This window comes from Rubritepida flocculans DSM 14296 (assembly GCF_000425365.1).
Taxonomy (GTDB): Bacteria; Pseudomonadota; Alphaproteobacteria; order Acetobacterales; family Acetobacteraceae; genus Roseococcus; species Roseococcus flocculans.
In genome coordinates, this window is record NZ_AUDH01000019.1 from 1 (window position 1) to 54492 (window position 54492).

The following is a 54492-nucleotide window of genomic DNA, read 5'->3' on the forward strand; positions in this document are numbered from 1 at the left end:
CGCGGAGCGGCCCTGATGCTGCCTCGGCTGCCCCCCGGGATCCGGGACCTGATCGCCGACCGTGGCTACGACAGCGCGCGCTTTCGTGAAGCCCTCATCTCCCGGGGCATCACGCCCTGCATCCCATCCACACGAAGCCGCAAACGCTCCATCCCGCACGACGCCCTGCTCTACCGCCAGCGCCATCGCATCGAGATCATGTTCGGCAGGCTCAAGGATTGGCGCCGCATCGCCATGCGCTACGACCGCTGCGCCCACACCTTCTTCGCAGCCATAACACTCGCCGCCACCGTCATCTTCTGGCTCGGGCAATGAGTCCTGAGCCTAGCCGCGCAGCCGCCGGAAGGGCTGCGCGAGCAGGCGGGGCAGCGTCTGCTCCTCCGCCGCGCGCCAGCCCCGCACGCCCAGCACCAGCTCCCCCTCCCAGCGCCCGCGCCAGGTGCCGAACAGCCGGTCCCAGATCGAGAGGCAGAAGCCGTAATGGCTGTTCGTCTCCTCCTCGCGTTCGCTGTGGTGGATGCGGTGCAGCCGGGGCGTGACGATCACCAGCGCCAGCGCACGGTCCAGCGCGGGCGGCAGGCGGATGGCCGCGTGCTCGAACAGGCTGGTGGCGTTGAGGAGGATTTCGAAGACGAGGATCCCCTCCGGCGGCGCGCCCAGCAGCGCCGCCGCAGCCATCTTCACCAGCATGGAGAGCCAGATCTCGACGGGGTGGAAGCGCAGCCCCGTGGTCGCGTCCATCTCCGGGTCGGCGTGATGGACGCGGTGCAGCGCCCAGAGCCAGGGCAGGGCGTGGAACACCCGGTGCTGGAGGTAGATCAGCAGGTCGAAGACCACCACCGTCAGCGGCAGGGAGAGCCAGAGCGGCAGGTCGAGCGCGTTCATCAGCCCCACCTCAGCGTCCTGCGCCCAGAGCGCGACCCCCACCGCGGCGAGCGGCAGGGTCAGGCGCACCAGCACCGAGCCCAGCGCCACCAGGCCCAGATTCGCCACCCAGCGCCGCGCGCCCAGCGGGCGCGGCTGGGCCCAGGGGATGATCCGCTCCGCCAGCAGCAGCAGCGCGAGGACGCCGAGGAAGGCGCCGAGGCGCCAGGTCGCTTCGCTCTCCATGCCCGGGATGTGGGGCGCGGCGCGCCGGATGCTACTCCGCCGCCTCCGCCATGCGCCCCCAGCGCGGGTTCACGAGCGGCGAATGCGCCCCGAGCGCGCGGCGCGCGGCCCAGTATTCCTCGGCCAGCCTGTCCACCAGCCGCGCGGCGGGCAGCACCTCCCGCACGCCGCTCACGCTCTGCCCCGCGCCCCAGATGTCCTTCCAGCGCTTCTTGCGGTCGGAGGCGAAGCTCATCTGCGACTTGTCGCCGGCCTCCAGATTGTCGGGATCGAGCCCCGCCCTGCGCAGCGAGGGCTTGAGGTAGTTGCCGTGCACGCCGGTGATGAGGCTGGTGTAGACGATGTCCTCCGCCCCGCATTCGGTGATCATGCGCTTGTAGTCCTCCACCGCGCGGGCCTCCTCGGTGGCGATGAAGGCGGTGCCCATGTAGGCGACATCCGCCCCCATCGCCTCGGCGGCGAGGATGCTGCGCCCATGCGCGATGGCGCCCGAGAGCGCCAGCGGCCCCGCGAACCAGGCGCGCGTCTCCTGCAGCAGCGCGAAGGGGGATTGGGCGCCCGCATGCCCGCCCGCGCCGGCCGCCACCAGCACCAGCCCGTCCGCGCCCTTCTCGATGGCCTTGTGCGCGAAGCCCTGGTTGATCACGTCGTGCAGCACATGGCCGCCATAGGAATGGATGGCCGCGTTCACCTCCGGCCGCGCCCCCAGGCTCGTGATGATGAGCGGCACGCGGTGCTTCACGCAGAGCGCGAGATCCTGCTCCAGCCGGTCGTTCGACCTGTGGACGATGAGGTTGATGGCGAAGGGCGCGGAGGGCCGGTCAGGGTGCGCGCGGTCATGCGCCGCCAGCCGCTCGCGGATTTCGGCCAGCCATTCGTCGAGCTGCTCGATCGGCCGGGCGTTGAGCGAGGGCATGGCGCCGATCACGCCCGCGCTGCACTGCGCCACCACCAGATCGGGCACCGAGATGATGAAGAGCGGCGAGCCGATCAGCGGCAGCCTGAGCCGCCCCTTCAGCGTGTCGCGCAGGTCCATGGCTGTCTCCTCCGTCCGCGGCGGAGGCTACGCCCCGTCATTCGCCCCGTCCATGAGGGGCATCGCCGCGCGGAATGGGCGCGGGATTGGCAGGCCGCGCCCCCGCCCGCATATGGCGGGGCGACGCACCGAACGGAGCGACCGATGACCGAACCCCTTCCGCCCGCCGCGCTGGACCAGCTCTTCCGCACCGCGCGCACGCACAACAAGTGGCTGGACAAGCCCGTCTCGGACGAGACGATCCACGCGCTCTACGAGCTGCTGAAATGGGGCCCGACCAGCGCCAACGCCTCGCCCGCGCGCTTCCTGTTCCTGCGCTCGCCCGAGGCGAAGGCGAAGCTGAAGGAGGCGCTCTCGCCCGGCAACATCGAGAAGACGATGACCGCCCCCGTCACCGTCATCGTGGCGCATGACCCGAAGTTCTACGACCTTCTGCCGCGCCTCTTCCCGCATGCCGACGCGAAGTCCTGGTTCGCGGGCAACTGGTCGCTCGCCGACATCACGGCCTTCCGCAACGGCACGCTGCAGGGCGCCTATCTGATGCTGGCCGCGCGCGCGCTCGGCCTCGATGTCGGGGCGATGAGCGGCTTCGACAACATGAAGGTGGACGAGCTCTTCCTCGCCGACACGGGCTGGAAGTCCAACTTCCTGGTCAATCTCGGCTATGGCGACCCGGCGGGGCTCTTCCCGCGCAGCCCGCGCCTCGAGTTCGACGAGGCGGCGAAGATCCTCTGAGGCCCGGCGCGTGACGCCCGCGCGCCTCGCCTGGCTGGACGCGGCGCGCGGCGCGGCGCTCATCCCCATGGCGCTGTATCACGGCGCCTGGGATCTCAGCCTCTTCGGCTGGATCGCGACCGACATCGCGCACCACGCGGGCTGGACGGCGCTGGCCCGCGCCACGACCGTGAGCTTCCTCGTCATCTCCGGGATCGGCCTCGCGCTGGCGGCGCGCGCGGGGGCGGGCCCGGGCCGGGCGCTGCGGCGCGTGGGACGGATCGCGGCGGCGGCGGGGCTGGTGAGCCTCGCGACCTGGTGGTTCGCGCCGGCGAACATGGTGCTGTTCGGCATCCTGCACGCCATCGCGCTCGGCAGCCTGCTGGCCTGGCCGCTGCGCCGCGCGCCCGATGCGCTGCTGCTCGCGCTCGCCGCCCTGGTCATGGCGCTGCCCTTCCTGCTGCGCGACCCCGCCTTCGCGGGGCCGGGCTGGAGCTGGCTCGGCCTCTCGCCCGAGCCCTCGGCGGCCTTCGATCACGTGCCGCTCGCGCCCTGGTGGGGCTGGATGCTGCTCGGCCTCGTCGCGGGGCGGCGGCTGCCGCTGGCGGGGGCGGGCGCGGCGCCGGGGGCGGTGGTGCGCGGCCTCGCCTGGGCGGGGCGGCGCAGCCTGCCGATCTATCTGCTGCACCAGCCCCTCTTCATCGGGGCGCTGATGCTGGCCGCCCATCTCGCCGCGCCCTCGCCCGCCGCGCTGCGCGAGTCCTGGCGCGAGGCGCTGCGCGCCGATTGCGCCGCCTCGGGCGACCCCGCGCCCGTCTGCGCCGCCTATGCGGAGTGCGCCGTCTCCCGCCTCGCGCCGGAGCCCGGGCTGCTGGACGCGGCGCGCCGCAAGCGCCTCACCCAGGCCCAGCGCGCCCGCTTCGAATCCGTGCTGGACGCCTGCGAGGCCGAGGCCGGCCAACTCGGGCGCTGAGCCCCTTCGCCCGCCCCCCCGCTGCGCGGTAAACTCCGGCCGGGAACGGAGGCACAGGCCATGAACGTGATCCAGCGCAGCGCCGCGGTCGAGACGGCGGGCTACATGTCGGGCTTCGGAAACGGCTTCGAGACGGAGGCGCTGCCGGGCGCGCTGCCCGTCGGGCGCAACTCGCCGCAGCGCTGCGCCTATGGGCTCTACGCCGAGCAGCTCTCCGGCTCGCCCTTCACCGCCCCGCGCGCGACCAACGAGCGGAGCTGGCTCTACCGCATCCGCCCCACCATCGCGCACTGGAACAGCCTGCGCCCGCGCGCGCCCGGGCTCTGGCGCAGCGCCCCCTGCGAGGAGGGGCGCGACCTGCCGCCCGCGCCCTATCGCTGGGCCCCCGTGCCGGTGCCACAGAACGCGGGCAGCTTCATCGAGGGCATCCGCACCGTCACCACCGCGGGCGACTCGGACGCCGCCACGGGCATGGCCGCCTCGCTCTGGCTCTGCGACCGCTCGATGACCGACGAGGTGTTCTGGAACGCCGACGCCGAGATGCTGCTCGTCCCCCAGATGGGCACGCTGCTGCTGCGCACCGAGTTCGGGCGCATCCACCTCGCCCCGGGCGAGATCGCCGTCATCCCGCGCGGCGTGAAGTTCGCAGTGGATGTGGAGGGGCCCTCGCGCGGCTATCTCTGCGAGAACTACGGCGGCGCCTTCACCCTGCCCGAGCGCGGACCGATCGGCGCCAACTGCCTCGCGAACCCGCGCGACTTCCTCACACCCGTCGCGCATTACGAGGACCGCGAGACGCCGCACCGCCTGGTGGTGAAGTGGGGCGGGCGGCTGTGGGAGACGGAGCTGCCCTGGAGCCCGCTGGACGTGGTGGCCTGGCACGGCAACTACGCGCCCTACAAGTACGACCTGCGGCGGTACTCGCCCGTCGGCCCGCTGCTCTTCGACCACGCGGACCCGAGCATCTTCACCGTGCTGACCGCGCCTTCCGAGACGCCGGGCACGGCGAACATCGACTTCGTGATCTTCCCCGACCGCTGGATGGTGGCGGAGAACACCTTCCGCCCGCCCTGGTATCACATGAACGTGATGAGCGAGTTCATGGGGCTGATCTACGGCCAGTACGACGCGAAGCCGGAGGGCTTCAAGCCGGGCGGCATCTCGCTGCACAACCGCATGCTGCCGCACGGCCCGGACGTGGACGCCTTCGAGGGCGCGAGCCGCGCCGAGCTCAAGCCGCACAAGCTGGAGGGCACCATGGCCTTCATGTTCGAGACGCGGCTGCCGCAGCGCGTCACCGACTGGGCGGCGGGGCTCGCGGAACGCGAGCGCGGCTACGAGCACTACGGCCGCGCCCTGAAGCGCTATTTCGACCCCGCCCGCCCGTGACCGACCCGACGCTCGACCCCGCGCTCCGCTCCTGGGTGGAGAGCGCCAACGGGCATCCGGACTTCCCCATCCAGAACCTGCCGCTCGGCGTCTTCTCGCCGCCGGGCGGCGCGCCCCGCGCGGGGGTGGCCATCGGGGAGATGGTGCTCGACCTCGCCGCGGCGGGGCTTGCCCTGCCCGCGCCGCTCAACGCCTTCCTCGCCGAGGGCGCGGCGGCGCGCCGGGCCCTGCGCGCGCGCGTCTCGGCCCTGCTCGCCCACGGCGCCACGCCGCACCCCGAATGGCTGCACGCGCAGCGCGAGGTGACGCTGCACCTGCCCGCGCAGATCGGCGACTACACGGATTTCTACGCCGGCATCCATCACGCCGTCGCGGCCGGGAAGCTCTTCCGCCCCGACAATCCGCTGCTCCCCAACTACAAGCATCTGCCCGTGGGCTATCACGGCCGCGCCTCCTCCATCGTGCCGAGCGGGGCGCCGGTGCGCCGCCCGAACGGCCAGCGCGCGGGCGCGGAGGGGCCAAGCTTCGGCCCCGCCCAGCGCCTCGACTACGAGCTCGAGCTCGGCGTCTTCATCGGCCCCGGCAATGCGCTGGGCGAGCCCATCCCCATCGCGAGCGCGGCCGCGCACATCGCGGGCTTCTGCCTGCTGAACGACTGGTCGGCGCGCGACATCCAGGCCTGGGAGTATCAGCCCCTCGGCCCCTTCCTCGGCAAATCCTTCGCCACCACCATCAGCCCCTGGATCGTCACGCCCGAGGCGCTGGCGCCCTTCCGCATCCCGCAGGCCCCGCGCCCGGAGGGCGACCCGCGGCCGCTGCCCTATCTCTGGGACGAGGCGGACCAGGCCGCGGGCGCCCTCGCGCTGGAGCTGGAGGTCTGGCTCCTCACCCCCGGCATGCGCGCCGCGGGGCTGGCGCCGCATCGCGTGGCGGCGAGCGACGCGCGCCACCTGTACTTCACCCCGGCGCAGATGGTGGCGCATCACACCAGCAACGGCTGCAACCTGCGCCCCGGCGATCTGCTGGGCACGGGCACCATCAGCGGGCCCGAGCGCGCGGCCTATGGCTCGCTGTTGGAGAGCACGGCCGGCGGGCGCGAGCCGCTGCGCCTGCCCGGCGGCGAGACGCGCGCCTTCCTCGAGGACGGCGACGAGGTGGTGCTGACGGCGCGGGCGCGGCGCGAGGGCTTCGTCCCCATCGGCTTCGGCCCCTGCGCGGGGGTGGTGCTGCCCGCGGCCTAGGCCATGATCCGCGACATCGGATCATGGCCCAGCCTTTGCCGAGAGGGCGATTCACCGCTGCGGCGCCTCCGCCTTCGCGGATCGCGTTCCAAATCCCGATTCCGAAACTCGGAGAGTTGCGCTACAGCAGCGCCATGCGCCACTCCCCGCCCGGCCTCGCGCCATGCTGATCCGCCGCCGCAGGGGCTGGGAACTGCCCGAGAGCGCCGCCACGCCCGAGGCCGCGGTGCTGCAGCGCCGCGCCCTGCTCGGCGCGGGGGCGGCGCTGCTGCCCGGCGCGGCCGCGGCGCAGCGCATCGGCGATGCACCCCCCGCCCCGCCCCTGCCCGCCCATGCCCGCAACGAGCGCTTCGAGGGCGGCCGCGCCCTCACCCCCGAGCGCGACGCCACCAGCTACAACAACTTCTACGAGTTCGGGACCGACAAGAGCATCTGGCGCGCCGCCCAGCGCATGCCCGTGCGCCCGTGGCAGATCCGCGTCGAGGGGATGGTGGCGCAGCCCCGCACCTTCGACGTGGACGAGCTGATCCGCCTCATGCCCATCGAGGAGCGCGTCTATCGCCTGCGCTGCGTCGAGGCCTGGGCGATGACCGTGCCCTGGACGGGCTTCGAGCTCTCGCACCTGCTGCGCCTGGTCGAGCCGCTCTCCGGCGCGCGCTACCTGGCCTTCGAGACGGCGGCGCTGCCTGCCGTCATGCCCGGGCTGCGGCAATCATGGTATCCCTGGCCGCATGTCGAGGGCTGCACCCTCGAGGAGGCGATGAACGAGCTGACCTTCATGCCCGTCGGCATGTATGGCCGGCCCTTGCCGCAGCAGAATGGCGGGCCGTTCCGCGTGGTCTTCCCGTGGAAATACGGCTTCAAGTCCGGCAAGTCGGTGGTGCGGATCACCCTGACCGACCGCCGGCCGCAGACCTTCTGGCCGCGCATCCAGCCCAGCGAATACGGGTTCTGGGCCAATGTGAACCCGGAGGTGGCGCATCCGCGCTGGAGCCAGGCGACGGAACGGCTGCTGGGCAGCGGCGAGCGCGTGCCCACCCGCCTGTTCAACGGCTATGGCGAGTGGGTGGCGGCGCTCTATGTGAACCTGCAGCGCGAGCGGCTCTGGGCGTAGCGCGGCCGCCCGTATCAGCGCTCCTCGCGCCGGCTGAACTCCTCCACCAGCTCGGCGATGCGCTGGGGGTCGCTCTGCTCCATCACGCGGCGGGCGAAGCGCGCGCAGTCGTCGATGTCGAGGCCGCGCACCGCCTGCTTCACGCGCGGGATGGCGCTCGCGTTCATCGAGAGCGAGCGCAGCCCGAGGCCGAGCAGCAGCGGCACCAGCTTGGGGTTGCCCGCCATCTCCCCGCAGACGGAGACGGGCATGCGTAGCCTGAGCGCCGCCTCGATGGCGAACTGCATCAGCCGCAGCACGGCGGGGTGCAGCGGGTCGTAGAGATGCGCGACGTCGATCTCCGCGCGGTCCACCGCCAGGGTGTACATGGCCAGGTCGTTGGTGCCGATCGCGAAGAAATCCGCCTCCAGCGCGATGGCATCCGCGGCCAGCGCCGCGCCGGGGGTCTCGATCATGGCGCCGAGCGGCGGCAGCTTCTCGGGCAGGCTCTCGCCGCGCCGGCGCAGGCGCCGGGCCACGCGCTCGTAGATCTCGCGCGCCGCGGCGACCTCGGCGGGAACCGTCACCATGGGCAGCAGCACCCGCACATTGCCGAGGCCCGAGACGCGCAGGATGGCGGCGAACTGCGCCTCCAGAAGCTCGGGCCGCTTCAGCAGCATGCGCAGGCCGCGCAGGCCGAGCGCGGGGTTGGGGCCCACCGGGGCGGGCAGCGTGTCGGCCAGCCCCTCGATCTCCTTCTCGCCGCCCCAGTCGAGCACGCGGATGGTCACGGGGTCATGGCCCATCGCCTCCACGATCATGCGGTAGGCGGAGACCTGGTCGTCCTCGTCCGGCGGGTCGGGCCGGTTCATGAACAGGAACTCGGTGCGCAAGAGGCCGATGCCCTGGGCCCCGGCCTGGTCGAGCAGCGGCAGCTCGGCGGGGATTTCCAGATTGGCCTGCAGCTCGACGAGCTGCCCGTCCGTCGTCTCGGCGGGCAGGCGGCGCAGCTTGCCCAGCCGCGCGCGCTCCTTCGCCTGGGCGGCGAGCCCCTCGCGCGCCGCGGCCAGCGTCTCGGCCGAGGGGTGCAGCGCGAGGAAGCCGGCCGCCCCGTCCACCACCGCCGCATCGCCGCGCCGGGCCGCGGCGGTCAGCCCATGGCAGCCCAGCACCGCCGGGATGCCCAGCGCGCGCAGCATGATGGCGGTGTGCCCGTCCGCCCCCCCCTCCTCGGTGCAGACGGCGGCGATGCGGCCGGGCTCGAGCAGCGCGGCGTCGGCCGGCGTCAGCTCCTCCGTCACCAGGATCGCGCCCTGCGGCACGCCCTTCAATGAGCGGAAGGGGGTGGCGGTGAGGTTGCGCACCAGCCGGCGCGCGATCTCGCGCACCTCGCCCGCGCGGCGGTTGAGCCCGGCCTTGTCGTCGTCCTTCGTGGCGAGGATGGCGGCGGCGATGGCCTCGGCCTCGTCCTGCACCGCCGTCTCGGCGGAGAGCAGCTCCTCGCCGATGCGCTTGCGCGCGCCGCGCAGCAGGCGCGAGTTGCCGAGCATGAGGATGTAGGCGTCGAGCAGCGGCTCCAGCTCCTCCTGCGCCTCCTCGGGCAGGATGGCGAGCCGGGCCTTGAGCTTGCCCACCTGCTTGCGCGAGAGGGCGGCGGCCTCGGAGAGGCGGGTGCGCTCGGCCTCCACCTCGGCCTCGGCGATGCTGCGGCGCGGGGTTTCGGGCGTCGCCTCGGTGGTGTCATAGACCTGCCCGATGGCGATGCCGGGCGAGACGGGAATGCCCGTCAGGCGCTTCTCGGCCTCGGCGGCCTTGGGCGCGCGCGGGGTCTTGCGGCGCTCCTCGGCGCCGCGGGGGGGCTCGGGCCGGGCCTGGCCCTCAGTCTTCATGGAAGCCGGCCTCGACCAGCCCGGCCACCGCCTCCAGCGCCTCGCGGGCGTCCCAGCCCTCGGCCTCGATGGTGATCTCGCTGCCCTGGCCGGCGCCCAGCATCATCAGCCCCATGATGGAGCAGGCCGGCACGGTCTGCCCCCCGCGCGAGACCTTCACGCAGGCGCCGAAGCGCTCGGCCACGGCCACCAGCTTCGCCGCGGCGCGGGCGTGCAGGCCGCGGCTGTTCACGATCCGCACCGTGCGCTTCAGCACCACGGAATCCGCCCCCGCGGCCGCGGGGGCGAAGGGCGTCTCGGCGGCGGAGGCGAGCTGGGGCGTGGCCTCGCCCTCCTCGGTGGGCCATTCGTTCATGCGCTGCCGTCGCTCCCGTTGGCCTTGGCCTCGGCCGCCGCGCCGTGGCCGGCGAGGTCGCCCGGGCAGGCGATGTATTTGCGCCCGGCCATGGTGGCGTGTTCCACCGCCTCGGCCAGCGGTTCCGTGCCGCGGATCTTCGCGAGCTTGACCAGCAGGGGCAGGTTCACCCCGGCGATCACCTCCACCCGCCGGTGATCGGCGAGGGAGAGGGCGAGGTTGGAGGGGGTGCCGCCGGCGATGTCGGTCAGCAGCACCACGCCATCGCCCTGGTCCACATCGGCGATGCGGGCGCGGATGTCGGCGCGGCGGCCTTCCATGTCGTCCTCGGGGCCGATGCAGACGGTCGCCACCGCCTGCTGCGGGCCGACCACATGCTCCATGGCGTGGCGCAACTCGAGGGCGAGGCGCCCGTGCGTGACGAGCACGAGGCCGATCATCGTGGGTCTTCTGCGGTGGTGGTCATGGGAAGGGGGGAATGGGGCGCGGGGGCGCCGCTGTCGTCCGGGCTCGGGGTCGGCGGCGCCTCGGGGGGCCGCGCCTCTCGATGCAGCATAGCACGGGGCGCGGGCAGTTCGCGATGCGCGACCTCGACACGCCAGCCCTGTCGCCGGAGATGGTCGGCGAGCTTCTCCGCCACGAAGACGGAACGGTGCCGCCCGCCCGAGCAGCCGATGGCGATGGTGAGATATTTCTTCCCCTCGGCCACATAGCGCGGCAGCAGCGGCGAGACGAAGCCCGCGAGGCGCTCCCAGAAGGCGGGGAAATCGGGGTCGGCGGCCACGAAGGCGGCCACCGGCGCGTCCTGCCCCGTCATCGGCCGCAGCACGGGGTCGTAATGCGGGTTCTGCAGGAAGCGCACGTCGAAGACGAGGTCGGCCTCGCGCGGGAGGCCCTTGGGGAAGGCGAAGGACTGCACCAGGAGGTTGAGCCCGGGCCCGCCCTCCAGCCCGTAGCGCCCCTCGATCATGCGGCGCAGTTCGGGCAGGGGGAGGTCGGAGGTGTCCACCACGCAGTCGGCGACCTCGCGCAGGGGGGCGAGCAGCGCGGCCTCGCGCGCGATGCCGTCCTGCACGCGCTCGCCGCGCGCCAGGGGGTGGCGGCGGCGCGTCTCGGTGTAGCGGCGCAGCAGCACCGCCTCCTCGGCGGTGGCGTAGATCAGGCTCATCTGCACGGCCGGGTCGGCGCGCAGCCGGGCGATGAGGGCCAGCGCCCGCTCCGGCTCGAAGCCGCGGCTGCGCGCGTCGATGCCGGCGGCGAGCGGCGCGCTGCCCTCGCGCAGCAGCGTCTCCAGCATCGCGAGCGGCGGGTTGTCCACCGTCTCGTAGCCGAGATCCTCGAGCACGCGCAGGATGGACTGTTTGCCCGCGCCCGACAGGCCCGTGACCAGCACCAGCGGGCGGGGGGCGGCGGGCGCGTTCATGCGGCCAGCGCCCCGGCGGTGCAGCGCCAGCGCCCCTCCAGCGCCGCCACGGCGGCGAGCACCACATCCGGGGCGGAGGGGGCGCGGGGGTCGAGGGCGAGGCGGGGCAGGGCGAGGCCCAGAGCCTCCCAGCGCGCGGGCTCGGGCAGGCGGGCCACCCCCCCGGGCGGGACCAGATCCACGACGAGGCCGAGCCGCGCCGGCGCCCAGGGCAGCCCGGCGAGCAGGCCGAGGCCGCGCACCTCGATCCGGCCCTCCAGCGCCTCGGGCGGGGCCGCGCGCAGCGCCTCGCCCTCGGCCGAGAGGCGCACCTGGTCATCGGCCACCAGCCGCGCCCCGCGGCCGATCAGCCGCAGCGCGAGGTCCGATTTTCCGCCGCCCGAGGGCGCCAGCAACAAAACGCCTGTCTCGCTGAGCGCCACGCAGCTTCCGTGCAGGAGCATCCCGGCTGCCGTCATCTCCGAACCGGGGGTTTATGGCAGGAATGGGGCCGGGGCGAAAGCGGCGCTTGCGGCGCGGCCCTTCGGGTGCTTCGCCGGGGGGATGAGCATCGACCGAGACGCCATCGCCGCCGCCGCCCGCCGCATCGCGGGCGATGTGCGGCGCACCCCGACCCTGGAGCTGGAGCTGGCCGGATGGCCGCTGACCCTGAAGCTCGAACAGTTGCAGCTCGCCGGCAGCTTCAAGCCGCGCGGCGCCTTCAACGCCCTGCGCGCGGCCGGCGCCCCGGCGGCGGGGGTGGTGGCGGCCTCGGGCGGGAATCACGGGGCGGCGGTGGCGGCGGCGGCGGCGCGGCTCGGCCTGCCGGCGGAGATCTTCGTCCCCGAGATCACCGCCCCCGCCAAGCGCGCCCGCATCGCGGGCTTCGGCGCGCGGCTCGTGGTCGGCGGCGCGAGCTATGACGAGGCGCGCCAGGCGAGCGAGGCGCGCGCCGCCGAAACGGGCGCGCTGCGCGTCCATGCCTATGACCAGGCCGAGGTGCTGGCCGGCCAGGGCACGCTGTTCCGCGAATGGGAGGAGCAGGCGCCCGCCCTGACGCATCTTCTGGTGGCGGTGGGCGGCGGCGGGCTGATCGGCGGCGCGGCCGCCTGGCATGCGGAATCGGGCGTGACGCTGGTGGCCGTGGAGCCGGAGGGCTGCCCCTGCCTCGCCCATGCCCTGCGGGCGGGGCGGCCCGTTCCCGCGCCGGTGGGCGGGATCGCGGCCGACAGCCTGGGCGCGCGGCAGGTGGGGGCGCTGATGTTCCCGCTGGCCGCGCGGCTGCACGCGGCGCGGCGGCTCCTCCCCGTCACGCTGCCCGACGAGGCCATCCGCGCCGCCCAGCGGGCGCTGTGGCGGGAGGCCAGGATCGCCGCGGAGCCGGGAGGGGCCACGGCGCTGGCCGCCCTGCTCTCCGGCGCCTGGACGCCGCCGCCGGGCGCGCGGGTGGGGGTGCTGGTCTGCGGGGCGAATCTCGATCCCGCCACCCTGGCCGAGCACGGCCCCGAGGAGGCCATGCCGCCGCCACGCGCGCCCGCGGCGGGGTGAGGCGTCCGGCCATTCGGCCGGCCGCGATCAGGCCAGCACCACCCCCTGCGCCGCGCGCACCGGCACCTTGAGGTAGCGCACGCCATTGCTCTCCGCCGCCGGGAAGCGCCCGGCGCGGATGTTCACCTGGATGGAGGGCAGCAGCAGCCGCGGCGCGGCGAGGGTCGCGTCGCGCGCCGTGCGGAAGGCGACGAAATCCTCCTCCGTCATGCCGTCCTTCACATGGGGGTTGTGCGCGCGCTCCTCGGCCACGGTGCTCTGCCAGGCGTAGTGGTCGCGGCCCGGGGCCTTGTAGTCGTGGCACATCCACAGCCGCGTCTCGGGCGGCAGGGAGAGCAGGCGGCGGATGGAGCGGTAGAGGGTGCGCGCGTCGCCGCCCGGGAAATCGGCCCGCGCCGTGCCGTAATCGTGCATGAAGATGGTGTCGCCCACGAACACGTCGGCCTCGTTCACGCGATAGGCCACGCAGGCCGGGGTGTGGCCGGGCAGGTGCATCACCTCCACGCGCAGCGCGCCCACGTGGAACACCTCGCCGTCGCGGAAGAGAAGGTCGAAATCGCCGCCGTCGGGCGTCATGCCCTCCATGTTGAACACGGGGCGGAAGATGCGCTGCACCTCCTTGATGTGCTCACCGATGCCGATCTTCGCGCCGGTGTGCGCCTTGAGGAAGGGCGCGCCGGAGAGATGGTCGGCGTGGGCGTGGGTCTCCAGCAGATGGGTGATGCGCCAGCCGCCCGCGCGGGCGGCGGCCAGCACCGCCTCGGCCGAGCGCACATCGGCCGTGCCCGAGTTGTGGTCCCAGTCCAGCACGGGGTCGATCACCGCGGCCTCCTTGGTCTCGGGGTCGCCGAGGAGGTAGGTGACGGTGTTGGTGGGCTCGTCGAAGAAGGCCTGGATGTGGGGGGCCATGGGGCTGCTCCATATCAGCGTTGACTTATATATAGGGGCCCACTAGCTATGGTCCAGACGAGAGGCCGCCCCCGCGGCCCATCCAGGAATACGAGACGATGAGCCTGCCCACCCTCTCCGCGGCCGAGGCCGCGCGCCTGATCCGCGAACAGGGCGCCCTGCTGGTGGATGTGCGCGGCCCCGACGAGCACGCGCGCGCGCGCATCCCCGGCGCGCTCAACCTGCCGCTCGACCAGCTCGACGAGGCGGCGCTGGCCGCCCATGCCGGCAAGCCGGTGCTGTTCCACTGCCGCTCGGGCATGCGCACGACGGGCACCGCCCCGAAGCTGGCCGACTGCACCGAGGGCATGCAGGCCTTCATCGTGGAAGGCGGGCTCGACGCCTGGCAGCGCGCCGGCCTGCCCGTGGAGAAGAACGAGCGCCGCCCCATCGAGGTGATGCGCCAGGTGCAGATCGCCGCCGGTTCGCTCGCGCTGCTCGGCGTGCTGCTGGGCGCTTTCGTCGCGCCCGGCTTCTACGCGCTGTCGGGCTTCGTGGGGGCGGGGCTGATCTTCGCGGGCGTCACCGGCAACTGCCCGATGGCGAACATGCTGCGCGCCATGCCCTGGAACAGGGTGGCCGCCGCGCCGTGACCCTGGCCGAGCTGGCGATGAGCCTCGCCTCCGGCGCGGGGGTGGGGTTCACGCTGGGGTTGGTGGGCGGGGGAGGCTCCATCCTGGCCACCCCCCTTCTCCTCTACGCCGTCGGCGTGGCGAGCCCGCATGTCGCCATCGGCACGGGCGCGGTCGCGGTGGCGGCGAATGCGCTGGCCGGCCTCGCGCAGCATGCGCGGGCGGGCAATGTGCGCTGGCGCTGCGCGGCCGTCTTCGCCTCCCTCGGGCTGCTCGGCGCGCTGCTGGGTGCGGCCATCGGCAAGCGGGTGGACGGCCAGGCGCTGCTGGCCGCCTTCGCCGGGCTGATGGTGGTGGTGGCCATCGCCATGCTGCGGCGCAAGCCCGCCGCCGCCCAGGCCGAGGCCCCGCGCCTGTCGCGGCTCAACGCGCCGCGGCTGGCGGGCTCGGGCTTCGGCGTGGGGGTGCTCTCGGGCTTTTTCGGCATCGGCGGCGGCTTCCTGATCGTGCCGGCCTTGATGAAGGCGGCCGATTTCCCGATGCGCTACGCGGTGGGCACCTCGCTCGTCGCGGTCTTCGCGCTCGGCGCGGGCACGGCCTTCAGCTACGCCACGGCGGGGCTGGTGGATTGGCCGGTGGCGGCGCTTTTCGTGGCCGGCGGGGCGCTGGGCTCCTGGCTCGGGCTGCGTGCCGGGGCGCGGATCGGCGCGCGGCGCGGCGCGCTGGAGGCGGTGCTGGCCGGGCTGATCCTGCTCGTCGCCGCCTACATCTTCTGGCGCGCCCTCGGCTGATCAGAAATCGCTGACGCGGCCCTTGCGCTCCCAGTCATTGTAGCGCGTGGGCTCCGGGCCCGAGGGGCCGCCATGCTCCTCTCCGGCCGGCGCGGGCGGGCGCGGCGGGCGGTCTATCCTGGTGAGCGGCGGGGCGCTGCGCGGCTTGCCGCTGGGCAGGGGCGGGGGCGGCGGCTTGTCCTTGTCGTCCATGTCGCTCATCTGGAGGGAGGAAGGGAGTTCGGGAAGATGGTGCGCACCTTCATCCTGCTCGCGGCGCTCACCGCGCTGTTCCTGGCCGCCGGCTACGCCATCGGCGGGGAGGGCGGCATGCTGATGGCGCTGCTGGTCGCGGGCGGCATGAACCTCTTCGCCTGGTGGGGCAGCGATTCCGTCGTGCTGCGGATGCACAACGCGCAGCCCCTCTCGCCCGCCGAGGCGCCGCAGCTCTATGCGATGACGCAGCAGCTCGCCGCGCGCGCAGGCATCCCGATGCCGCGCCTCTACCTCATCCACGAGGACCAGCCCAACGCCTTCGCCACCGGCCGCAGCCCCGAGCGCGGCGTGGTGGCGGTGAACACCGGGCTGCTCGCCATGATGGACGAGCGCGAGGTGGCGGGCGTGATCGCGCATGAGCTCGCGCACATCAAGAACCGCGACACGCTGATCATGAGCGTCACCGCCACCATCGCGGGCGCCATCGGCTTCCTCGCGCAGTTCGGCTGGATGATGTCCGGCCAGCGCGACCGCAACGCGAGCCCCTTCGGGGCCATCGGCCTGATCCTGCTGATGATCCTGGGCCCGCTCGCGGCCATGGTGGTGCAGATGGCGATCAGCCGCGCGCGCGAATACGAGGCGGACGCGGAGGGCGCGCGCATCTGCGGCGATCCCTCCTGGCTGGCCAGCGCGCTCGCGCAGCTCGAGCGCTACAAGCAGGGCCGCGTGAACCAGGCGGCGGAGGCCAACCCGGCGACCGCGCACATGTTCATCATCAACCCGCTCTCGGGCTTCCGGATCGACGCGCTCTTCTCGACCCATCCGCCGACGGAGGAGCGCATCCGCCGGCTCATGGCGCTGGGCGGAGGCGGCTATGCGGCCCGCCGCATGCCGCAGACCGGGCCGGCCGCCTCGCCCTGGGCGCGGCCGCGCGGGCGCGGGCCCTGGGGGTGAACCGCCCATCCCGCGCGCAGGGCTGACCGCGGGGCGGGCAACGCCTGCGCGCATGACGGGTCTGTCATGCAAAACCGTCTGGAATGGCGCGCGCCGCGTGCCATCCTCGCGGCCTCGTCGTGAGGAGGCCCGCGCCACCATGCTTCGCCCCCTGATCGCCCTGCTCGCCGCGCTGGGCATGGCGGGAACCGCCGCCGCGCAGACGGCCATCCCCCCCGGCCCGCGCATCGCCATCACCGCCGTGACGCAGCCGCTGCCCACCCAGCCGCAATACACGCTGGTGGACCAGCCCCTGCTGCGCGACGGGCTGCGCGCGCGCTCCGGCGGGCGGATCGAGGTGACGCTCGCCACCCACGCCGAGCGCAACCTCTCGGGTGCCGAGATCATCCGCCTCGTGCGCGCCGGCCAGGCCGAGATCGGCGCGGGCACGCTGACCACCCTCTCGGGCGACGTGCCCATCCTGGACGGCGTGGACCTCGCGGGCCTCGCGCCCGACATCGCGCTGGCGCGCCGTATCGCGGACGCCATGACGCCCGTGGCGAACCGCGACCTGGAGCGCTTCGGGGTGCGGATCATGGCGATGTATCCTTTCCCCGCGCAGGTGCTGTTCTGCCGCGCGCCCTTCGCCTCGCTCGCCGATCTGCGCGGGCGGCGCATCCGCACCTTCGGCAACTCGCTGGTGGATTTCTACACGGCGCTGGGCGCGCAGCCCGTCTCCATCGGCTTCCCCGAGGTGTATTCGGCGCTGGAGCGCGGCGTGGTGGATTGCGCCATCACCGGCTCCGGCTCCGGCGCCGCCGCGCGCTGGCCCGAGGTCTCGACGCACATCAGCGACCTCGCGGTGAGCTGGGCGGTCGCCGCCTATGTCGTGAACCTCGCCTGGTACAACCGCCAGGAGCCCGCGGTGCGCGCCCTGCTGGACGAGACCTTCCGCGAGATCGCCGACAGGCAGTGGGCGCTGGGGGCGGAAGCGACGCGCGACGGCATCGACTGCAACATCGGCAACCGCGCGGGCTGCCGCATCCATTCCCTCGCCGCGCGGCCGATGACGGAGGTGAAGGCGAGCGAGGCCGACCGCGCCGAGATGCGCCGCATCTTCGAGCAGGTGGTGCTGCCCGGCTTCGTGCGCCGCTGCGGCGCGCGCTGCGGCGAGATCTACAACCAGGTGATCGCGCCGATCTCCGGCGTGCGCTTCGGCGGTTGATCCTGCTGCGCGCCGCCGCGCTGCTGCGCCGCGGGGCGGCGGGGCTCGCGGCGCTGATGGCCTGGGCGGCGGGTTGGAACTACGTGCTCTGCGCGCTGTTCGTCACCGCCGACATACTGGGGCGCAACCTGCTCGGCGTCTCCTCCGCCGCCACGGTGGAGGTGACGGGCTACATGCTGGCCTGCGGCATCGCCTGGGCGCTGGCGCACACGCTGGCCTGCCGCGCGCATATCCGCGTGGACGTGCTGGTGAACCGCCTGCCGCTGTCGCTGCGCGCGCCGCTGCACCTGCTCGCGCTGCTATTGCTCGCGGGCTTCGCCGCCTTCATCGCCTGGGCGGGCTGGATGCTCTGGGACGAGAGCGCGCTGTTCGACGCGCACGACAACTCGGCGCTGCGCATCCCGCTCGTCCTGCCGCAGGGCATCTGGACGGTGGGGCTCATCGCCTTCGCGGCGATGTGCGGCGTGCTGCTGCTCGAGAGCCTGCTCGCCCTGCTGGTGGGCGAGCCGAGGCGGCTCGATGCGCTGCTCGGCAGCCGCTCGCTGCAGGACGAGACGGAGGAGGCGCTGCAGGCCGTGGCGATGGCGAAGGATGGGCGCGGGTGATCGCCCTCGTCTTCCTGCTCGGCCTGCTCGGCGTGGTGCTGGTGGCGGCGGCCTCCGGCGCGGCGGCGCTGCCCATCGCCGAAATCCTCATGCTGATCGGGGTCTTCGTCGTCTTCTTCGGCTCGGGCGTGTACATCGCCGCGGTGCTGGGGGCGCTCGCCTTCCTGATCGGCTTCCTGTTCAGCGACCGGCCCTGGTGGAACTTCGCGGGGCAGACGCTCTGGGGCCCCTCCTCGAACTACGTGCTGGTGGCGGTGCCGCTCTTCCTGCTGATGGGCGAAATCCTGCTGCGGGCGGGGCTGTCCGAGCGGCTCTACCGCGCGCTCAACGTCTGGCTCAACCGCCTGCCCGGCGGGGTGCTGCACACCAACATCGCCTCCTGCGCCGTCTTCTCCGCGATCAGCGGATCGAGCGTCGCCACGGCGGCGACCATGGGCAGCGTGGCGCTGCCCTATTTCCAGAACACCGCCTACAACCCGCGCTGGGTGCTGGGTTCGCTCGCCGCGGGCGGGGCGCTCGGAAACCTGATCCCGCCCGGCATCACCTTCATCATCTACGGGCTGATCACCGAAACCAGCGTGGGCGCGCTCTACATCGCCGCGCTGCTGCCCGCGCTGCTGGTCACCGCGCTCTTCCTCCTGCTGATCCTCGCGCACGGGCTGCGCCATCCGATGGAGAAGCCGCCGCCGCTGCCGCTCGCCACCCGGCTGCGCGCGCTGACGGATCTCGCGCCCACGCTCGCGCTGATCCTGCTCGTGCTCGGCTCCATCTACGCGGGCTGGGCGACGCCGACGGAGGCCGCGGCGCTGGGCGTGACGGGCGCGATGGCCTTCGCCGCGCTGGAGGGCCGCCTCACCTTCCGCATGCTGCATACGAGCGCGGAGGCCGCGGCGCGCAACACCGCGCTGCTCGGCCTCATCATCTTCGGCGCCTATCTGCTGAACTACATTCTCACCACCATCAACGTGCCGCAGGCGCTGGCAGGGCTGATCGCGGGGCTGCCGCTGCCGCCCTGGGCCATCATGCTCTGCATCATCGCGCTCTACTTCGCGCTGGGCACCTTCATGGAGGGCTTCTCCATGATCATCACCACCGTGCCCGTGGTGTTCCCCGTGGTGGTGGCGCTCGGCTACGACCCGATCTGGTTCGGCGTGGTGATCACCATGATGGTCGAGATCGCGATGATCAGCCCGCCCGACGGCACGGTGATGTACGTGCTGCAGGGCATGCGGCCGAAGCCGGGGCCCATCACCGACGTCTTCCTGGGCGTGACGCCCTTCCTGCTGGCCTATCTCGCCGCCGTGCTGCTGCTGCTCGTCTTTCCCGGAATCGCGCTGTGGCTGCCCGGCGTGCTGGCCTGAACCGACGGAGTGTTCCCGACATGATGAAGCGCCTCCTCCTCGCCTGCGGCCTCGGGCGCGCACCCGCCCGCGCGCGGCGTCGCTGATGCCGTCGGACGCGCGCCCCGTCCGCATCGCGGTGGACATCGGGGGCACCTTCACCGACCTGCAGATCCTCGACGCGCGCCAGGGCCGCGTGGTGGCGTGGAAGACGCCCACCACCCCGGCCGACCCTTCGGAGGGACTGCTCACCGGCGTGCGCGAGGCGGCGGAACGCTTCGGCTTCGCGCTCTCCGATGTGGGCCTGCTCATGCACGGCACCACCATCGCCACCAACGCGGTGCTGGAGCGGCGGCTCGCGCGCGGCGTGCTGCTCACCACCGCGGGCTTCGAGGATGTGCTGGAGATCACGCGCCATGTGCGGCGCGACATCTACGGCCTGGCGCCCGATCCCTTCCCCTGCCTCATCGAGCGCGACATGCGCTTCGGCGTGCCCGAGCGGATGCGCGCCGACGGCAGCGTGGAAATCCCGCTCGGCGATCTCGCCCCCGTGCTGGCGCGGCTGCGCGCCGCCGCGCCCGAAGCCGTGGCCATCGGCCTGCTGCACGCCTACGCCAACCCCGCGCATGAGCGCGCGCTGCGCGCGGCGGTGGAAGCCGCGCTGCCGGGCGTGCCGGTCTGCCTCTCCTCCGACATCAGCCCCGAAATCCGCGAATACGAACGCCTCTCCACCACCGTGCTCAACGCGCTGCTGATGCCGGTGGTGCGCCGCTACCTGGAGCGGCTGGAGGCGCGGCTGGGCGAGGGCGGATTCGCGCCGCGCGTCTTCCTCGTGCAGTCCAATGGCGGCATGTGCAGCCTGCGCAGCGCGGCCGAGCAGCCTGCGCGGCTGCTGCTCTCCGGCCCCTCGGGCGGGGCGCTGGCGGCGGAGCGCCTCTCGCGCCGCCTCGCGCGGCCCAACCTCGTCGCCGTGGACATGGGCGGCACGAGCTTCGACGTGAGCGTGGTGCAGGGCCACCGCATCGGCCTCGTCACCCAGGGCGAGGTGGACCGCCTGCCCGTGCGGCTGCCCATGGTGGAGATGCGCACCATCGGCGCGGGCGGCGGCTCCATCGCCGCGGTGGACGCGGCGGGGCGGCTCACCGTCGGCCCGCGCAGCGCGGGCGCGCGGCCCGGCCCCGTCTGCTACGGCCGCGGCGGGACGGAGCCCACGGTGACGGACGCGAACGCGGTGCTCGGCCGGCTCGATCCGGACTTCTTCCTGGGCGGCGCCATGGCGCTCGACCTCGCGGCCGCGCGCGCGGCGATGCAGGCGTGGATCGGCGAGAAGCTCGCCCTCTCCGTCGAGGAGGCGGCCGAGGGCGTGCTGCGCGTCACCAACGCCCAGCTCGCGGCCGCCGTGCGGCTCTCTCTCTTCGAGAAGGGGCTCGACCCGCGCGACTTCGCGCTGCTCTCCTTCGGCGGCGCGGGCGGGCTGCACGCGACCGAGGTGGCCGAGGAGCTGGGCATCGCCGAGGTGATCTTCCCGCGCGAGCCCGGCACCCTCTCGGCCTATGGCATCCTGTTCAGCGACCTCGTGCAGGACATCGCGCGCTCGCGCCTGCTGCGCGCGGAGGCGGCGAACCAGGCGGAGATCGAGGCGCTGCTGGCCGCGCTGCGCGCCGAGGGCGAGGCGCGCCTCGCCGCGGATGGCGTGCCGAAAGCGCAGCGCGCGATCGAGATCGCGGCCGATCTGCGCTACCACGGCCAGGCCTTCGAGCTGCTCGTGCCCTGGCCCGAGGCGCCCGACCTCGACGCGCTGCGGGCGCGCTTCCACGCCGCGCACCGCGCCCGCTTCTCCTACGCCGCCGAGGGCGAGCCGGTGGAGATCGTCACGCTGCGCGCCAGCGCCATCGGCCGGCTGGAGAAGCCCGAGGAAGCGGCCCCCGCCGCGCCCGAGCGCCCCGCCGCACCCGCCGCGCGCCGCGTCTGGCAGGGCGGCGAGGCGCGGGAATGGCCCGTCTGGCGGCGCGAGGCGCTGCGCCCGGCGGATGCGATCGAAGGCCCCGCCATCGTCGAGGAGGCCTTCGCCACCCATGTCATCGCGCGCGGCTGGCGCGCCGCGCTGGACCCGGAGGGCGCGCTGGTGGCGCGGAGGATCGCATGAGCACGCTCGGCCCCATCGAGATCGAGGTGATCCGCAACGCGCTCACCGCCGCGGCCGCGGAGATGGACGTGACCATCTGGCGCACCAGCCGCAGCACCATCGTGCGCGAGCTGCTCGACTACTCCACCGCCGTGTTCGACGCCGAGGGCAGCAACCTCGCGCAGTCCGCGCGCATCCCCTCGCACCTCAACTCGATGACGCACGCGCTGCGCACCCTGCTCCGCGACCATGTGCCCCCCGCGGAGTGGGAGGAGGGCGACGTGGTGATCTTCAACGACCCCTATTGCGGCGGCCAGCACCTGCCCGACATCCTGGCCTTCCGCGCCGTGTTCCACGAGGGGGTGCGCATCGCCTTCGTCGGCGCGCTGTGCCACCACATCGACGTGGGCGGGCTCGCGGCCGGCAGCTACGCGGCGAAGGCCACCGAGATCTACCAGGAAGGCCTGCGCATCCCGCCCGTGAAGCTCTTCGCGCGCGGGGTGCGCAACGAGGCGGTCTGGGCGATGATACGCCAGAACGTGCGCAAGCCCGATCTCCTGCTGGGCGACCTCTCCTCGCAGATCGCGAGCCTGGAGGTGGGGCGGGCGGCGCTGCTGCGGCTCGCGCGGCGCTTCGGCGCGGCGGCGATGATCGAGGCGGGGCGGCGCATCCTCGACATGAGCGAGGCGGGGATGCGCGCGGCCATCGCCGCCATGCCGGACGGCACCTATGAGTTCGAGGATTTCCTCGACGACGACGGCATCGCGCTCGGGCAGCCCGTGCGCCTCGCGGTGCGGCTCACCATCGCGGGCGAGACGGCGGTGGTGGATCTCTCCGGCTGCTCGCCCCAGGCGGCGGGGCCGATCAACGCCACGCTCGCCAGCACCAACGCCGCCGTGATGTTCGCGCTGATGTGCTGCGCCGATCCCTCGCTGCACATGAGCGCGGGGTGCTACCGGCCCATCACCGTCCTCGCGCCCGAGGGGCTGGTGGTGAACGCGCGCCACCCCGCGCCGGTGGCGCACCGCATCGCCGTGGGGCACCGGCTGCTCAACGCCATGATGGGCGCGCTGCACCAGGCCGCGCCGCACCTCATCCCCGCCGCCTATTACGGCAACAGCTACGTCACCACCTTCCAGACCGTCGCGGAATCCGGCGCGCGCGAGGTGCTGGTGGAGATCGAGATCGGCGGCTCCGGCGCGCATCCGGCGAAGGACGGGGTGAACGCCTATGCGGCCGGGATGCACAACAACAGCAACATCCCCATCGAGATGATCGAGGCGCAGATGCCGCTCACCGTCACGCGCTACGCGCTGCGCGAGGGCAGCGGCGGGGGGGGGCGGCATCGCGGCGGGCTCGGCCTGATCCGCGAGTGGCGGGTGGACAGCCCCGCCTGCTTCTTCACCGCCAACATGGACCGCTTCGTGCACGCCCCCTACGGGCTCGCGGGCGGCGGGCCGGCGGCGACGGGCCGGCTGCTGCTGATCCGCGAGGGCGCGGAGACGCCCATCCCGCCCAAGACCGACAACCTGATGCTGCGCGCGGGCGACATCGTGCGCCTCGAGACGAGCGGCGGCGGCGGCCACGGCCCGCCCGAGCAGCGCGACCCGGCCGCGCGCGCGCGCGACGCGCGGCTCGGCTACGCATGAGCTTCGATCCCGCGCGGCATCGCCCGGCCTGATTGACGCCCCCCTCCCCGCGCCGCACCCTCCGCGCGGCAGAAGGGAGGAAGGGCATGAGCCGACAGTTGCGCGTCGCGGTGCTGGGGGCGGGCACCATGGGCCATGCGCTGGCGCTGGTCTTCGCCATGGGCGGGCATCGCGTGCGCCTCACAGACAGCAACCCAGAGACGCTCGCCCGCGCCCAGGGGCTGATGGAGAAGGCGCTCGCCACGCTGGAGGCCGCGCACGAGGCCCCGCGCGGCTGGGGCAGCGCGCAGCTCGCCCAGGCCTGCACCCGCCACGCCGATCTCGCCGAGACGGTGGAGGGCGCCGAGCTGATCGTCGAGGCCATCGTGGAGAACCCCGAGGCGAAGCGCGACCTCTACGCGCGCCTCGATGCGCTCTCCCCTCCCGAGGCGATCTGGGCGAGCAACACGAGCTACCTCGACGTCTTCCCGCTCATGCCGAAGCACCGGCTGCGCCGCGCCCTCATCGCGCACTGGTACACGCCGCCCTATCTGGTGGACCTCGTGGACCTGGTGGCCAGCCCCGACTGCGAGCCCGAGGCGCTGCGCACCGTGAAGGAGGCGGTGGAGGCGATGGGCAAGGTGCCCATCGTGCTCAGGAAGTTCATCCCCGGCTACATCGCAAACCGCATCCAGGCCGCCTTCCAGGCCGAGGTGCAGTTCCTCATCGACGAGGGCTATGCCAGCGCCCAGGACGTGGATGACAGCGCGCTGCACGGCATCGCGCTGCGCTTCGCCATCCTCGGCATCATGGCCAAGGCGGATTTCACCGGGCTGCCCATGCTGCAGCACGCCTTCCGCAACCGCATGTACACGCCCCCGCCCGACACGGGCGCGAGCGCGAGCCTCGATGCGCTGGTGGCGCGCGGCGATACGGGCGTGATGGCCGGCCGCGGCTACTACGACTGGGGCGGGCGGCCGCCCGAGCAGCTCTTCGAGGAGCGCGACGCGAAGCTCATCGCGCTCAAGAAGGCGCTGCGGCAGATCGGCGCCATGGCCGGGCGCGGCATGAAGGAGAACCCGCTGTGATCCGCTACGACCTCTCGGGCAGGGCCGCGCTCGTCACCGGCGGCGCCTCGGGCATCGGGCTCGCCACCGCGCGGCTTCTCGCGCGCTCAGGCTGCCGGGTGGCGATCAACCACCTGCCCGACGATCCGCGCGGGATGGAGGCGGTGGAGGCGCTGCGCGCGGAGGGATGCGATGCGCTCTCCGCCCCCGGCGACGTGGCCTGCGCCACCGACGCGCCGCGCATGGTGGAGCAGGCGGCGCGCGATCTCGGCCGGCTCGACTATCTGGTGAACAACGCGGGCACGCCGGGCACGCGCAGCGCCATCCCGCCCACCGATCTCGAGCGCATCACCGAGGAGCTGTGGCGGGAGGTGATCGAGGTGAACCTGCTCGGCGTGTTCCGCTGCAGCAAGGCCGCCGCGCCGCATCTCAAGGCCGCGGGCGGGGCCATCGTCTCGGTCGCCTCCATCGCGGGGATCAACTCCCCCGGCTCCTCCATGGCCTATGGCGCGACCAAGGCGGGGGTGATCTCGCTCACCAAGAACCTCGCGCGCGGGCTGGGGCCGGAGGTGCGGGTGAACGCCGTCGCGCCCGGCGCCGTGAACTCCACCTGGATGGTGGAATGGACCAACGAGCAGCGCGTGCAGTCCATCGAGAAGGCCGTGCTCAAGCGCCGCTGCGAGCCGGAGGATCTGGCGGAGGTGATGGTCTTCCTGCTCGCCGGCGCGGCGATGGTGACGGGCCAGACCATCGTGGTGGATGGCGGGCTGACGCTGTGATCACGCCGGGCGCGGCGTGTAGCTCTGCTTGAGGCAGCGGATGCCGAAGGCGGTGCGCGTGTGGCGCACGCCGGGCAGGCGGTAGATCTTCTCGCGCAGCAGCCGCTCATAGCCCGCCGTGCCGCCCACCGCGGCCTTGATCACATAGTCGTATTCCCCGGTGACGAGCCAGGCCTCGATCACCTCCGGCATGGCGGCGATGGCGGATTCGAACTCGGCGAGCTGCGCCTCGTCGTGCTTCTCGGTCATCACCTCGATGATCACCGTGTCCGGCAGGCCGAGCTTCGCCTGGTCGAGCGCGGCGTGATAGCCGCGGATCACCCCCGCCTGCTCGAGCTTGCGCACCCGCGCCCAGCAGGGCGAGGGCGAGAGGCCCACGCGCTCGGCCAGCTCGGCGTTGGTCAGCCGCGCCTCGGCGTGCAGGGCGCGGAGGATGCGCTTGTCGGTCGCGTCCATGACGGAAGATCCTTCCGGGATTTCGGCAGCGCACAACAAAATGTGGAAGGAACTCTTGCATCCCCCGGGGCATCCTTCCAGCGCGAACAGCCAGGGGAGGCGTTCCATGAACAGCATCGTCCGGGCCGGACCCACGCTGGAGGAGCGCTGGGAGGCGGCGGGGCGCGAGACCCTGCTCACCGGCACCCAGGCGCTGGTGCGGCTGCCGCTGCTGGTGCGCGCGCTGGACGCGCAGCGGGGCCTCGCCACGGCGGGCTTCATCAGCGGCTATCGCGGCTCGCCGCTCGGCGGCTATGACCGCGAGCTGTGGCGGCAGCGCGCCCGCCTCGCCGCCGCCGACATCCATTTCGAGCCGGGGCTGAACGAGGATCTGGCCGCCACCGCCTGCTGGGGCACGCAGCAGATCCACCTCGCGCCGGGCGCGACGCGCGCCGGCGTCTTCGCCATCTGGTACGGCAAGGGGCCGGGGCTCGACCGCGCGGGCGATGTGCTGCGCCACGCGAACGGGGCGGGCACGGCCCCGCTGGGCGGCGTGCTGGCCCTGGCGGGGGATGATCCGGCGGCGAAATCCTCCACCGTCACCAGCGGCTGCGAGCACAGCTTCGCCGATCTCGAAATCCCGCTGCTCGACCCCGCCGATGTGGCCGAGGTGCTGGAGTTCGGCGTGAAGGGCATCGCGCTCTCGCGCTTCGCGGGGCTCTGGGTCGGGATGAAATGCGTCGCGGAGACCATGGACGCGACCATGACCCTGACGGTGGACCCCGCCGCCCACGCCAGCCTCGCGCCGGAGGGCGTTCCCATGCCCGAGGGGGGCCTGCACATCCGTCTGAAGGACTCTGCGCTGGCCATCGAGGAGCGGCTGCGCCGCTTCAAGCTGCCCGCGGCGCTGGCCTTCGCCCGCGCGAACGGGCTCGACAAGCGGCCCTGGCGCGCGCCGCACCCGCGCTTCGGCATCGCGGTGCGCGGCAAGGCCTGGTCCACGCTGCGCCAGGCGCTGCAGGAGGCCGGCATCACGCCCGAGCTCGCGCGGATGATGGGGCTCGCGATCTGGAAGCCCGGCCTCGTCTGGCCGCTCGACCGCGAGGCGGCGCGGGAGTTCGCGCGCGGCCTCGAGACGCTGCTGGTGGTGGAGGACCGCCGCGCCTTCCTCGAATCCCAGCTCCGCGAGGCGCTCTACGACCTGCCCGAGCGCCCCGCGATCCGCGGCAAGGACCTGCTCTCCGACCTCGCGGAGCTCGATTCTGCCCAGATCCTCCGCGCCCTCGCCGCCACCCTGCCCGAGGGGCTGCGCACCGAGCGCCTGGCCGCGCGGCTCGCCGAGCTCGAGGCGCTGGCGGCGGCGGACCGCGCGCCGCTCGCGCTGCGCACGCCCTATTTCTGCCCGGGCTGCCCGCACAACACCTCCACGCGCCTGCCCGAGGGGAGCCGCGCCCTGGCCGGGATCGGCTGCCACTACCTCGCCAAGGACATGGGCCGGGAGAGCGACCTCTTCACCCATATGGGCGGCGAGGGCGCGCCCTGGATCGGCCAGCACCGCTTCACCGACACGCCGCACGTCTTCGCCAACATGGGCGATGGCACCTACGCGCATTCGGGCATCCTCGCGATCCGCGCGGCCATCGCCGCCGGGGTCACGATGACCTACAAGATCCTCGTCAACGGCGCGGTGGCCATGACCGGCGGCCAGCCCGCCGAGGGCGAGGTCACGGTGCCGCGCATCGCCGCCCAGGTGGCGGCCGAGGGCGCCGCGCGCATCGCCATCGTCGCCGACGACCCCGACCGCCACCGGGGCGACCCGCTGATCCCGCCCGGCGTGACCTTCCACCCCCGCGCGGAGCTCGACGCGGTGCAGCGCGAACTGCGCGCCACACCGGGCGTCTCCGTCCTGATCTACGACCAGCAATGCGCCACCGAGCGCCGCCGCCAGCGCAAGCGCGCCCAGGCGCCCCAGGCGCTGCGCCGGGCCGTGATCAACCCCCGCGTCTGCGAGGATTGCGGGGATTGCTCGCGCGCCTCCAACTGCATCGCCATCGAGCCCATCGAGACGGAATGGGGCCGCAAGCGGCGCATCGACCAGTCCGCCTGCAACCAGGATCTCTCCTGCCTGCAGGGCTTCTGCCCCTCCTTCCTCACGCTGGAGGGGGCGGCGCCCGCCAGCCCGCCCCTGCCGGTCTTCGACTCCGAACCGCCCGAACCCGCCCTGCCTGAGCCCGCGCCGGGCGAGGCCTGGAACCTGCTGCTCTGCGGCGTGGGCGGGCAGGGGGTGACGGCGCTGGGCGCCATCCTCGCCATGGCGGCGCACATCGAGGGCCGGCCCGTCCGCTCGCTCGACATGCTCGGCCTCGCGCAGAAGGGGGGCGGGGTCTATGTGCAGATGCGCATCGGCCGGGCGGGCGGCGAGGTGACGAGCCCCCGCATCGGCCCGGGCCTCGCCGATGCGGTGATCGCGGCCGATCTCGTGGGCGCGCAGGGCCGCACCGCCCGGCCCATGATGGCGCCCGGCCGCACCCGGGTGGTGGTGGCCGCCGCCCCCTCGCCCACCGGGGCCTTCGTGCTCGACCCCGAGACGCGGCTCGACGCGCCGGCCATGCTGGAGAGCCTGCGCGCCGCGGCGCGCGAGGTGGTGGCGCTGGACGCCGCGCGCGCGGTGGAGCGCGACTTCGGCGACCTCATCTTCCTCAACATCTGGCTGCTCGGCGCGGCCTGGCAGCGCGGGATGGTCCCGCTGGGCCGCGCCGCCCTGCGCGAGGCCATCGCGCTGAACGGCGCGGCGGTGGAGCGCAACCTGGCCGCCTTCGAGGCCGGCCGCCGCGCCGCCCCCGAGGCCCCGCCCGCGCCGGAGCCGCTGCCGGCCCTCATCGCCCGGCGGGTGGAGGATCTCGCCGCCTACCAGTCCGCCCGCTACGCCCGGCGCTACGCCGCCTTCCTGGCCGAGGTGCAGTCCGCTGCACCGGAAGCGGAGCGGCTGCACCGGGCGGTGGCCATCCAGCTCCATCGGCTCATGGCCTTCAAGGACGAATACGAGGTGGCGCGGCTGCACGCCGACCCCGCCTGGCGGGCCGAGCTCGCGCGGCGCTTCACCGGGGCGCGGCGCGTCGAGATGCACCTCGCCCCGCCCCTGCTCGCCAGGCCCGGCCCGGATGGGCGCCCGGCGAAACGCGCCTTCGGCCCCTGGATGTGGCGCGCCATGGGGCTGCTGCGGCACGGGAAGATCCTGCGCGGCACCTGGCTCGACCCCTTCGGCTGGACGGAGGAGCGCCGGACCGAGCGCGCCCTGCCCGCGGAGTTCATGGCGGGCGTGCGCCGCCACCTGGCCGACCCCGCGCGCGCCGCGGAATGGGCCGAGGCGGCGGCCGGCATCAAGGGCTTCGGCCCGGTGAAGGCGGCCAACCTCGCCCGGGTGCGGGCGCGCTGGGCGGCGCTGGACAAGGCCGCCGCCCAGGGCTGAGCATCGCGCCATGTTCGAGCTGCCCGAGACCACCCGCGCCCTGCGCGAGACCGCCCTCGACTTCGCCCGCGCGCGCATCGCGCCGCACGCCCTGGCCTGGGACGAGCAGCGGCATTTCCCCGTGGAGGTGCTGCGCGAGGCGGCGGCGCTGGGCATGGCCGGCCTCTATGTGCGCGAGGAGAGCGGCGGCGCGGGGCTCACACGGCTCGACGCCGCCGTGGTCTTCGAGGCGCTGGCCACCGGCTGCCCCACCGTCAGCGCCTTCCTCTCCATCCACAACATGGTGGCCTGGATGCTGGACCGCTGGGGCAGCCCGGCGCAGCGGGCCGAGTGGCTCCCGCCGCTGCTCGCCATGGAGAAGATCGCCGCCTACTGCCTCACCGAGCCGGGATCGGGCAGCGACGCCGCCGCGCTCGCCACCCGCGCGGCGCGGGACAATGAGGGCTGGGTGCTGAACGGCACCAAGCAGTTCATCAGCGGCGCGGGCGCGGCCGACCTCTACCTCACCATGGTCCGCACCGAGGGGCCGGGGGCGGACGGGATTTCGGCGCTGCTCATCCCCAAAGGGACGCCCGGCCTCTCCTTCGGCGCGAACGAGAAGAAGATGGGCTGGAACGCCCAGCCCACGCGCCAGGTGATCCTGCAGGACGCGCGGCTGCCCGCCGCGGCGCTGCTGGGCGAGGAGGGGATGGGCTTCCGCTACGCCATGGCGGGGCTGGACGGGGGGCGGCTGAACATCGCCGCCTGCTCGCTGGGCGGGGCGCAGGCGGCGCTCGACATCGCGCTCTGCTATGTGAAGGAGCGCCGGGCCTTCGGCCGCGCTATCGCCGATTTCCAGGCCACCCAGTTCCGCCTCGCGGACATGGCGACGGAGCTGGAGGCGGCGCGCGCCCTGCTCTGGCGCGCCTGCGCGAAGCTCGACGCCGGCGCGCCCGACGCCACCGCCGCCTGCGCCATGGCCAAGCGCTTCGTCACCGACACCGGCCACCGCGTGGCGGACGAGGCACTGCAGCTTCTGGGCGGCTATGGCTACCTGCACGAATACGGCGTCGAGAAGATCGTGCGCGACCTCAGGGTGCACCGCATCCTGGAAGGCACCAACGAGATCATGCGGATGATCACCGCCCGATCCCTTTTGCGGGCGTGACGATTCCCCCTTGATCCCGAGCGGGAAGATCGGGCACATCGCCACCATGCGTTGCATGCTGGCCGGGTTGTTCGCGCTCCCACTCCTCGCCGCACCGGCGGCGGCGCAGGGCGTGATCGTCGTGCCGGCGGGGGCGGAGGTGGTGGTTCCCCCGCGCGGGGCCGGCCCCGCGCCCCGACCGCCGCTCGCGCCATCCGGGGCGGGGCGGCCGCGTCCCTTGCCGGCCCGGCCCATGATGGCCCAGGCCGGGGGCGGCCAGGCCATCGGCCTCTCCGCCATTCCGCTCGGCGCCCCTGTGGGGCTGGCGGCCCCCGCCTTTATGGCCCTGCCGCTCGCCGCTGCGGCGGCGGTGGCGGCGGGCTCCCTGCCCGGCGGCGGGGGCGGGACCACCGCGCCGGCCCGTACGCGCTGAGGCTCAGCCCCGCAGCCGCTCCAGGATGTCGGGCAGCAGCGCGGCGTCGCCCACCGCCACCACATCGCCCGCGCTGGCGAGGGTGAGGGGGTTTCCCTCCCAATCGGTCATGCGCCCGCCCGCGCCTTCGATCACGGGCACCAGCGCCGCCCAGTCCCAGGGCTTGAGGGTGGATTCCACCACCGCATCCACCAGCCCCAGCGCGATCAGCCCATAGGCGTAGCAGTCCCCGCCCCAGGAGACGCGGCGGGCGGCGCGGCGCACCCGCTCGAAGCGCGCCATGCGCGGCGGGTCGAAGATGTCGGGCGAGGTGACGGCGAGTTCCGCCTCCTCCAGCCGCGCGCAGGGGCGCACCCGGGCCTCGCCGCCCAGCGGCGAGGCGAATCGCGTCCCCTCGCCCGCCACGCCGAGCCAGCGCTCGCCCGTCACCGGCTGGTCGATGAGGCCCAGCACCGGGACGCCCCGGTGCAGCAGGCCGATCAGCGTGCCGAAGAGCGGCCGCCCGGTGAGGAAGGCGCGCGTGCCGTCGATGGGATCGAGCACCCAGAGCCACTCGGCCTCGCCGCGCTCCGTGCCGTATTCCTCGCCCATGATGCCGTGGCCGGGGAAACGCTTCGCCAGGAAGGCGCGCAGCGCGCGCTCGGCCGCGCGGTCCGCCTCCGTCACCGGCGAGGCGTCGCCCTTCGCCTCGACCAGCAGCGCCGAGCGGAAGAGGGGGCGGATGGCCGCGCCGGCCAGATCGGCGGCCGCCTCGGCCGCCGCGACGAACTCGGGAGGAACGCGGCGCGCGCCGTCAGCCGCCACGGCGGGCCGTCCGGGTCAGGGCAGCGGAACCGGGTTCGGCGAGTTGGAGCGCAGGAACATGATGATGTCCGCGCGCTGCTGCGGGTTGGGGAGGCCGGCGAAGGCCATGCGCGTGCCGGGCATGGCGCGCGCCGGGGCGGCGATGAAGGCGTTGAGCGCCTCGAAATCCCAGGGCTTGTCGGCCAGCGCGCGGTTCGCGGCGCTGTAGTTGAAGCCCGCCACCTGGGCGTGGCCGCTGCCCACGATGTTCCAGAGATTGGGCCCGACGGCGTTGCGCCCGCCCTCGTTGAAGCTGTGGCAGGAGGCGCAGAGCCGCTGGGCGAGCTGGCGGCCGTTGTCCGCGCTCGCGTTGGCGAGCAGGGGCGCGATGGGCTCCACCGCCGGGGCGGCCGGGGCGGCGGCGGCGGGGGCGGCCGCCTGCTGCGGCGCCGCGCCGAGGCTGATCGCGGGCTGGGAGAGCTTCTTGGGGTGGATCAGCACCTCGGCGAAGATGCCCGCACCCATGAAGGCGATGCCCGCCGTCAGGACGGAGGCGGCGATCTTGTTGAACTCCAGGCTCATGCCGGGCGCACCCTTCCTCGACCTTGCATGCTCACGACCCGGCGCCGCGGCCCTTTGCGCCGAGCCCGGCCCTGATCTATGCGTGGGCCCTTCCTTACAGGCGGCATGACGCCGCATCAACCGCCCGGACGCCGCTTTCCCATGAATCCGATCATCGTGATCCCGGCCCGCATGGCGGCGACGCGACTGCCCGGCAAGCCGCTGGCGGACATCGGTGGCAAGCCGATGGTGGTGCATGTGCTGGAGCGCGCCGCGCGCGCCGGGGTGGGCCCCGTCGCCGTCGCGGCCGGCGAGCCGGAGATCGTCTCGGCCGTGCAGGCCGCCGGCGGCCGCGCCGTGCTGGTCGCCGATGACGTGCCGAGCGGCACGGACCGCGTCTTCCGCGCCCTCGCCGCGCTCGACCCCGAGGCCCGTCACGACGTGGTGGTGAACCTGCAGGGCGATGTGCCCACCCTGGCGCCCGAGCTGCTGCACGCCGTGCTCCGGCCCCTGGCCGAGCCGGGGGTGGACATCGCCACGCTCGTCTGCCCCATCGCCGATGAGGCGGAGGCCAACACCCCCTCCTTCGTGAAGGCCGCCTGCGCCTTCGCCGAGGGGCAGGAGGTGGCGCCCGCCCTCTATTTCAGCCGCAACCCGATCCCCTGGGGCGAGGGGCCGCGCTGGCACCACATCGGCATCTACGCCTTCCGCCGCACCGCGCTGGCGCGCTTCGTCGCGCTGCCGGAATCGCCGCTGGAGCGGCGCGAGAAGCTCGAGCAGCTTCGCGCGCTGGAGGCCGGCATGCGCATCGCCGCCGCGCGCGTGCCGCACGGCCCCTTCGGCGTGGACACGCCCGCCGACCTCGACCGCGCCCGCCGCCTGATCGGAGCCCCATGACCCAGACCATCGCCTTCCAGGGCGTCCCCGGCGCCTATTCGGACCTCGCCTGCCGCCACGCCTATCCGGGCTGGACCACCCTGCCCTGCCCCTCCTTCGAGGCCGCCATGGCCGCGGTGCGCGAGGGGCGCGCGCAGCTCGCCATGCTGCCCTGCGAGAACTCGCTGGCGGGCCGCGTGCCCGACATCCACCGCCTGCTGCCCGATTCGGGCCTCAGCGTGGTGGGCGAGCATTTCGAGCGGGTGGAGCATTGCCTCCTCGCCCGGCCCGGCGCCTCGCTCGCCACCATCCGCAAGGCGCACAGCCACCCCATGGCGCTCGGCCAGGTGCTGAAGGTGATCAAGGAGCTGGACCTCAAGCCCGTGATCCAGGCCGACACGGCCGGCGCGGCGGAGCTGATCGCGCGCGAAGGCACGAGCGAGGACGCCGCCATCGCCAGCGAGCTCGCCGCCGAGGTCTATGGGCTGCAGATCCTGCGCCGCAACGTCGAGGACGCGCCGCACAACACCACGCGCTTCTACGTGATGGCGCGGGAGCGGCGCATGCCGCCCGTGGGCACGCCGCACACCGTGACCACCTTCGTCTTCCGCGTGCGGAACATGCCCGCCGCGCTCTACAAGGCGCTGGGCGGCTTCGCCACCAACGGCGTGAACATGACGAAGCTCGAGAGCTACATGATCGACGGCGCCTTCACCGCCACGCAGTTCCTCTGCGACGTGGACGGGCACCCGGACGATCCGCCGCTGTTCCGCGCGCTGGAGGAGCTGCGCTTCTTCTCGCGCGAGGTGAAGGTGCTGGGCAGCTATCCCGCCCATCCCTGGCGCATCGCGCATGAGGGGCGCTGAGCGCCCTCCGGCGCTTCCTCAGGCCAGATGCGCGGCGGGGCCGAGCAGCGCCTCGCGCATCCGCGCCTGAAGGATCGCGCCCTCGCGCGGCGGCAGCACGAGCGGGAGGTTCGCCGCATCCACCTTGGCCACCGCGAAGAAGGGCCCCGCCTTGGCGCGCGTGGCCGCCACCAGGGCGGGCACCTGCTCGGGCGCGGTGACGCGCATGGTGGCCTTGATGCCCGCGCCCTCGGCCATGGTCACGAGGTCCGTGCCATGGGCGGTCGCGGTCTGCTGCATGCCCGTCTCGCCGTAGTGCTCGTTGTCCTGCACCACGATGGCGAGGTTGGGCGGCGCCTGCTGCGCGATGCTGGCCAGGCTGCCCACGCCCATCAGCATCTCGCCATCGCCGGTGATCACCAGCACCGGGCGCGCGGGCTGCGCCAGGGCGAGGCCGAGGCCGATCATCGCCGCCCCGCCCATCCCGCCCCAGAGCGGGAAGTTGCAGGGGTGGTCGCCCACCGCCGTGATGTCCCAGGCGGGCGCGCCGAGCCCCGCCACCACCAGCAGCTCGCCGCGATCGGCGAGCAGGGCGCGCACCAGTTCGCGCCGGTCGAGCTTTCCGGAAGCCGCGCGCATCTCAGTCCTTCCCGAATGTCTTGGCGCCCAGCACGCGCTGGCCGATCAGCGTGGCCGCGGGGCGATAGGTGTGGAAGGCGAGCTTCAGCGTGGCCTCCACCGTGGGCTCCACATCCTCGGCGCGGTCGGCGCGGTGCACCAGCGTGCCCATCGCCTCCAGCACCGTCTGCGTCGCCTGGCCCATGGGCACCTGCGCCGGGTTGAACTCGCCGAAATCGCCGCGCATGGTCACGATCATCGGCATCGGGCAGCGATGGATCGTCGCCAGCGAGAGCATGTTGATGCAGTTCCCCACGCCGGAGGACTGCATGAGCAGCACGCCGCGCTGCCCGCCGAGCCAGGCGCCCTGCATCAGCGCGATTCCCTCCTCCTCGGTGGTCAGCGTCACCACGCGCAGGTCGTTGTCGGCCAGGCAGCGGCGGATCAGCCGCGCATGCCCCGCATCGGGCACCAGGGCCACCTGGCGGATTGAATGGCGCTTGAGCAGCGCGTAGATGCGGTCTGGCCAATCGGCCGCGGCATCGGGCGCGGTTTCCATCGCCTGGCGATCCATGGACATCCTCCGGTCGCGGGGGAGCATCCGTCCGGTCCCGGCATCTGTCCAGCGGGGGCGCATGGCTTTCCGGCACAGCGTCGCAGGCACCACCTACGTTTTCGACGACCTGCGCACGCTGCTCGCGCGCGCCACCCCCTTCCGCTCGGGCGATGCGCTGGCCGGCGTGGCGGCTGCCAGCGCGGCCGAGCGCGTGGCCGCGCAGCGCGCGCTGGCCGATCTGCCGCTGCGGCATTTCCTGAACGAGGCCATCATCCCCTACGAGGCGGACGAGGTGACGCGCCTCATCCTCGATGGGCACGATCCGGCGGCCTTCGCGCCCATCGCGCACCTCACCGTGGGCGGCTTCCGCGACTGGCTGCTCGCCGCGCCGCCCGAGGCGCTGCCGCCGATCCGCGCCGGGCTCACGCCCGAGATGGTGGCCGCCGTCTCCAAGATCATGCGCGTGGCGGATCTCGTCTCGGTCGCGGCGAAATGCCGCGTCGTCACGCGCTTCCGCAACACGATCGGGCTGCCGGGCACGCTCTCCATCCGCCTGCAGCCCAACCACCCGACGGATGATCCGCGCGGCGTGGCGGCGGCGGTGCTGGATGGGCTGCTGCTCGGCGCGGGCGATGCGGTGATCGGCGTGAATCCGGCCACCGACAATGTCGAGCAGGCGATGGCGCTGCTCGAGATGCTGGAGGCCGTGCGCGAGCGCTTCGCGATCCCGACCCAGAGCTGCGTGCTCTGCCACGTCACCACCAGCCTGCGCGTCATCGAGCGCGGCGCGCCGGTCGATCTCGTCTTCCAGTCCATCGGCGGCACGGAAGGCGTGAACCGCAGCTTCGGCGTGGATCTCGCCCTGCTGCGCGAGGCGCGCGAGGCCGCGCTCGCGCTGAAACGCGGCACGCTCGGCGAGAACGTGATGTATTTCGAGACCGGCCAGGGCAGCGCGCTCTCGGCCGAGGCGCATCACGGCGTGGACCAGCAGACGCTGGAGGCCCGCGCCTATGCCGTCGCGCGCGCCTTCGCCCCGCTGCTGGTGAACAGCGTGGTGGGCTTCATCGGCCCCGAATACCTCTTCGACGGCAAGCAGATCCTGCGCGCCGGGCTCGAGGACCATTTCTGCGGCAAGCTGCTCGGCCTGCCGATGGGCGTGGACGTCTGCTACACGAACCACGCGGAGGCGGACCAGGACGACATGGACGCGCTGCTGATCGCGCTGGCCGTGGCGGGCGTCACCTACATCATGGGCGTGCCGGGGGCGGATGACGTGATGCTCGCCTACCAGTCGACGAGCTTCCATGACGGGCTCACGGCGCGGGCGCTGCTCGGCAAGACGCCGGCGCCGGAGTTCGCGGCCTGGATGGAACGGATGGGGATCGGCGCAGGCGAGGCGATCCCGGAGCGCCTCTCGCCGGCGCTGATCGGCCTCGCATGAGCCTCACCCGCTGGGCCGACCTCCGCCGCTTCACCCCCGCCCGCGTCGGCCTCGGCCGTGCCGGCACGGGGCTGCCCACGGCCGCCCATCTCGACTTCCAGGAGGCGCACGCCGCGGCGCGCGACGCGGTGTGGTCCGAACTCCGCCCCGAGGCGCTCGGCCTCGACGCGCCCGTGGTGCAGAGCGCGGCGCGCGACCGGCGCGAATACCTGCTGCGCCCCGATCTCGGCCGGCGGCTCCGCGCGGAGGATGCGGCGCGGCTGCCGCGCACGGGCGGCGTGGTCGTCGTCGTGGCCGACGGGCTTTGCGCCGCCGGCGTGCAGGCCCAGGCCGTGCCGCTGCTGCGCACCTTCGCCGCCCCCTGGCCCGTGGTGGTGGCGCTGCAGGCGCGCGTGGCGCTGGGCGACGCCATCGGCGAGGCCATGGGCGCCGAGGCGGTGGTGGTCATGATCGGCGAGCGCCCCGGCCTCTCCGCGCAGGACAGCCTGGGCCTCTACCTCACCTGGGCCCCTCGCCCCGGCCGCACCGACGCCGAGCGGAACTGCATCAGCAACATCCGCCCCGGCGGCCTCACGCATGCGGAGGCGGCGGCGAAGCTGCATTGGCTGCTCGGCGCGGCGCGCGCGCTGGGCGCGACCGGCGTGGCGCTGAAGGACGAGATGCCGGCGCTTCCGTCGCTGGAGGGCAAGGGATAGCCTGCCCCGAAACACGGGGAGGAAGGCCATGCCCATGCTGCGCGTTCTCTGCGCCCTCGCGGCGCTTCTCGCACCGCCCTGGGCGGCGGCGCAGGAGTATCCCACGCGGCCCGTCCAGCTCGTCATCCCCTTCCCGCCCGGCGGCAACACGGACCTGATGGCCCGCGCGCTCCAGGCCGAGCTCGCGCGCGCGCTCGGCGGCACGGTGGTGGCGGTGAACCGCGGCGGCGCGGCGGGCGCCATCGGCAACGCCGAGGTGTTCCGCGCCCGGCCGGACGGCTACACCATCGGCCTCTCGCCCAACAACGCCATCACCACCCAGCCGCACCTGCAGAGCACGGCCTACACGGCCGAGGGCTTCCGCTACCTCTGCCTCGTCTACGACAACCCGCAGGTGGTGATCCTCGGCCGCAACGCGCCCTTCCGCGACTTCGCGGGCATGATCGCCCACGCGCGCACGGGGCGCGAGGCGCTGGTCTATGGCGCGCCCGGGCTCGGCAGCACGCAGCACATCCTGATGGCGCAGCTTCTGCGCGCGGCGGGCGTGAGCGGCCTGTTCGTGCCCTACACCGGCGCGGGGCCCATGGCCCAGGCGGCGCTGGCGGGCGACATCATGGCCTTCGTCGAGGCCGCGACCATCCCGGCCTCCACGGGGCTCGGCGTGCTCGCGGTGCTCGATCGCCAGCGCATGCCCTCCCTGCCCGATGTGCCGAGCATCGCCGAGCTCGGCATCCCCATGCGCGGCACGACCTATGGCGGCCTCCTCGCGCCGGCCGATCTGCCCGACGCCATCGCCGCCCGGCTGGAGCGCGCCTGCGAGCGGGCGGTGGCCAGCGAGGGCTTCCGCAGCGCCGCCGAGCGGCTGAACGCCGTGCCGAGCTTCGCCCCCGGCGCCGAGTTCCGCGCGCGCTTCCTGGGCGAGAGCCAGGCGAACCGCGCGCTGCTCGAAGACCTGGGCATCCGCCGCCAGTGATGCTCGCGCCCGACCCCGCGCTGATCGAGGAGGGCTTCCTGCGCGCCTCGGGCCCGGGCGGGCAGAACGTGAACAAGCTGGAGACCGCGGTGCAGCTCCGCTGGCACGCGGCGCAGGACGCGCTGCCCGAGGATGTGCTGAAGCGCCTGGCCGCCCTGGCGGGGCGGCGCATGACGAAGCAGGGCGTGCTCGTCATCACCGCCCAGCGCCACCGCACGCGCGAGCGCAACCGCGAGGAGGCGATGGCCCGGCTGCTCGCCCTGCTGGCCGAGGCCGCCGCGCCGCCGCCCCCGCCGCGCCGCCCGACCAGGCCCGGGCGCGCCGCGCGCGAGCGGCGGCTGGAGGGAAAGGCCGCCCGCGCCGCCACCAAGAAGCTGCGCGGGCGGATCAATCCCGAGTCATGACCTATGCTTCACCATGGGCACACGGGCGGGTGAAGCCCCGCGCGGCATCTCTTCGCCATGCACGCGCTGATCGCCTTGCCCGTCGCCTGGCTGATGGCCACGCCGGCCCAGGCGGGGGGCGTCGCCCGCATCACGACCGAAAGCGCCGAGTATTGCGAGGAGCTGGCCGCACGGCTCTCCGGGCTGCCCAAGGCCGAGGATCCGATCCCCCGCGCCCTGGGCGAGGAGGGGCGGCGGCTCTGCGCCAGCGGCCATGTGCGCAGCGGCATCGCCCGGCTGCGGCGGGCCATCCGCGCCGCGCAGACCCCGAACCAGGGATAGCCCCGCCCCCCGCCCATGCGCGCTGACGCGGCCGTGGCGCTGGCCGGCGCGGCCTGCACGGCGGTGGGCATCGGGCTCGCGCGCTTCGCCTTCGTGCCGCTGTTTCCCGCGCTGGTCGAGGCCGGCTGGGTGACGGGGGCGCAGGCCGGGCTGCTCGGCGCGGCGGCGCTGGCCGGCTACATCGCGGGCGCGCTGCTGGCGCAGCCGCTGGGGCGGGCGCTGGGCACGCGCGGGGCGCTGGGTGCGGGCTTCGCGGCGGTGCTGGCCGCGCTGGCGCTCAGCGCCGCGCCGCTCGGCTTCCTCTGGCTGCTGGCCTGGCGGCTGCTCGCCGGGGTGGCCGGCGGGGTGCTGATGTCGCTGGCCGGGCCCGCCGTGCAGCGGGCGGTGCGGCCGGAGGCGCGCGGGCGCGCGGCGGGGGTGGTCGTCTCCGGCGTGGGGGCGGGGATCGCGCTGGGCGCGCTGGCGCTGCCGCCCCTGCTGCGGCTCGGTCCGGCCGCCGGATGGCTTGGCCTGGCGGTGCTGGTGGCGACGCTCTGGGCGCTGGCGGCGCGCCGCCTGCCGGCCGATGCGGGGGGCGGGCCGCCGCGCGGGGCGCCGCCCCTGATGCCCTGGCTGCTGCTCTCCTACAGCCTCTCGGGCGCGGGGATGGTGCCGCACATGGTCTATCTTTCGGACCTCGCGGCGCGCGGGCTGGGGCTCGGGCTGCTCGCGGGCAGCCTGATCTGGCTCCTGTTCGGCGCGGGCGCGCTGCTGGGCACCCTCACCGGCGGGCGCGTGGCCGACCGGCTGGGAGGGGCGCGGGCCACGCGGATCTGGCTCGGCGTGCAGGTGCTGGCCGTGGCGGCGGTGCTGACCGGCGACGCGGCGCTGCTGCTGCCCGGCGCGGCGCTGGGGGGCTTCGCCGGGGTGGGGGTTACGGCGGTGACGCTGGCCTGGGCGCGCGAGGCGGCGGGCGAGGCCGCCGGCGCGCTCTGGGTGCGCTGCACCATCGGCTACTCGATCGGGCAGGCGGGGGCGGCCTTCGCCCTCGCGCCGCTCTTCGGCGCGACGGGCGAGAGCCACGCGGCGGTCTTCGCGGCCGGGCTCGCATTGTCGCTCGGCGCGCTGCTGGCCGCTATGCCGGGAAGGTCCCGTCCATCTTGAGCACCTCGCCCGCCAGGTAGAGGCTTCCGCAGACCAGGATGCGCCCCGGCGCCTCCTGCGCGAGGATTCGCGGCAGGGCGGTGGCGAGATCGGGCCCCGGCCGGGCCGCCCCGCCGCTGGCCGCCACGATGTCCTGCACGCCCATGCCGAGGTGCTGTCCCTCCTCGCGGATGGCGGTCAGCGTGGTGGCGAGGGGGATGAGCGGCGCGAGGAAGCCCGCGGCCGTCTTGCCCTGCTTCATGCCGACGATGAGGTGCAGCGGCCGGTCGCGCCATTCGGCCAGCGTCGCCGCCAGCGCCTTGCCCGCCCCCTCGTTGTGCCCGCCATCGAGCCAGAGCTCCCAGGGGGCGGGCGGCGCGAGGCGCCCGTGCAGGCGCTGCAGCCGCGCCGGCCAGACCGCCCCCGCCACCCCGCGCCGGATCGCCTCCTCGCTCAGCCAGGGCGGGTTCCAGGCGCGCAGCGCGGCGATGGCGATGCCGGCGTTGTCGGGCTGATGCGCCCCGGGCAGGCCGGGCGGCGGCAGGGCGATGGCCCCGCGCGCGTCGCGGAAGACGCCGCCCTCCACCTCCCATTCCCGCCCGCGCGCGAGCAGCGGCGCGCCGAGCTCCGCCGCGCGCGCGGCGATCACGGCCAGCGCCTCGGGCCGCTGCGCGCCGGTGGCGCAGGGCACGCCGGGCTTGAGGATGCCCGCCTTCTCGAAGGCGATCTTCGCCAGGCTGTCGCCCAGGAACTCCATGTGGTCCATGGAGATGCTGGTGATCGCGGTGGCCGCAGGCCGCGCGATCACGTTCGTCGCGTCGAAGCGCCCGCCGAGGCCCACCTCCAGCACCAGCACATCGGCCGGCACGCGGCTGAACAGCAGCAGCGCGACGGCGGTGGTGATCTCGAAGACGGTGATGGGCGCGCCGGCGTTCACCCGCTCCACCTCCGCGAGCGCGTCCGTCAGCGCGTCGTCGGAGACGAGCTCGCCCGCCAGGCGGATGCGCTCGTGGAAGCGCACGAGATGGGGCGAGGTATAGACATGCGCCCGCCGCCCAGCCGCCTCGCAGATCGCGCGCAGGAAGGCGCAGGTGCTGCCCTTGCCGTTGGTGCCCGCCACATGCAGCACCGGCGGCAGGCGGCGCTCGGGGTGGCCGAGCTTCGCCAGCAGCGCCTCCATCCGCCCGAGGCTGAGGTCGATGAGCTTGGGGTGCAGCGCGTGCAGCCGCTCGATCAGCGGCTCGGCGCGCGAGGCGTGCGCGCGGGGGGGCCGCGCGCCGGGATCGGTGCTCACGCGGCGGCCGGGGCTCCGGGCCGGCGCTCGGCGTGCAGCAGGCGGATGAGCCGCGCCAGCGTCGCGCGCATCTCGCCCCGCTTCACCACCATGTCGAGGATGCCGTGGCGCAGCAGATACTCCGCGCGCTGGAAGCCCTCGGGCAGCTTCTCGCGCACCGTCTGCTCGATGACGCGCGCGCCGGCGAAGCCGATGAGCGCGCCCGGCTCGGCGATATGGATGTCGCCCAGCATGGCGAAGCTGGCGGTGACGCCGCCCGTGGTGGGGTCGCAGAGCACGACGATGAAGGGCAGCCCCGCATCCTTCACCATCTGCGTGGCGATGACGGTGCGCGGCATCTGCATGAGGCTGATCGCGCCCTCCTGCATCCGCGCGCCGCCCGAGCTCGCGAAGACGATCAGCGGCGCGTCCTGCAGCACGGCGAGCCGCGCGGCGGTGACCAGCGCCTCGCCCACGCCCGCCCCCATGGAGCCGCCCATGAAGGCGAACTCGAAGGCCGCCATCACCGCGCGCTCGCCCTCGATCTTCCCGTGGCCGACCAGCACCGCGTCCTCCATGCCGGACTTGGCCTGCGCCTCCTTCAGCCGCTCGGCGTAGCGGCGCTGGTCCTTGAACTTCAGGGGGTCGAGCGGAACCTTCGGCAGCTCGGCGCGCTGCCAGCCCTCGTCGAAGGTGGCGTCCAGCCGCTGCCGCGCGCCGAGCCGCATGTGGTGGCCGCAATGCGGGCAGACGCGGAGATTCGCCTCCAGATCGTTCTGGAAGATCATCTTCTCGCAGGAGGGGCACTTGTGCCAGAGATTGTCCGGCACCTCCCGCGCTCCGCCGAAGAGCGTCTTGATCTTGGGCAGGGCCCACTCGCTGATCCAGTTCATGAGTCTTTTCGTGCCCTCAAGCGCCCGGCGCGCGCCTTCGCGCGCTTGGGCTTCGCGCCGCCTCGCGGGTGCCGGGCCGGGAAGTGGGGCCGGGCGCGCCGGCCGCGGGTGCGGCCGGATGCTCCATGGGCGGCGCGGGTGGGGAATGGGGCGCTTGCCGGGCGGGGTCAAGCGGTGCGGCGCTGCTCCTCGACGCGCAGCTTCCTCGCGCGGATCACGCCGGCCCACTTCTCTCCCTCGGCGCGGAGGAAGGCCTCGGCGCGCTCCGCCGTCGTCCCCTCGGCGAGAAAGCCGAATTCCTGGATGCGGGCCTGCGCGTCGGGCGGCTCCGCGAAGCGCGCCCCCGACCCTGCCACCCGCCCCTGGGCAGCGGCGAGGGGCAGGGACGACCTCCTGGTGAACGCCCCGTCGCTTGTGTGCGATGAGCGCCCGGTGCAAGCGCCCGATTCGCCTGCTATAGCGCCTTCATGCCCCGTGTGGCGGCCGCCCGGCCGCGCCCCGAGGCCCGTGCCGCCGCCCCCCGGACCACCCGGCACCCCCCGAGCGGGCCAGAGCCCCGCCCCAAGCCCCCCGCCCGCCGCGGCCTCGGCGGGCGGCTGTTGCGGCTGGGCGTCATCCTGGTCATCTGGGGCGCCATCGGTTTCGCCGCCCTGCTGCTCTTCTTCGCCTGGGACATGCCGCGCGCCGACCGCGTGCTGGAACAGCAGCGCCGCCCCTCCGTCACCCTGCAGACCAGCGCGGGCGGGCTGCTCGCCACCCAGGGCGACCTGTTCGGCGAGGTGCTGCGCCTCTCCGACATGCCCGCGCATCTGCCCGCCGCGCTGCTCGCCATCGAGGACCGCCGCTTCCGCGAGCATTTCGGGCTGGATGTGGTGGGCCTCGCCCGTGCCATCTACGCCAACTGGACGGCGGGGGAGGTGGTGCAGGGCGGCTCGACGCTGACGCAGCAGCTCGCCAAGAACCTCTACCTCTCCGGCGAGCGCAGCCTGCGCCGCAAGGTGCAGGAGGCGCTGCTGGCGATCTGGCTGGAGCGCCGCTTCACCAAGGACGAGCTGCTCGAGATCTATCTCAACCGCGTCTATCTCGGCGCGGGCGTGTTCGGGGTGGACGCGGCGGCGCGGGTGTATTTCGGCGTCAGCGCACGGCGCGTCACGCTCTGGCAGGCGGCGGTGCTGGCGGGGCTGCCGCAGGCGCCCTCGCGCCTCAACCCCCGCGCCAACCCCGAAGGCGCGGCCGCGCGCGCGCGGGAGGTGCTGGCGGCGATGCGCGCCACCGGCGCCATCACCGAGGCGCAGCACGAGCAGGCGCTGCGCGATCTCGCCATCCCGCCGCGCCCCTCGCGCAATGGCGGCTGGTTCGCCGACTGGGTGTTCGAGGAAATCCCGCGCGCCTTCCCCGGCAGCCAGGATCTGGTGGTGCGCACCACACTCGATCCGCGCTGGCAGGCGGCGGTGGAATCGCGGCTCGCTGCGCTGCTCGACGGGCCGGGGCGCGAGGCGCGCGTCTCCCAGGGCGCGGTGGTGGTGCTGGACGCGACGACCGGCGCGGTGCGCGCCATGGCAGGCGGGCGGGATTTCCGGCGCTCGCCCTTCAACCGCGCCACCGATGCGCGCCGCCAGCCGGGCTCCACCTTCAAGGCCTTCAGCTACCTCGCCCTTCTGGAGCGCGGGGCGAGCCCCGCGGACCCGATCAGCGACGCCCCGCTCGCGCTCGGGCGCTGGTCGCCCTCCAACGGGCAGTGGCGCACGCGCGGGACGGTCACGCTGGAGGAGGCCTTCGCCCATTCGGTGAACACCGCGGCCGTGCGGGCCATGCAGCAGGCGGGGGGGCCGCGCGCCGTGGCCGATGTGGCGATGCGCCTCGGCGTGCGCGGGCGCTTCCCGCGCGACGCCTCGCTGGCGCTGGGCACGGGCGAGGTGACGCTGCTGGAGATGACCGCCGCCTACGCCGCCATGGCCAATGGCGGGCGGCGCGTCACCCCCTTTGGCATGGCGCGGGTGGAGGCGGAGGGGCGCGCCCTGGCGCCCCCGCGGCAGGAGCCGGCGCAGGTCATCCCTTCCGCCGCCGCCGAGGGCATGCGGCAGATGATGCAGGCCGTGACGCGCTACGGCACGGGGCGCCAGGCCGCGCTGCCCGGCGTGACCACGGGCGGCAAGACCGGCACGACGCAAGAGCACCGCGACGCCTGGTTCATCGGCTTCGCCGCCCTGCCCTCGGGGCTCGTCGCCATCGGCGTCTGGCTCGGCAATGACGACAATACGGGCATGGAGGATGTGCGCGGCGGCACCCTGCCGGCCCGGCTGTTCCGCGAGATCCTGGAGACGGTGCGCGAGACGCAGACGGCGCAGCGGCTTCCCTAGGCCGGCGCGAAGAAAAAGGGCCCGCCGCCGGGAAGGCGACGGACCCTCACGCCGCCAGGATGGGGCGGATGATCAGTGCGCCGCGATCTCGCCCGCGCCCCACCAGTAGATGGAGACGAAGAGGAACAGCCACACCACGTCCACGAAGTGCCAGTACCAGGCCGCCGCCTCGAAGCCGAAATGCTTCTCCGGCGTGAAATGGCCGGCGATGGCGCGGAACAGGCACACCGTCAGGAAGATGGTGCCCACGATGACGTGGAAGCCGTGGAAGCCCGTGGCGAGGAAGAAGGTGGAGGGATAGACGCCGCCGGTGAAGGCGAAGGGCGCCACCATGTACTCCCAGGCCTGCAGCCCGGTGAAGGTGATGCCGAGCAGCACCGTCAGCGCGAGGCCCAGGATGAGCGCCTTGCGGTCCCCGTGCAGCAGCCCGTGATGCGCCCAGGTGACCGTGCAGCCCGAGAGCAGCAGGATCATGGTGTTCAGGAAGGGCAGGTGCCAGGGGTCGAAGGTCTTGATGCCCGCGGGCGGCCAGATCGCGTGCTCGGCGCCCGAGACGTGCTCGGGATAGAGGGCGAAGTGGAAATAGGCCCAGAAGAAGGCGACGAAGAACATCACCTCCGAGGCGATGAACAGGATCATGCCGTAGCGCAGGCCGAGCCGCACCACCGGGCTGTGCAGCCCGGGCGTGCGGCTTTCCTTCAGCACGTCCCGCCACCAGCCGAACATGCAGATCAGCAGCGCGCCCACCCCCGCATAGAGCGGCCAGCGCATCCCGTAATGCGCGAGCAGGATGATGCCGGTGACGAAGAGCCCGCCCGCGAAGGCCGAAAGCAGCGGCCAGGGCGAGGGGTCCACCAGGTGGTAGGGGTGCTTGTAGGGGCTGGCGCCTTCCTGGGTGCTTGCCATCGCTCAGTCCTGGTCGGTTCGGCGGGTTGGGCCCCGCGTGGGATCTGCCGCATCCATCACGGAAAGGCGGCCGAAGATCAAGCCGCTCGCCTCAGCGCACACGGGTGTTGCCCACATGCGGCCCCGCATTGGCGAGCGCGCCGGCGCGCTCGGCGTCGTTGAGGCTGCGGAAGAAGGTGTAGCTGACGGTGATGGTGCGGATGTCGCGCGTCGCGGGGTCGGTGGCGATGCGCGGGTCCACCCAGAAGGCGAGCGGCATGTCCACCGTCTGGCCGGGCTCCAGCGTCTGCTCCTCGAAGCAGAAGCAGGCCGTCTTGTGGAAATAGCGGCCGACCACCTCGGGCGTGACGTTGTAGGTGGACACGCCCATCACCGGCCCGTTCGCGAGGTTGCGCGCCGTGTAGAAGGCGACGCCCTCCTCGCCCAGCCGGACGGTCACGGCGTTCTGCTGCGGGGCGAAGCGCCAGGGCAGGTTGGGCTGGGTGTTGGCGTTGAAGCGGACGGTGATGGTCTGCTCGCCCACCGCCCCGGGGGCCGCCTGGCCGATCATCGGCGTGCCGCCGAAGCCGGTGACGCGGCAGAACAGGTCATAGAGCGGCACGGCGGCGAAGGAGACGCCGACCATGAAGGCCACGAAGCCGAAGGCGCCGAAGGCCATGCGGCGGTTGCGCCGCGCGAGCGTCTCGGGGTCGGGCCGCTGGAGCATCATCCGCGCAGCAGCCTCGCCATGGAGATGAAATAGAACAGCACCACAAGGCCGCCCAGCGCGGCCAGAATGGCCCAGTTCCGGGCGCGGCGGCGGCGGTCGAACACCGCGCGCTCCTCCGGCGTCATCCGCATCTCGGCGGGGGGCCGGTCGAGCGGGGCGGTCATGCCAGCCACAGCCGGTCCGCCACCAGCGCCCCGAACAGCAGGAACAGGTAGGAGATGCTGAACTTGAAGCAGCGCTTCGCCGCGAGATCGCCCAGCAAGGAGACGCCCTGCGCGTCCTGCGGCTCGCGCCAGACGGCGTGGGCGTGCCGCAGGAAATTCGCGCCCAGCAGCAGCGCCGCCGCGCCATAGAGCCAGCCGGAGAAGCCGATCAGCACGGGCGCGAGCGTCAGCGGCACCAGCAGCCAGGTGTAGAGCACCACCTGGCGGCGGGTTTCGCGCGCGCCGGCCACCACGGGCAGCATGGGCACGCCCGCCCGCTGGTAGTCGCCGTGCGCGAAGAGCGAGAGCGCCCAGAAATGCGGCGGCGTCCAGAGGAAAATGATGGCGAAGAGCAGCAGCGGCAGCACATCCACGCTGCCCGTCACCGCCACCCAGCCGATCAGCGGCGGGAAGGCGCCGGCCGCCCCGCCGATGACGATGTTCTGCGGCGTGCGGCGCTTCAGCCACATGGTGTAGATCACCACGTAGAAGAGGATGGAGCCCGCCAGCACCCCGGCGGCGAGCCAGTTCGTGGCCAGCCCCATCAGCGCCACGGAGCCCACGCCCAGCAGCACGCCATACGCCAGCGCGCCCTCGGCGCTGATGCGCCCCGCGGGGATGGGGCGCTTCTGGGTGCGGCGCATCACCGCGTCGATGTCGCGGTCATACCACATGTTGATCGCGCCGGCCGCGCCGGCGGCGATGGTGATGCAGAGAATGGCCGTGAGCGCGAGCACCGGGTGCAGGGCGCCGGGCGCGACCAGAAGCCCCGCCACCCCGGTGTAGACCACGAGAGTGAGCACCCGCGGCTTGAGGAGGGTGATCCAGTCCCGCACCTCGGAGCCGGCGGAGAGGCCGAGGGAAGCGCCCGCCCCCCCGGCCTTGCTCATCGTCGCGTCGCTCATCCCCTTCCCGGCCCTGCCGCGCGCCTCAGCGGATGCGCGGCAGTTCGTCGAAGGTGTGGAAGGGCGGCGGGCTGGAGACCTGCCACTCCAGCGTCGTCGCGCCCTCGCCCCAGTAGTTGGGGGCGGCCTGCTCGCCGCGCCGCAGCGTCACCCACATCACGTAGAAGAAGAAGATGAAGCTGGCGATCGAGATGTAGGAGCCGACGGAAGAGATCAGGTTCCAGCCCCACATCGCGTCCGGATAGTCCGGGTAGCGGCGCGGCATGCCCTGGTTGCCCAGGAAGTGCATCGGGAAGAAGGTCAGGTTCACGCCGACGAAGGTGAGCCAGAAGTGGATCTTGCCGAGCTTCTCCGGATACTGGCGGCCGCTCATCTTGCCGATCCAGTAGTAGATGCCGGCATAGATGCCGAACACGGCGCCCAGGCTCAGCACGTAGTGGAAATGCGCCACCACGTAATAGGTGTTGTGCAGGATCTGGGTGATGCCCGCATTGGCCAGCACCACGCCCGTCACGCCACCCACCGTGAACAGGAAGATGAAGCCCACGGCGAAGAGCATGGGCGTCTCCATCTTCAGCGAGCCGCCCCACATGGTGGCGATCCAGGAGAAGATCTTCACGCCCGTCGGCACCGCGATCACCATGGTCGCGGCCATGAAGTAGGCGCGCGTGTCCACGTCGATGCCCGAGGTGTACATGTGGTGCGCCCACACCACGAAGCCCACCACGCCGATCGCCACCATGGCATAGGCCATGCCGAGGTAGCCGAACACCGGCTTCTTCGAGAAGGTGGAGATCACATGGCTGATCACGCCGAAGGCCGGCAGGATCATGATGTACACTTCGGGGTGGCCGAAGAACCAGAACAGGTGCTGGAACAGCACCGGGTCGCCGCCGCCGGCCGGGTCGAAGAAGGCCGTGCCGAAGTTGCGGTCGGTGATCAGCATGGTGATGGCGCCGCCCAGCACCGGCACCGCCAGCAGCAGCAGGAAGGCGGTGACGAGCATGGACCACACGAAGAGCGGCATCTTGTGCAGCGTCATGCCCGGGGCGCGCATGTTGAAGATGGTGGTGATGAAGTTCGCCGCGCCGAGGATGGAGCTCGCGCCCGCCAAGTGCAGCGCGAACAGCGCCATGTCCATCGCCGGCGAGGGATGGAAGGCGTTGTCCGACAGCGGGGGATAGATCGTCCAGCCCGCGCCCGGCCCCTCGCCGACGAAGAGGCTCGCCGTCAGCAGCAGGAAGGCGGGCACCATCAGCCAGAAGCTGATGTTGTTCAGCCGCGGGAAGGCCATGTCGGGCGCGCCGATCATGATCGGCACGAACCAGTTGCCGAAGCCGCCGATCAGCGCGGGCATGATCACGAAGAACACCATGATCAGCCCGTGGGCCGAGACATAGGCGTTCCACATCTGCCCGTCGGCGAAGATCTGCATCCCCGGCTGCTGCAGCTCGAGCCGCATCAGGAAGGAGATGCCGACGCCGACGATGGCGGCCACCAGCGAGAACAGGATGTAGAGGGTGCCGATGTCCTTGTGGTTCGTGCTGAAGAACCAGCGCGCCACGAAGCCCGGCTTGTGGTCGTGGTGGTCGTGATGCGCTTCTGCGGCGTGGGCCATGTTCGCTTCGCCTCTCCTTGTCTCAGCCGCGCGCGGTCACTCGCGGGCCGCAGCGATACGGATGGTGTCGGCCGCGCCCTCGGCAAGGGCCGGCGCCTCGTTGCCCGGGATGGTGTGGGCGAAGCGCGTGCGCGCGCTCGCCACCCAGGCCTCGAACTCCTCGCGGGGCACGGCGCGGATCTGGATCGGCATGAACCAGTGGTTCACGCCGCAGATCTGGTTGCACTGGCCGTAATAGGTGCCCGGCCGGTCGGCGCGCATCCAGGTCTCCAGGGTGCGGCCGGGGATGGTGTACTTCTGCACGCCGAGCGAGGGCACGAAGAAGCTATGGATCACGTCCACGCCCTGCGTCAGCACCCGGACGGTGGCGCCGACGGGGATGACCAGCGGCTCGTCCACCTCGAGGTTGCGGAGCTGGCCGGGGCGCAGATCCTCCTCATAGACGGGGCGGCTGTCGAAGGCGAAATTGCCGTGATCGGGCAGCCGGTAGTTCCAGTACCACTGGTGCCCGGTGACGGTCACGGTGAACTCGGCGTCGCGCGCGCGGTCCTGGTAGTAGATCAGCCGGAAGGAAGGCACGGCGATCACGATCAGGATCAGCACAGGGATCACCGTCCAGGCGATCTCCAGCGCCGTGTTGTGGCTCGTCTGCGAAGGGGTGGGGTTGCGGGCCGCGCTGTAGCGCCAGAGCACCCAGGCCAGCAGCAGGCCCACGAAGATCGTGATGCCGACGATGATCCAGAACACCAGCGTGTTGAAGTCGCTGATCGCGTCCTTGATCGGCCCGCCCGAGGCCTGCAGCCCCATGCCCCAGGGCGTGGGCGCCCCCACCATGGGCTGGGCGGCCGTCTGGGCAAAGGCGCCCGGCGCCGCGAGGAACGGAAGAACGGCGAGGGCCGCCGCCCGCCAGATGTGTGAGATACGCCCGATCACGCTCCGCACCCTGCCCCCAACACCGAAGGCGCCGGCTCCGACGACCGGCGCCCGGCGGCCCCGCCGGCCGCCTGTTGCGCCCGCGAGGGAGGCCGGCATGCGCCCGAAGCCCTCCCGCAAGGCGGGCGGACCATAGTGGGCCGCGCATGAAGCGGCAAGCCTCGCGGCGCGCCTCAGCCGGCTTCGATCTCGGCCTCGCCGCCCTCGGCCACGTGATCGGCCATGTCGGTCAGCATGGAGCGGATGTGCGGGTCGCCCACCACGTAGAACACCTGCCGCCCGCGACGGTCCGCCTGCAGCAGCCGCGCGGCGCGCAGCAGCCGCAGATGGTGCGAGACGAGGCTCGCGGAAATCTGCAGCCGATCGGCCATGGCCCCCACGCTGGCGGGCTCGTCCAGGCAGGCGAGGATGATCTTGAGCCGCGTGGGGTCGCTCATCAGGCGGAACATCTCCGCCAGTTCCACCACCTCGTCCTCGTTGATGCGCAACCCGCCGCCCATGCCCGCCATCCGCCGCACGGCCCCAGCCTTGACCTTCCGGGGCCGGGACGCAATCTTCCTCGCTAAGCCACTGATTTGAAACGGATATGTGAAGAGATGAACACCTGTCGAGACGTTGCGCGGCGCACGGCGCTGGCGCTCGGCCTCGCCCTGCCGGCCCTGGCCGCGCCCCGGGCGGGCCGCGCGCAGCCGGCCCGGCCCACCGCGCTCGCGACGACGGGCATGGTGGCGGACCTGGTGCGCGGCGTGGCGGGCGAGGCCTTCCAGGTGCAGGCCCTGATCGCCGAGGGGGTGGACCCGCACCTGTTCCGCCCCACCCGGCAGGACGTGGCCAGGCTGCTCCGCGCGGAGGCCCTGTTCTTCAACGGCCATCGCCTCGAAGGCCGGATGAACGAGGTGCTGGAACGCGCCCGCGGCCAGGGCCGGCCCGTGCTCGCCGTGGCCGAGACCCTCCCGCGCGAGCGGCTGCGCCCGAACGAGGACTACCCCGACGCCGCCGACCCGCATGTCTGGATGGACCCCACCCTCTGGGCCGCCTGCGCCCCGGCCGTCGCCGCCACCCTCGCGCAGGCCCGCCCCGGCGACTACGCGCCCGGGGTGGCCGAGACCCAGCGCCGCTACGCCCGGCTCGACGCCTATGCGCGCGAGGTGCTGGCCCCCATCCCCCGCGAATCGCGCGTGCTGCTGACGGCGCATGACGCCTTCGCCTATTTCGGCGCGCGCTACGGCCTCGAGGTGCAGAGCATCCAGGGCCTCTCCACCGAGGCGGAGGCGAGCCTCGCGCGCATCGAATCCCTGGTGCGGCTGATCGTGGAGCGGCGCATCCCGGCCGTCTTCGCGGAAGCCTCGGTGCCCGATCGCGCCATCCGCGCGCTGATCGAGGGGGCGGGGGCGCGCGGGCAGCGCCTTGCCATGGGGGGCGTGCTCTTCTCCGATTCGATGGGCCGGCCCGGCACCTATACCGGCACCTATGAGGGGATGATGGACCACAACATCACCACCATCGCCCGCGCGCTGGGCGGCAACCCGCCGCCGCGCGGGCTGAACGGGCGCTTGTGACCATGCCCGACGGCGCCACGCTGCGCACCGCCGCCGCCCCCGCGCCGCTCGCCGTCACGGGGCTCACCGTGCGCTACGGCGGGCGGCCGGCGCTCTCGGACGTGACCTGGCGGGCCGCGCCGGGGCTGACGGCCATCCTCGGGCCCAACGGCGCGGGCAAGTCCACGCTGCTCAAGGCCGCGCTCGGCCTCGTGCCGGCCGAGGGGGAGGCGCGCTTCTTCGGCGCGCCGCTCGAGGCCGTGCGCGCCCGCGTCGCCTATCTGCCCCAGCGCGCCAGCGTGGACTGGAGCTTTCCCGCCTCGGCGCTCGATGTGGTGGCGATGGCGCGGCTGCCGCGCGCGCGCTGGTTCGGCGCCCTGCCCCGGCGCGAGCGCGAGGCCGCCCGGGCGGCGCTGGCGGCGGTGGGCCTCGCCGATGTCGCGGAGCGCCAGATCGGCCGGCTCTCCGGCGGGCAGCAGCAGCGCGTCTTCCTCGCCCGCGCCCTGGCGCAGGAGGCGGAGCTGTTCCTCATGGACGAGCCGCTGGCGGCGGTGGACGCGGTGACGGAGGAGACGATCCTCGGCGTGCTGCACGGCCTGGCCGCGCAGGGCAAATCGGTGCTGATGGTGCACCATGACCTCTCGCTGGTGCAGGCGCATTTCGACCATGTGCTGATCCTGGCCGGGCGGGTGGTGGCCGCCGGGCCGGTGGCGGAGGCCTTCACCGACGCGGCCATCGCCGCCGCCTTCGGCGGGCTGCCCGGGAGGGGCCGCGGGGCGTGATCGGGCACAACACCCTGATCGTGCTGCTGGGCTGCGCCGCGCTCGGCCTCGCGGCCGGGGTGGTGGGCAGCTTCGCCCTGCTGCGCGGCCGCGCCCTGCTGGCGGATGCGGTGGGGCATGCGGCGCTGCCCGGGGTGGTCGCGGCCTCGCTGATCGTCGCCGCGCTGGGGGGCGAGGCGCGGGCGCTCGCGCCGCTGCTGCTGGGGGCGGCGGTGACGGGCTGGCTCGGGCTGCTGGCGCTGCGCCGCCTCACCGCCTCGGGGCGCATCCGGCCCGATGCGGGCATCGCGGTGGTGCTTTCGGCCTTCTACGCGCTCGGCACGGTGGGGCTGTCGGTGGCGCAGACCCTGCCGGGCGCGGCGCAGGCCGGCCTCACCCATTTCATCCTGGGCCAGGCCGCGACCATGACGGAGGCGGATGCGTTGCTGGCAGGGGCGCTGGCGCTGGGCTGCGCGGCGGTGGCGGGGCTGCTGTTCCAGCCGCTGCGCGCGCTGTGCTTCGACGAGGCCTTCGCCCGCGCCCAGGGGCTGCCGGTGCGCGCGCTCGACCTCGCGCTGCTCGCCCTGCTGCTCGCGGTCTGCGTGGCGGGGCTGCCGGCGGTGGGGCTGATCCTGGTGGTGGCGCTGCTGGTGGTGCCCGCGGCGGCGGCGCGGATGCTCGCCGCCCGGCTACCCGCCATGCTGGCCCTGGCGGGGCTGTTCGGCGCGCTGGCGGGCGCGGCGGGGGCGCTCGCCTCGACCCGGCTGCCCGAGGTGCCGACGGGCGCGGCGGTGGTGCTGTCGGGACTCGTGATCTTCGGCCTGGCCGCGCTGGCGGGGCGGAGGCGCGGGGCGTGAGCGAGTTCCTCCAGCTCGACCTGCCGCCCCTGCTCGCCGCCGTGCTGGCCGGCGGCACCTGCGGGTTGCTGGGCAGCTTCCTGGTGCTGCGGCGCGAGAGCCTGCTGGGCGACGCGCTCTCCCACGCCGTGCTGCCGGGCATCGTGCTCGGCTTCGCGCTGACGGGGCTGCGCAGCGCCTGGCCCATGCTGGGCGGCGCGCTTCTGGCGGCGCTGCTCGCCACCGCCGCCATCGCCTGGGTGCGGCGGGCGGCGCGGCTCGACCTCGGCGCGGCGACGGGGCTCGTCTTCACCGGCTTCTTCGCGCTCGGCCTCGTGCTGCTGGAGGCGACGGGCGCGCGCAACGCCGATCTCGACGTGGATTGCGTGCTGTTCGGCCAGCTCGAGACGCTGGTGTGGCTGGAGGCGCGGGGGCTCGCCTCGCTGCTCGACGCCGCGGCGCTGGCGGGGCTGCCGCGGCAGCTCGGGCTGCTCGCGGGGGTGGCGCTGGCCGCGCTGCTCTTCGTGCTGGGCTTCTGGCGTACGCTGCGGCTCATCGCCTTCGACCCGGACTTCGCCCGCAGCCTCGGCCTGCGCGTGGGTGGCTGGGAGATGGCGCTGAACCTGATGATCGCCGCCGCCGCCGTGGCCGCCTTCGAGAGCGTGGGCAGCATCCTGGTGGTGGCGATGCTGGTCTGCCCCGCCGTGGCGATGCGGCTGCTGACCGACCGCTACGGCGCGCAGATCTGGGGAGGCGCGGCGCTGGGGGCGGGGCTGGGCGCGGCGGGGGTGCTGCTGGCGGGGCCGCTGCCGGCGGCGCTCGGCGCGGGCTTCGCCCTCAACGCGGCGGGGCTGATCGGCACTCTGGGCGGGCTTTCCGTCGCCGCCGCGCTGCTGCTGCGGCGGGCGTGATCAGCCCCGCGGCCGCCGCCAGATGCGCCAGAGCTGCCAGAGGAAGAACAGCCCGACCGTCGCCACGAGCAGCTTCCCCACCGGGTCCACATAGCCTTCGATGCGGCCATAGCCTTCCTCGAGCACATAGCCGAGCACGGCGAGGCCACCCACCCAGAGCGTGCTGCCGAGCGTGGTCCAGTAGTAGAACACCTTGCGCGGCATCTCGATCAGCCCGGCCGGGATGGAGATGACGGTGCGGATGCCCGGCATCATGCGCCCGAGGAACACCGCCACCGGGCCCCAGCGGCGCAGCGTCGCCTCGGCCTTGTCGAGATCCTCGTCCAGCACGCCGATCCAGCGGCCGTAGCGCGCGCAGAGCCGCCTGGTGCGCTCGGCGCCGAAGGCGCGCGCCGCCTCGAACCACACGGCATTGCCCGCCAGCGTGCCGGCCACGCCGGCGGCGATGACGCCGGGCAGGGAAAGCTCGCCCCGCGCCGCGACGAAGCCCGCCAGCGGCATGATGAACTCCGAGGGGATGGGCGGGAAGAGGTTCTCCAGGAACATCAGGGCGAAGACGCCGAGATAGCCCGCCGCCGCCACCCAGCTCGTGATCATGTCCATCATGGCCTGTCGCTCCGGAAGAGCGACAGGGTCACATGCCGCCCGCGTGACACGTTGAAGCCCGACACCTGGCCGAGCGGAAGAAGGGCGAGGCCGCGCGCCGCCGCCGCCCGGCGGAAATCGGCCTCATGGCGGTTGCCCACCGCCACCACCCTGCCCTCGCCCCCGGCCAGGAAGGCCGCCGCCTCCTCGCCCGTCCCGAGCAGGCGCAGCGCGCCGCCGATGGCGAAGAGGGTGGAGGGCTCGGCATGGCCGAGGATGCCGAAGCGCGCGGGATCGAGCCCGGGCGCGGCGCGCTCCAGCTCCGCCGCCAGGCGGGGCCCGATCCACAGCGCCTCGATGCGCGGGAAGGTGAGCTGGGTGATGGCCGCGTAGAGCGGCGCGGCGCAGAGCAGCGCCAGCACCGCCGCCCGCGCCCAGGCCGCCG

At 73.5% G+C, this 54492-nt stretch carries 59 protein-coding genes (1 of these 59 only partly in view); 33 read left to right on the forward strand and 26 right to left on the reverse strand.

Going from position 1 to position 54492, the window contains the following annotated elements:
• The coding region (locus H596_RS0113570) for an IS5/IS1182 family transposase (protein WP_027285354.1) at positions 1-315 on the forward strand (315 nt) is incomplete at its 5' end.
• 9 nt (positions 316-324) lie between these two features.
• Here the strand turns inward: H596_RS0113570 and H596_RS0113575 are convergent.
• Positions 325-1110, reverse strand: coding sequence for a sterol desaturase family protein (locus tag H596_RS0113575; RefSeq protein ID WP_027285355.1), 786 nt, complete (start codon positions 1108-1110; stop codon positions 325-327).
• Positions 1111-1141: 31 nt separating this feature from the next.
• Complete coding sequence (locus H596_RS21570; RefSeq protein ID WP_051213006.1) at positions 1142-2146, reverse strand: NAD(P)H-dependent flavin oxidoreductase; 1005 nt, start codon at positions 2144-2146, stop codon at positions 1142-1144.
• 144 nt (positions 2147-2290) lie between these two features.
• Here H596_RS21570 and H596_RS0113585 point away from each other — a divergent pair, with 144 nt between their 5' ends.
• The 5 genes from H596_RS0113585 (at position 2291) to msrP (ending at position 7577) form a co-directional block, all read left to right on the forward strand.
• Positions 2291-2881, forward strand: a complete 591-nt coding sequence (locus tag H596_RS0113585; protein ID WP_027285356.1) for a malonic semialdehyde reductase — start codon at positions 2291-2293, stop codon at positions 2879-2881.
• 10 nt (positions 2882-2891) lie between these two features.
• Complete coding sequence (locus H596_RS0113590; RefSeq protein ID WP_027285357.1) at positions 2892-3833, forward strand: heparan-alpha-glucosaminide N-acetyltransferase; 942 nt, start codon at positions 2892-2894, stop codon at positions 3831-3833.
• A gap of 60 nt (positions 3834-3893) precedes the next feature.
• The gene (hmgA, locus tag H596_RS0113595) at positions 3894-5222 is read left to right on the forward strand and encodes a homogentisate 1,2-dioxygenase (protein ID WP_037301440.1); all 1329 of its coding nucleotides are present in this window, start codon (positions 3894-3896) and stop codon (positions 5220-5222) included.
• Positions 5219-6463, forward strand: a complete 1245-nt coding sequence (gene fahA / locus H596_RS0113600; RefSeq protein WP_027285359.1) for a fumarylacetoacetase — start codon at positions 5219-5221, stop codon at positions 6461-6463. Before hmgA ends, fahA begins: the two co-directional genes overlap by 4 nt.
• A 163-nt stretch (positions 6464-6626) precedes the next feature.
• A complete protein-coding gene (gene msrP, locus H596_RS0113605; RefSeq protein ID WP_027285360.1) occupies positions 6627-7577 on the forward strand; it encodes a protein-methionine-sulfoxide reductase catalytic subunit MsrP in 951 nt (316 codons plus the stop codon).
• A 14-nt stretch (positions 7578-7591) separates the two neighbouring features.
• Here the strand turns inward: msrP and ptsP are convergent, their stop codons facing one another.
• The 5 genes from ptsP to H596_RS21590 all read right to left on the reverse strand — a co-directional run bounded on the left by ptsP (position 7592) and on the right by H596_RS21590 (position 11681).
• Complete coding sequence (ptsP, locus tag H596_RS21575; protein ID WP_037301444.1) at positions 7592-9445, reverse strand: phosphoenolpyruvate--protein phosphotransferase; 1854 nt, start codon at positions 9443-9445, stop codon at positions 7592-7594.
• A complete protein-coding gene (locus H596_RS0113615; RefSeq protein WP_027285361.1) occupies positions 9435-9704 on the reverse strand; it encodes an HPr family phosphocarrier protein in 270 nt (89 codons plus the stop codon). The genes ptsP and H596_RS0113615 overlap by 11 nt, the downstream gene beginning before the upstream one ends.
• Before the next feature lie 92 nt (positions 9705-9796).
• On the reverse strand, positions 9797-10240 hold the full coding sequence (locus H596_RS21580) for a PTS sugar transporter subunit IIA (RefSeq protein ID WP_051213009.1): 444 nt from the start codon (positions 10238-10240) through the stop codon (positions 9797-9799).
• A complete protein-coding gene (rapZ, locus tag H596_RS21585) occupies positions 10237-11223 on the reverse strand; it encodes an RNase adapter RapZ (protein WP_084602797.1) in 987 nt (328 codons plus the stop codon). The genes H596_RS21580 and rapZ overlap by 4 nt, the downstream gene beginning before the upstream one ends.
• Positions 11220-11681 (reverse strand): HPr kinase/phosphorylase, encoded by a 462-nt coding sequence (locus H596_RS21590; protein WP_037301446.1) that lies wholly within the window; start codon positions 11679-11681, stop codon positions 11220-11222. Before H596_RS21590 ends, rapZ begins: the two co-directional genes overlap by 4 nt.
• Positions 11682-11766: 85 nt before the next feature.
• On the opposite strand from H596_RS21590, the gene H596_RS21595 reads away from it, so the two are divergent.
• The gene (locus H596_RS21595; RefSeq protein ID WP_051213012.1) at positions 11767-12750 is read left to right on the forward strand and encodes a serine/threonine dehydratase; all 984 of its coding nucleotides are present in this window, start codon (positions 11767-11769) and stop codon (positions 12748-12750) included.
• A gap of 27 nt (positions 12751-12777) precedes the next feature.
• Here the strand turns inward: H596_RS21595 and H596_RS0113640 are convergent, their stop codons facing one another.
• Positions 12778-13659 (reverse strand): MBL fold metallo-hydrolase, encoded by an 882-nt coding sequence (locus H596_RS0113640; RefSeq protein ID WP_027285362.1) that lies wholly within the window; start codon positions 13657-13659, stop codon positions 12778-12780.
• Between the two features lie 98 nt (positions 13660-13757).
• Between H596_RS0113640 and H596_RS0113645 the strand changes: the two genes are divergently transcribed.
• The gene (locus H596_RS0113645) at positions 13758-14291 is read left to right on the forward strand and encodes a rhodanese family protein (RefSeq protein WP_027285363.1); all 534 of its coding nucleotides are present in this window, start codon (positions 13758-13760) and stop codon (positions 14289-14291) included.
• Positions 14292-14308: 17 nt separating this feature from the next.
• Positions 14309-15061, forward strand: coding sequence for a sulfite exporter TauE/SafE family protein (locus H596_RS0113650; protein ID WP_037301505.1), 753 nt, complete (start codon positions 14309-14311; stop codon positions 15059-15061).
• Here the strand turns inward: H596_RS0113650 and H596_RS21600 are convergent, their stop codons facing one another.
• A complete protein-coding gene (locus H596_RS21600; RefSeq protein ID WP_245584014.1) occupies positions 15062-15262 on the reverse strand; it encodes a DUF1674 domain-containing protein in 201 nt (66 codons plus the stop codon).
• Between the two features lie 27 nt (positions 15263-15289).
• Here H596_RS21600 and htpX point away from each other — a divergent pair, with 27 nt between their 5' ends.
• From htpX to H596_RS0113695, 8 genes are all read left to right on the forward strand, one after another.
• Complete coding sequence (gene htpX / locus H596_RS21605) at positions 15290-16210, forward strand: zinc metalloprotease HtpX (RefSeq protein ID WP_037301452.1); 921 nt, start codon at positions 15290-15292, stop codon at positions 16208-16210.
• A gap of 139 nt (positions 16211-16349) precedes the next feature.
• The gene (locus H596_RS21610) at positions 16350-17414 is read left to right on the forward strand and encodes a TRAP transporter substrate-binding protein (protein WP_051213014.1); all 1065 of its coding nucleotides are present in this window, start codon (positions 16350-16352) and stop codon (positions 17412-17414) included.
• On the forward strand, positions 17411-18019 hold the full coding sequence (locus tag H596_RS21615; protein ID WP_051213016.1) for a TRAP transporter small permease subunit: 609 nt from the start codon (positions 17411-17413) through the stop codon (positions 18017-18019). Before H596_RS21610 ends, H596_RS21615 begins: the two co-directional genes overlap by 4 nt.
• The gene (locus H596_RS0113675; protein ID WP_051213018.1) at positions 18016-19380 is read left to right on the forward strand and encodes a TRAP transporter large permease; all 1365 of its coding nucleotides are present in this window, start codon (positions 18016-18018) and stop codon (positions 19378-19380) included. The genes H596_RS21615 and H596_RS0113675 overlap by 4 nt, the downstream gene beginning before the upstream one ends.
• 85 nt (positions 19381-19465) lie before the next feature.
• Positions 19466-21505 carry a hydantoinase/oxoprolinase family protein gene (locus H596_RS0113680; RefSeq protein ID WP_027285366.1) on the forward strand — a complete coding sequence of 680 codons (2040 nt, stop codon included), beginning with the start codon at positions 19466-19468 and terminating at the stop codon, positions 21503-21505.
• Entirely contained in the window at positions 21502-23133 is a 1632-nt protein-coding gene (locus tag H596_RS21620; protein ID WP_037301455.1) for a hydantoinase B/oxoprolinase family protein, read from the forward strand. The genes H596_RS0113680 and H596_RS21620 overlap by 4 nt, the downstream gene beginning before the upstream one ends.
• 86 nt (positions 23134-23219) lie before the next feature.
• Positions 23220-24200, forward strand: a complete 981-nt coding sequence (locus H596_RS0113690) for a 3-hydroxyacyl-CoA dehydrogenase family protein (protein WP_037301457.1) — start codon at positions 23220-23222, stop codon at positions 24198-24200.
• Positions 24197-24958, forward strand: a complete 762-nt coding sequence (locus tag H596_RS0113695) for an SDR family NAD(P)-dependent oxidoreductase (RefSeq protein WP_027285368.1) — start codon at positions 24197-24199, stop codon at positions 24956-24958. Before H596_RS0113690 ends, H596_RS0113695 begins: the two co-directional genes overlap by 4 nt.
• Here the strand turns inward: H596_RS0113695 and H596_RS0113700 are convergent, their stop codons facing one another.
• Positions 24959-25414 carry an Lrp/AsnC family transcriptional regulator gene (locus H596_RS0113700; protein ID WP_027285369.1) on the reverse strand — a complete coding sequence of 152 codons (456 nt, stop codon included), beginning with the start codon at positions 25412-25414 and terminating at the stop codon, positions 24959-24961. It lies immediately after the preceding gene.
• A 106-nt stretch (positions 25415-25520) separates the two neighbouring features.
• Here H596_RS0113700 and H596_RS0113705 point away from each other — a divergent pair, with 106 nt between their 5' ends.
• From H596_RS0113705 to H596_RS0113715, 3 genes are all read left to right on the forward strand, one after another.
• A complete protein-coding gene (locus H596_RS0113705; RefSeq protein WP_027285370.1) occupies positions 25521-28862 on the forward strand; it encodes an indolepyruvate ferredoxin oxidoreductase family protein in 3342 nt (1113 codons plus the stop codon).
• 10 nt (positions 28863-28872) lie between these two features.
• The gene (locus H596_RS0113710; RefSeq protein ID WP_027285371.1) at positions 28873-30009 is read left to right on the forward strand and encodes an acyl-CoA dehydrogenase family protein; all 1137 of its coding nucleotides are present in this window, start codon (positions 28873-28875) and stop codon (positions 30007-30009) included.
• 67 nt (positions 30010-30076) lie between these two features.
• Positions 30077-30421 carry a hypothetical protein gene (locus H596_RS0113715; protein WP_156910122.1) on the forward strand — a complete coding sequence of 115 codons (345 nt, stop codon included), beginning with the start codon at positions 30077-30079 and terminating at the stop codon, positions 30419-30421.
• A 3-nt stretch (positions 30422-30424) separates the two neighbouring features.
• On the opposite strand, the gene hisN is transcribed toward H596_RS0113715, so the two are convergent.
• Both hisN and H596_RS0113725 read right to left on the reverse strand, forming a co-directional pair.
• Complete coding sequence (gene hisN, locus H596_RS0113720; protein ID WP_027285373.1) at positions 30425-31225, reverse strand: histidinol-phosphatase; 801 nt, start codon at positions 31223-31225, stop codon at positions 30425-30427.
• Positions 31226-31240: 15 nt separating this feature from the next.
• Complete coding sequence (locus tag H596_RS0113725) at positions 31241-31786, reverse strand: c-type cytochrome (RefSeq protein ID WP_027285374.1); 546 nt, start codon at positions 31784-31786, stop codon at positions 31241-31243.
• 141 nt (positions 31787-31927) lie between these two features.
• Between H596_RS0113725 and H596_RS0113730 the strand changes: the two genes are divergently transcribed.
• Complete coding sequence (locus H596_RS0113730; RefSeq protein WP_027285375.1) at positions 31928-32662, forward strand: 3-deoxy-manno-octulosonate cytidylyltransferase; 735 nt, start codon at positions 31928-31930, stop codon at positions 32660-32662.
• Positions 32659-33507, forward strand: a complete 849-nt coding sequence (locus tag H596_RS0113735) for a prephenate dehydratase (RefSeq protein WP_027285376.1) — start codon at positions 32659-32661, stop codon at positions 33505-33507. Before H596_RS0113730 ends, H596_RS0113735 begins: the two co-directional genes overlap by 4 nt.
• 18 nt (positions 33508-33525) lie before the next feature.
• On the opposite strand, the gene H596_RS0113740 is transcribed toward H596_RS0113735, so the two are convergent.
• Positions 33526-34125: a thiamine pyrophosphate-dependent enzyme gene (locus tag H596_RS0113740; RefSeq protein ID WP_027285377.1), complete on the reverse strand. Its 600-nt coding sequence runs from the start codon at positions 34123-34125 to the stop codon at positions 33526-33528.
• A 1-nt stretch (position 34126) separates the two neighbouring features.
• Entirely contained in the window at positions 34127-34678 is a 552-nt protein-coding gene (locus H596_RS0113745; RefSeq protein ID WP_156910123.1) for a thiamine pyrophosphate-binding protein, read from the reverse strand.
• 61 nt (positions 34679-34739) lie between these two features.
• On the opposite strand from H596_RS0113745, the gene H596_RS0113750 reads away from it, so the two are divergent.
• From H596_RS0113750 to H596_RS21630, 6 genes are read left to right on the forward strand one after another with little or no spacing between them, the layout of a single operon-like run.
• Positions 34740-36101 carry an ethanolamine ammonia-lyase subunit EutB gene (locus tag H596_RS0113750; RefSeq protein ID WP_027285379.1) on the forward strand — a complete coding sequence of 454 codons (1362 nt, stop codon included), beginning with the start codon at positions 34740-34742 and terminating at the stop codon, positions 36099-36101.
• Positions 36098-36796, forward strand: a complete 699-nt coding sequence (gene eutC, locus H596_RS0113755; RefSeq protein ID WP_027285380.1) for an ethanolamine ammonia-lyase subunit EutC — start codon at positions 36098-36100, stop codon at positions 36794-36796. Before H596_RS0113750 ends, eutC begins: the two co-directional genes overlap by 4 nt.
• Before the next feature lie 28 nt (positions 36797-36824).
• On the forward strand, positions 36825-37769 hold the full coding sequence (locus tag H596_RS0113760) for a tripartite tricarboxylate transporter substrate binding protein (RefSeq protein ID WP_027285381.1): 945 nt from the start codon (positions 36825-36827) through the stop codon (positions 37767-37769).
• Entirely contained in the window at positions 37769-38173 is a 405-nt protein-coding gene (gene arfB, locus H596_RS0113765; protein WP_051213021.1) for an alternative ribosome rescue aminoacyl-tRNA hydrolase ArfB, read from the forward strand. The genes H596_RS0113760 and arfB overlap by 1 nt, the downstream gene beginning before the upstream one ends.
• Positions 38174-38230: 57 nt before the next feature.
• Entirely contained in the window at positions 38231-38494 is a 264-nt protein-coding gene (locus H596_RS21625; protein WP_037301467.1) for a hypothetical protein, read from the forward strand.
• Between the two features lie 15 nt (positions 38495-38509).
• On the forward strand, positions 38510-39637 hold the full coding sequence (locus H596_RS21630; RefSeq protein ID WP_037301470.1) for a YbfB/YjiJ family MFS transporter: 1128 nt from the start codon (positions 38510-38512) through the stop codon (positions 39635-39637).
• On the opposite strand, the gene H596_RS0113780 is transcribed toward H596_RS21630, so the two are convergent.
• The 3 genes from H596_RS0113780 to H596_RS21635 form a co-directional block, all read right to left on the reverse strand.
• The gene (locus H596_RS0113780) at positions 39609-40910 is read right to left on the reverse strand and encodes a bifunctional folylpolyglutamate synthase/dihydrofolate synthase (RefSeq protein ID WP_027285383.1); all 1302 of its coding nucleotides are present in this window, start codon (positions 40908-40910) and stop codon (positions 39609-39611) included. The genes H596_RS21630 and H596_RS0113780 overlap by 29 nt on opposite strands.
• The gene (accD, locus tag H596_RS0113785; RefSeq protein ID WP_027285384.1) at positions 40907-41782 is read right to left on the reverse strand and encodes an acetyl-CoA carboxylase, carboxyltransferase subunit beta; all 876 of its coding nucleotides are present in this window, start codon (positions 41780-41782) and stop codon (positions 40907-40909) included. The genes H596_RS0113780 and accD overlap by 4 nt, the downstream gene beginning before the upstream one ends.
• A 167-nt stretch (positions 41783-41949) precedes the next feature.
• The gene (locus H596_RS21635) at positions 41950-42138 is read right to left on the reverse strand and encodes a hypothetical protein (RefSeq protein WP_037301471.1); all 189 of its coding nucleotides are present in this window, start codon (positions 42136-42138) and stop codon (positions 41950-41952) included.
• A gap of 111 nt (positions 42139-42249) precedes the next feature.
• Here H596_RS21635 and H596_RS21640 point away from each other — a divergent pair, with 111 nt between their 5' ends.
• A complete protein-coding gene (locus H596_RS21640) occupies positions 42250-44142 on the forward strand; it encodes a transglycosylase domain-containing protein (protein ID WP_084602801.1) in 1893 nt (630 codons plus the stop codon).
• A gap of 72 nt (positions 44143-44214) precedes the next feature.
• On the opposite strand, the gene H596_RS0113800 is transcribed toward H596_RS21640, so the two are convergent.
• The 7 genes from H596_RS0113800 to H596_RS0113830 form a co-directional block, all read right to left on the reverse strand.
• Positions 44215-45048, reverse strand: a complete 834-nt coding sequence (locus H596_RS0113800; RefSeq protein ID WP_027285386.1) for a cytochrome c oxidase subunit 3 — start codon at positions 45046-45048, stop codon at positions 44215-44217.
• A 91-nt stretch (positions 45049-45139) separates the two neighbouring features.
• Positions 45140-45757: a cytochrome c oxidase assembly protein gene (locus H596_RS21645; protein ID WP_037301474.1), complete on the reverse strand. Its 618-nt coding sequence runs from the start codon at positions 45755-45757 to the stop codon at positions 45140-45142.
• Entirely contained in the window at positions 45754-45921 is a 168-nt protein-coding gene (locus H596_RS23865) for a hypothetical protein (protein WP_156910124.1), read from the reverse strand. The genes H596_RS21645 and H596_RS23865 overlap by 4 nt, the downstream gene beginning before the upstream one ends.
• Entirely contained in the window at positions 45918-46865 is a 948-nt protein-coding gene (locus H596_RS0113815) for a heme o synthase (RefSeq protein ID WP_027285387.1), read from the reverse strand. Before H596_RS0113815 ends, H596_RS23865 begins: the two co-directional genes overlap by 4 nt.
• 25 nt (positions 46866-46890) lie before the next feature.
• Positions 46891-48483 carry a cytochrome c oxidase subunit I gene (gene ctaD, locus H596_RS0113820; protein WP_027285388.1) on the reverse strand — a complete coding sequence of 531 codons (1593 nt, stop codon included), beginning with the start codon at positions 48481-48483 and terminating at the stop codon, positions 46891-46893.
• Between the two features lie 36 nt (positions 48484-48519).
• Positions 48520-49416 carry a cytochrome c oxidase subunit II gene (gene coxB / locus H596_RS0113825; protein WP_027285389.1) on the reverse strand — a complete coding sequence of 299 codons (897 nt, stop codon included), beginning with the start codon at positions 49414-49416 and terminating at the stop codon, positions 48520-48522.
• A gap of 173 nt (positions 49417-49589) precedes the next feature.
• On the reverse strand, positions 49590-49925 hold the full coding sequence (locus H596_RS0113830; protein ID WP_211225282.1) for an ArsR/SmtB family transcription factor: 336 nt from the start codon (positions 49923-49925) through the stop codon (positions 49590-49592).
• An 87-nt stretch (positions 49926-50012) separates the two neighbouring features.
• Here H596_RS0113830 and H596_RS0113835 point away from each other — a divergent pair, with 87 nt between their 5' ends.
• The 4 genes from H596_RS0113835 to H596_RS0113850 are packed head-to-tail and all read left to right on the forward strand — an operon-like array spanning position 50013 to position 53462.
• Complete coding sequence (locus H596_RS0113835) at positions 50013-50975, forward strand: metal ABC transporter solute-binding protein, Zn/Mn family (RefSeq protein WP_027285391.1); 963 nt, start codon at positions 50013-50015, stop codon at positions 50973-50975.
• A gap of 2 nt (positions 50976-50977) precedes the next feature.
• Complete coding sequence (locus tag H596_RS21650; RefSeq protein WP_051213026.1) at positions 50978-51736, forward strand: metal ABC transporter ATP-binding protein; 759 nt, start codon at positions 50978-50980, stop codon at positions 51734-51736.
• Entirely contained in the window at positions 51733-52572 is an 840-nt protein-coding gene (locus H596_RS21655) for a metal ABC transporter permease (RefSeq protein ID WP_037301478.1), read from the forward strand. The genes H596_RS21650 and H596_RS21655 overlap by 4 nt, the downstream gene beginning before the upstream one ends.
• Positions 52569-53462: a metal ABC transporter permease gene (locus H596_RS0113850; RefSeq protein WP_027285392.1), complete on the forward strand. Its 894-nt coding sequence runs from the start codon at positions 52569-52571 to the stop codon at positions 53460-53462. Before H596_RS21655 ends, H596_RS0113850 begins: the two co-directional genes overlap by 4 nt.
• On the opposite strand, the gene H596_RS0113855 is transcribed toward H596_RS0113850, so the two are convergent.
• Together H596_RS0113855 and H596_RS21660 are read right to left on the reverse strand one after the other, a co-directional pair.
• Complete coding sequence (locus H596_RS0113855; protein ID WP_027285393.1) at positions 53463-54068, reverse strand: DedA family protein; 606 nt, start codon at positions 54066-54068, stop codon at positions 53463-53465.
• On the reverse strand, positions 54065-54492 hold the 3' portion of the coding sequence (locus tag H596_RS21660) for an ArnT family glycosyltransferase (RefSeq protein ID WP_051213029.1). 1279 nt of this gene lie beyond the right edge of the window; 428 of the gene's 1707 nt are visible here — the last part of the coding sequence; the start codon falls outside the window, past its right edge — the gene reads right to left on this strand; its stop codon occupies positions 54065-54067. Before H596_RS21660 ends, H596_RS0113855 begins: the two co-directional genes overlap by 4 nt.

Bases quoted from the DNA above. Each gene is read 5' to 3' on its own strand.
- ctaD (WP_027285388.1), bottom strand. From the start codon at position 48,483: ATGGCCCACGCCGCAGAAGCGCATCACGACCACCACGACCACAAGCCG.
- H596_RS21620 (WP_037301455.1), top strand. From the start codon at position 21,502: ATGAGCACGCTCGGCCCCATCGAGATCGAGGTGATCCGCAACGCGCTC.
- ptsP (WP_037301444.1), bottom strand. From the start codon at position 9,445: ATGAAGACTGAGGGCCAGGCCCGGCCCGAGCCCCCCCGCGGCGCCGAG.
- rapZ (WP_084602797.1), bottom strand. From the start codon at position 11,223: ATGAACGCGCCCGCCGCCCCCCGCCCGCTGGTGCTGGTCACGGGCCTG.
- H596_RS0113705 (WP_027285370.1), top strand. From the start codon at position 25,521: ATGAACAGCATCGTCCGGGCCGGACCCACGCTGGAGGAGCGCTGGGAG.
- H596_RS0113745 (WP_156910123.1), bottom strand. From the start codon at position 34,678: ATGGATCGCCAGGCGATGGAAACCGCGCCCGATGCCGCGGCCGATTGG.
- msrP (WP_027285360.1), top strand. From the start codon at position 6,627: ATGCTGATCCGCCGCCGCAGGGGCTGGGAACTGCCCGAGAGCGCCGCC.
- H596_RS0113855 (WP_027285393.1), bottom strand. From the start codon at position 54,068: ATGATGGACATGATCACGAGCTGGGTGGCGGCGGCGGGCTATCTCGGC.
- H596_RS0113750 (WP_027285379.1), top strand. From the start codon at position 34,740: ATGGCTTTCCGGCACAGCGTCGCAGGCACCACCTACGTTTTCGACGAC.
- H596_RS23865 (WP_156910124.1), bottom strand. From the start codon at position 45,921: ATGACCGCCCCGCTCGACCGGCCCCCCGCCGAGATGCGGATGACGCCG.
- H596_RS21590 (WP_037301446.1), bottom strand. From the start codon at position 11,681: ATGACGGCAGCCGGGATGCTCCTGCACGGAAGCTGCGTGGCGCTCAGC.
- H596_RS0113690 (WP_037301457.1), top strand. From the start codon at position 23,220: ATGAGCCGACAGTTGCGCGTCGCGGTGCTGGGGGCGGGCACCATGGGC.
- H596_RS0113680 (WP_027285366.1), top strand. From the start codon at position 19,466: ATGCCGTCGGACGCGCGCCCCGTCCGCATCGCGGTGGACATCGGGGGC.
- H596_RS0113725 (WP_027285374.1), bottom strand. From the start codon at position 31,786: ATGAGCCTGGAGTTCAACAAGATCGCCGCCTCCGTCCTGACGGCGGGC.
- H596_RS21650 (WP_051213026.1), top strand. From the start codon at position 50,978: ATGCCCGACGGCGCCACGCTGCGCACCGCCGCCGCCCCCGCGCCGCTC.
- H596_RS0113830 (WP_211225282.1), bottom strand. From the start codon at position 49,925: ATGGCGGGCATGGGCGGCGGGTTGCGCATCAACGAGGACGAGGTGGTG.
- H596_RS0113710 (WP_027285371.1), top strand. From the start codon at position 28,873: ATGTTCGAGCTGCCCGAGACCACCCGCGCCCTGCGCGAGACCGCCCTC.
- H596_RS0113800 (WP_027285386.1), bottom strand. From the start codon at position 45,048: ATGGCAAGCACCCAGGAAGGCGCCAGCCCCTACAAGCACCCCTACCAC.
- eutC (WP_027285380.1), top strand. From the start codon at position 36,098: ATGAGCCTCACCCGCTGGGCCGACCTCCGCCGCTTCACCCCCGCCCGC.
- H596_RS21600 (WP_245584014.1), bottom strand. From the start codon at position 15,262: ATGAGCGACATGGACGACAAGGACAAGCCGCCGCCCCCGCCCCTGCCC.
- H596_RS21630 (WP_037301470.1), top strand. From the start codon at position 38,510: ATGCGCGCTGACGCGGCCGTGGCGCTGGCCGGCGCGGCCTGCACGGCG.
- accD (WP_027285384.1), bottom strand. From the start codon at position 41,782: ATGAACTGGATCAGCGAGTGGGCCCTGCCCAAGATCAAGACGCTCTTC.
- H596_RS21570 (WP_051213006.1), bottom strand. From the start codon at position 2,146: ATGGACCTGCGCGACACGCTGAAGGGGCGGCTCAGGCTGCCGCTGATC.
- H596_RS0113575 (WP_027285355.1), bottom strand. From the start codon at position 1,110: ATGGAGAGCGAAGCGACCTGGCGCCTCGGCGCCTTCCTCGGCGTCCTC.
- arfB (WP_051213021.1), top strand. From the start codon at position 37,769: ATGCTCGCGCCCGACCCCGCGCTGATCGAGGAGGGCTTCCTGCGCGCC.
- hmgA (WP_037301440.1), top strand. From the start codon at position 3,894: ATGAACGTGATCCAGCGCAGCGCCGCGGTCGAGACGGCGGGCTACATG.
- H596_RS0113735 (WP_027285376.1), top strand. From the start codon at position 32,659: ATGACCCAGACCATCGCCTTCCAGGGCGTCCCCGGCGCCTATTCGGAC.
- H596_RS0113640 (WP_027285362.1), bottom strand. From the start codon at position 13,659: ATGGCCCCCCACATCCAGGCCTTCTTCGACGAGCCCACCAACACCGTC.
- htpX (WP_037301452.1), top strand. From the start codon at position 15,290: ATGGTGCGCACCTTCATCCTGCTCGCGGCGCTCACCGCGCTGTTCCTG.
- H596_RS21625 (WP_037301467.1), top strand. From the start codon at position 38,231: ATGCACGCGCTGATCGCCTTGCCCGTCGCCTGGCTGATGGCCACGCCG.
- H596_RS0113740 (WP_027285377.1), bottom strand. From the start codon at position 34,125: ATGCGCGCGGCTTCCGGAAAGCTCGACCGGCGCGAACTGGTGCGCGCC.
- H596_RS21610 (WP_051213014.1), top strand. From the start codon at position 16,350: ATGCTTCGCCCCCTGATCGCCCTGCTCGCCGCGCTGGGCATGGCGGGA.
- H596_RS0113585 (WP_027285356.1), top strand. From the start codon at position 2,291: ATGACCGAACCCCTTCCGCCCGCCGCGCTGGACCAGCTCTTCCGCACC.
- H596_RS21645 (WP_037301474.1), bottom strand. From the start codon at position 45,757: ATGATGCTCCAGCGGCCCGACCCCGAGACGCTCGCGCGGCGCAACCGC.
- H596_RS0113835 (WP_027285391.1), top strand. From the start codon at position 50,013: ATGAACACCTGTCGAGACGTTGCGCGGCGCACGGCGCTGGCGCTCGGC.
- H596_RS0113760 (WP_027285381.1), top strand. From the start codon at position 36,825: ATGCCCATGCTGCGCGTTCTCTGCGCCCTCGCGGCGCTTCTCGCACCG.
- H596_RS0113650 (WP_037301505.1), top strand. From the start codon at position 14,309: ATGAGCCTCGCCTCCGGCGCGGGGGTGGGGTTCACGCTGGGGTTGGTG.
- H596_RS0113730 (WP_027285375.1), top strand. From the start codon at position 31,928: ATGAATCCGATCATCGTGATCCCGGCCCGCATGGCGGCGACGCGACTG.
- H596_RS0113700 (WP_027285369.1), bottom strand. From the start codon at position 25,414: ATGGACGCGACCGACAAGCGCATCCTCCGCGCCCTGCACGCCGAGGCG.
- H596_RS21595 (WP_051213012.1), top strand. From the start codon at position 11,767: ATGAGCATCGACCGAGACGCCATCGCCGCCGCCGCCCGCCGCATCGCG.
- H596_RS21640 (WP_084602801.1), top strand. From the start codon at position 42,250: ATGCCCCGTGTGGCGGCCGCCCGGCCGCGCCCCGAGGCCCGTGCCGCC.
- H596_RS0113815 (WP_027285387.1), bottom strand. From the start codon at position 46,865: ATGAGCGACGCGACGATGAGCAAGGCCGGGGGGGCGGGCGCTTCCCTC.
- H596_RS21580 (WP_051213009.1), bottom strand. From the start codon at position 10,240: ATGATCGGCCTCGTGCTCGTCACGCACGGGCGCCTCGCCCTCGAGTTG.
- H596_RS0113645 (WP_027285363.1), top strand. From the start codon at position 13,758: ATGAGCCTGCCCACCCTCTCCGCGGCCGAGGCCGCGCGCCTGATCCGC.